This window comes from Streptomyces sp. NBC_01498, from assembly GCF_036327775.1.
Lineage (GTDB): Bacteria > Actinomycetota > Actinomycetes > Streptomycetales > Streptomycetaceae > Streptomyces.
The window spans coordinates 5979741-6034968 of record NZ_CP109598.1 but is presented as its reverse complement, the minus strand read 5'-3'; the positions used below and the strand labels follow the sequence as shown (position 1 = coordinate 6034968).

The following is a 55228-nucleotide window of genomic DNA, read 5'->3' as shown; positions in this document are numbered from 1 at the left end:
CGCGGCGTCGCCCGTGCCCCGGCCGATCTCCTGAACGGCCTCTCCCGCACCCGAACCGACCTCTTCGACCGTCCGGCCCACACTCCTGGTCAACTGCTCCAGGATCTGCGGATTGCGGTCGATCGTCGTGAGCACACGATTGACGATCGTCGCGACATTGTGCAGGCGGACCTTCAACTGGGCCTGCGCCTCTACACCTTTGACATCGAGATCGACCGAGCCGAGCGCGACATCCGCACCGACATTGAGTTTCAGCAGATCGAGGACCTCGGCCTGGAGGGAGACATGGGCCCGCAGGTCCCGCACATTCAATTCGATCTCGTCGATATTCAGTACCGGTACATCGAGATAGACATCGGGATCCTTCTGGGCGACTTCGCCGGTCGTGTCCTCGTCGTCGTACTCGTCGTCGTATTCGGCCGGATCCTCCGAGACGACCTCCGCGTCCTCCACGTTCTCCGCGTCGTACGCGTTCCTGTCGTCGTCGTTCCCGGTCATACGGCACCTCCTCATTGGGCACGGCCCCGCGAGTCCAGTGTCGTGCGGCCTCTCCGGCGGCGCAATCGGCGGCGGCTCCCGCCGGAACGGCACGTGTCCGCCGCCTTTTCGGGGGCACGCGCACGGTGAACCTGACAGACAGGTTCGACTACGGAGGGTGATGTCGATGTCCATGCCTCACTACCCCCAACAGGCGGCCGACAGTGCCTCGCCGTACGGGTCGCCCGAGCCGGCCCCCGCGCGGAGCAATCCGCTCGCGGTGACCGCGCTGGTGCTGGGCATCATCGCGTGTCTGCTCTTCTGGACGGTCGCGGGCGGGATCGTCCTGGGCCTGCTGGCCGTGGTGTTCGGCATCCTGGGCATACGCCGGGCCCGTGGTGGCCGCGCGCCGCACCGGACCATGTCGATCGTCGGCACGGTGCTCGGCGCGCTGGGTCTCGTCGCCTCGGCCGTGATCCTGATCGTCGGGGTGTCGGTGCTCAACTCGGACGAGTTCCAGAACTTCGGCGACTGCATGGAGCACGCCAACAGCCAGAGCGAGCGGGACCAGTGCGCCAAGGACTTCGAGCAGACCGTCGAGGACACCAACTGACCGGGCGAGTCGACCGGTCGTGGACCGACGGCGCGTGAGGTCAAAGGGCCGGGGTACGGATCCCGGTCCTCGCGCACGGAACATGCCGGGAGGCCCGGACACCCCCACGGGTGTCCGGGCCTCCCGGCATGTTCAGCCGCCCGTGCGGATCCATTCGTCCAGGTGCGGTGCCTCGGTGCCGACGGTGGTCGAGTCGCCGTGGCCCGTACGGACGACCGTCCCGGGCGGCAGCGTCAGCAGGCGCTCCCGGATCGAGTCGATGATCGTCGGGAAGTGCGAGAAGGAGCGTCCGGTGGCTCCGGGGCCGCCCTGGAAGAGCGTGTCACCGGTGAAGACGGTGGACAGGGCGGGGCTGTGCAGACAGACCGCGCCGGGCGCGTGGCCGGGGGTGTGCAGCACCGTGAGGGTGGTGCCGGCGACGGACAGCTCCTGCCCGTCGGCCAGTTCACCGTCCGGGAGCCGGTCCGGGTGGGTCTGCTTCCACAGCGGCAGGTCGTCCGGGTGCAGCAGGATCGGCGCGCCGGTGGCGTCGGCGAGCGCGGGCGCCGCGTCGATGTGGTCGTTGTGCGCGTGGGTGCAGACGATGGCGCGCAGGGTGCGCCCGGCGAGTGCCGCCTCGATGGCGGTGGCGTCGTGGGCGGCGTCGATGACGATCGCCTCGGTGTCGTCGCCGATGATCCAGACGTTGTTCTCGACGTCCCAGGTGCCGCCGTCGAGCGAGAACGTGCCCGCGGTGACGAGGTGGTCGATACGGGCGGCCATCAGAGCGTCACCACCGAACGCAGCACGTCGCCCTCGTGCATCCGCGTGAACGCCGCCTCCACGTCGCCCAGTCCGACGGTCTCGGTGACGAACGCGGCCAGGTCGATACGGCCCTGCTGGTGCAGGTCGATGAGCAGGGGGAAGTCGCGGGACGGCAGACAGTCGCCGTACCAGGACGACTTGAGCGAGCCGCCGCGGCCGAAGACGTCCAGGAGCGGCAGTTCGAGCGTCATCTCCGGGGTGGGGACGCCGACCAGGACGACGGTGCCGGCCAGGTCGCGGGCGTAGAACGCCTGCTGGTACGTCTCCGGGCGGCCGACCGCCTCGATGACGACGTCGGCGCCGAAGCCGCCGGTCAGTTCGCGGATCGCTTCGACGGGGTCGGTGGAGCGGGAGTTGACGGTGTGGGTGGCCCCCATGGACGTCGCCGTCGCCAGCTTGCGGTCGTCGATGTCGACGGCGATGATCCGTGCCGCGCCCGCGAGCCGGGAGCCGACGATCGCCGCGTCGCCGACCCCGCCGCAGCCGATGACCGCGACGGAGTCGCCCCGGCCGACGTTGCCGGTGTTGATGGCCGCGCCGATGCCCGCCATCACACCGCAGCCGAGCAGTCCGGCGACGGCGGGTGAGACGGCCGGGTCGACCTTGGTGCACTGCCCGGCGGCGACCAGGGTCTTCTCGGCGAAGGCGCCGATGCCCAGCGCGGGGGAGAGTTCGGTTCCGTCGAGCAGTGTCATCTTCTGCCCGGCGTTGTGGGTGTTGAAGCAGTACCAGGGCCGGCCCCGCAGACAGGCCCGGCAACTGCCGCAGACAGCACGCCAGTTGAGGATCACGAAGTCACCGGGGGCGACATCGGTGACGCCCGCGCCCACCGACTCGACCACGCCCGACGCCTCATGACCGAGCAGGAAGGGATAGTCGTCGCCGATCCCGCCCTGCTTGTAGTGCAGATCGGTGTGGCAGACCCCGCACGCCTGGATCTTCACCACGGCCTCGCCGGGGCCGGGGTCGGGGATCACGATCGTCTCGACCCGCACCGACTCGTTCTTGCCGGGCGCCACGACGCCTCGCACCTGCTGGGACATGCCAGGACCTGCCTCTCCATCGAGCCTGAAGGGCCAAGTCTGACACCGCGCCCGGCCCCGGGCCGCCCCGGACGGGTCATGGTCGTCCCGCCGGGCGCCGGCCCGGAGGGTCGACAGCCGGTCAGGGCGCGAGCACGTCCAGTTCCTCGAGCGCGCCGACCGCGATCCGCCGGGTCAGCTCCTCGGCACGGGCGGCGTCCCGTTCCCGTACGGCCTCCGCGACCCGCACGTGCAGGGTCACGGCCGCGGGGTCCGGGTCGTGGAACATCACGTCGTGGCGGGTACGGCCGGTCAGGACCTCCGCCACCACGTCCCCGAGGCGCGCGAACATCTCGTTGCCCGACGCGTCGAGGATCACCCGGTGAAAGGCGATGTCGTGGCGCAGATAGCCCTCCAACTGATGGCCGCGCGAGGTGGCGACCATGCCGAGGGCCTGTTCGGTGAGGGCGGCGCACTGCTCGGGGGTGGCGTGGCGGGCCGCGAGCCCGGCGGCGACCGGTTCGATCGCGGAGCGCAGCACCGTCAGTGAACGCAACTGGCGGGGCCGGTCGTCGCCGGCGAGCCGCCAGCGGATGACCCGGGGGTCGTAGACGTTCCACTCGCGGGCGGGCAGCACCGTCACACCGACGCGGCGCCGGGACCGGACGAGGCGCATCGACTCCAGGACGCGGATCACTTCCCGTACGACGGTGCGCGAGACGTCGAAGCGCCGCGCGACCTCGTCGGTGCGCACGACGCCGCCTTCGGGGTACTCGCCCCCCGTGATGGCGAGACCGAGGGTGTCGAGCACCTGGGTGTGCAGGCCCCGGTCTTCAGTGGTCATGGCGGAAGCCTACGGCGCGGGCCCGGCGGAACGGGCGCGGCCCTGGTGAACAAAAAGTATGACGTGTTGGCTACGAACTCTTGAATACGTCGTACATATGAGTTTCAGTAGCGCGAAGGCAGCGGAGCACATGAGGACAGCGAGGCATCGGATGAACACCCCCCACGTGGTCGTGGTGATGGGCGTGGCAGGGACCGGCAAGACCACCGTCGGCCCCCTGCTGGCCGCCGCCCTGGGCGTCCCGTACGCCGAGGGCGACGACTTCCATCCCCCGGCGAACATCGCCAAGATGTCCGCCGGCACGCCGCTGGACGACGCCGACCGGTGGCCCTGGCTCGACGCGATCGGGCGCTGGGCGCACGGCCGGGCCGGGCTCGGCGGGGTGGTCAGCTGTTCGGCGCTCAAGCGCGGCTACCGCGACCGGCTGCGGGCGGCGGCGCCCGGCGCCGTCTTCCTGCATCTGACGGGCGAACGCGCGCTGATCGAACGGCGGATGGCGGGCCGTACGGGCCACTTCATGCCCCCCGCCCTGCTGGACTCGCAGTTCGCCACATTGCGGGGGCTGGAGGACGACGAGGCGGGGGTCGCCGTCGATGTGGCGGGCACTCCCGAGGAGATCACCGCGAGGAGTGCCGCCGCGCTGCGGGATCTCGACCGCCCGGATGCCGCGCCTTCTTGACGGTGCGTCAACTGACGCGCGGAGCCAGTCGGTTGACGTGCGGAGCCTGTCGGCCCGCCAACTGCGCCTCGCGTCGGACTCACTGATGATCCGTCAACACGCGCGGATCGCCCCCTCCCCCTTCCCCTCCCCGAACAAGGAATTCCCGTGACCAGTCTCAGCGTCGAGACGCTGGCAGCGGACGCCGCAGAACCGATCACCACGGCCGGCAACACGCAGCTGGGCATCGCCGTTCTCGCCGGTATCGCCGTCATCGTCGTCCTCATCACCCGGTTCAAACTGCACGCCTTCCTCGCCCTGACCATCGGCACCCTGGCGCTCGGCGCCTTCGCCGGCGCGTCCCTGGGCGACACGATCCTCAGCTTCTCGGCCGGTCTCGGCTCCACGGTCGCGGGCGTCGGTGTCCTGATCGCGCTCGGCGCGATACTCGGCAAGCTGCTCGCGGACTCGGGCGGCGCCGACCAGATAGTCGACACGATCCTCAGCCGGGCGAGCGGCCGTGCCATGCCCTGGGCGATGGTCCTCATCGCCTCGGTGATCGGCCTGCCGCTGTTCTTCGAGGTCGGCATCGTGCTGCTGATACCCGTGGTGCTGCTGGTCGCCAAGCGCGGCAATTACTCCCTGATGCGGATCGGCATCCCGGCGCTGGCCGGGCTCTCCGTCATGCACGGTCTGATTCCGCCGCACCCCGGCCCGCTGGTCGCGATCGACGCCATCGGCGCGGACCTCGGCGTCACCCTCGCGCTGGGTCTGCTGGTCTCCATACCCACGGTGATCATCGCCGGTCCGCTGTTCTCGCGGTACGCCGCCCGCTGGGTGGACGTACAGCCGCCCGAGCGGATGCTCCAGACGCTGGAGAAGCGGCCCTCCGACGAGGCCGAGCGCCGCCCGAACTTCGGCGCCACCGTCGCGACCGTGCTGCTGCCGGTCGTCCTGATGCTGGTCAAGGCCCTGGTCGACATCGTCGTGGACGACCCGGAGAACCAGGTCCAGAAGGTCGCCGATGTCGTCGGCTCCCCGCTGATCGCGCTGCTCGCCGCCGTACTGGTCGGGATGTTCACCCTGGGACGCGCCGCCGGGTTCACCAAGGACCGGCTCGCCTCCACCGTCGAGAAGTCCTTCGCGCCCATCGCCGGTGTGCTGCTGATCGTCGCGGCGGGCGGCGGCTTCAAACAGACCCTGATCGACGCGGGCGTCGGGCAGATGATCCTGGACTTCTCCGAGGACTGGTCGATCCCCGCGCTGCTGCTCGGCTGGCTGATCGCGGTGGCGATCCGGCTGGCGACCGGTTCGGCGACCGTCGCGACGATCTCCGCCGCCGGTCTCGCCGCGCCGCTGGCCGCCGACATGTCGACCTCGCACGCCGCGCTGCTGGTCCTGGCGATCGGCGCCGGTTCGCTCTTCTTCAGCCATGTCAACGACGCGGGATTCTGGCTGGTGAAGGAGTACTTCGGGCTGGACGTCGGCCAGACGATCAAGACCTGGTCGGTGATGGAGACGATCATCTCCGTCGTCGGGCTCGGCTTCGTGATGCTGCTCTCGCTGATCGTCTAGCGCGGTACCCGGATCACCCGGCCGGGTACGGAGATCCCCCCGGCCGGGTACGCGCGGGGCGGCGGCCGAGCGGCCCGGCCGGGCGCCGTCACTCCTCCGCTTCGTCCACTTTCTTCTTCTCTTCTTTCTCTTCCTCCCAATGAGGGTGCTCCCGCTCCGCCCACGGCCGTTCCACCGACCCCGTCCGCATCCCGCGCCGCGCCTCCGGGTCGGCGTACGCCATACCGATGTGCCCGGCGAGCACCAGGCCGACGGCCAGCGACAGCCAGTCGTGGACGAAGGTGGCGCTGGTGCGCCACACCAGCGGCGTCAGCCACGTGAACCACATCAGCAGGCCCGTCGCGAGCATGACCAGTACGGCTCCGGCGATCCAGCCGCCGTACAGCTTCTGCCCCGCGTTGAACTTGCCCGCCGGGCGCGCGCCGGGCCGGGAGTCCCGTCGCCGTGCCGCCCGCAGCCACTCCCGGTCGTACGGCGCGAACCGGTTCAGCCGCCGCAGATCGGCGCGGAACGACGGGGACAGGAGCCCCGCCAGGAACGGCGCGGGCAGCAGCAGCCCCGACCATTGGTGCAGGGTCACCACCAGCGCCCGGCGGCCGACGAGTTCGGCGAGCTGCGGTACGTACAGACAGGCCGCCGTCGCCACGCACAGCAGCGCCAGCCCGGCCGTCGTCCGGTGCACCAGCCGCTCCGCGCGGCTGAACCGCCGCCGCAGCGGGGAACGCGTGGGCGGGCCCGGCGCATCGGACCGGTCCGGCAGGTCGGACGCGTCCGGACGCTCAGACGGTCGGGGTGTCGGTACGGCCGTTGGACCGCCCGACCCAGGCGTCGACGTCATAGCCGCGTTCCTCCCAGTAGCCGGGGCGGACGTCGGAGGTGACCGAGATCCCCGACAGCCACTTCGCCGATTTGTAGAAGTACATGGGTGCCACATAGAGCCGTACCGGGCCGCCGTGCGCGTGCTCGACCGGTTTGTCGCCCATCCGCAGGGCCACGAGTACATCGGGTCGCCGGGCCTGCTCCATGGTGAGGCTCTCGCTGTAGGTGCCGTCGAAGCAGGTGAAGCGGACAGCCCCGGCGCCCGGCCGTACCCCCGCCGCGTCGAGGACCCGCGACAGCCGTACGCCCTCGAACGCCGTGTCCGGCACCCGCCAGCCGGTGACGCACTGCACGTCACGGACCATGCGGGTCTGCGGCAGGCTCCGCAGGTCGTCGAGCGTGTACGTGGTGGGCCGGTCGACCAGTCCGTCCACGGTCAGCCGGTAGTTCCCGGGGCCCTTGCGGGGGACGGAGGTGGCCACCGAGTAGTAGCGGAAGCCGCCCCCGTTGGGCAGCAGTCCGGTCAGGCCCGTCGGGTCGCGGTCGGAGGCCGCGCCGAGGAAGGCTTCGAGCCCCCGCTGGAGATACGGCGCGGTGACGAGTCCGGCGGCGCCGAGACCCAGCATGGAGAGCACCAGGCGCCGCCCGACGGGCGGGCCCTCCGGTCCGGTCTCTGGAGTGGTCACCCGTCGATTCGAACACCACGGGGGTCCAGAAGCCAGGCCCGGCGGCGCCCGTCATGGTTTCGTCAGATGTCTCACAGCCACCCGGTCCGGCCCCGGACCCCCGGACCCTCAGGCGACCGCCTCCGCCGCCGCCCGCCCCGCCGCGCGCCCGGAGAACACGCAGCCGCCGAGGAACGTCCCCTCCAGCGACCGGTACCCGTGCATGCCGCCCCCGCCGAACCCGGCCGCCTCCCCCGCCGCGTACACCCCGGGCAGCGGCGTGCCGTCCGCCCGCAGCACCCGCGACGACAGGTCCGTCTCCAGCCCGCCGAGCGACTTGCGGGTCAGGACCCGCAGCCGTACGGCGATCAGCGGCCCGGCCCCGGGGTCGAGGACGCGGTGCGGCGCCACCGTACGGATCAGCTTGTCGCCCAGATAGGCGCGCGCCCCGCGTACGGCCGTGATCTGGAGGTCCTTGGTGAACGGGTTGGCGACCTCCCGGTCGCGGGCGACGATCTCCCGGCGCAGCTCCGCCTCGTCGATCAGCGGCTCCCCGGTGAGCGCGTTCATGCCGCGTACGAGCGAGGCCAGGTCCTTCTCCACGACGAAGTCGGCGCCGTTGTCCATGAACGCCTGAACCGGTCCGGGCACGTCGGCGCGCGCCCGGTCGATCACGCCCCGGACGGACTTCCCCGTGAGGTCCGGGTTCTGCTCGGATCCCGAGAGCGCGAACTCCTTGCCGATGATGCGCCGGTTGAGCACGAACCAGGTGTGGTCGTGGCCCGAGTGCGTGATGTGCTCCAGCGTGCCGAGGGTGTCGAAGCCGGGGAACAGCGGCACCGGCAGCCGCCTGCCGCGCGCGTCGAACCACAGCGACGAGGGCCCCGGCAGGATGCGGATACCGTGCCGGGCCCAGATCGGGTCCCAGTTCTGGATGCCCTCCGTGTAGTGCCACATCCGGTCCCGGTTGATGTGGTGGGCGCCGGCCTCCTCCGTGATGCCGAGCATCAGCCCGTCGACATGGGCGGGCACGCCGGAGAGCATCGTCGCGGGCGGGGTGCCGAGGCGGGCGGGCCACTGGGCGCGTACGAGGTCGTGGTTGCCGCCGATGCCGCCGGAGGTCACGATCACGGCCTGTGCGCGGAGCGTGAAGGAACCGGCCGTGGCCCGGCTGCTGGCCGTGCCGCGTGCGGCGTCGCTCGGCTCCAGCACCTCGCCGGTCACGGTGTCGACGGCGCCCGCCGTCGTGCCGAGCGCGGTGACGCGGTGCCGGAAGCGGAAGGTCACCAGGCCCTTGGCGACGCCCTCGCGCACCGCCCGCTCGAACGGCTCGACCACTCCGGGGCCGGTCCCCCAGGTGATGTGGAAGCGCGGCACCGAGTTGCCGTGCCCGCTCGCGCCGTAGCCGCCGCGCTCGGCCCAGCCGACGACGGGGAAGAACCGCACCCCGCGCTCGCGCAGCCAGGACCGTTTCTCCCCGGCGGCGAAGTCCACGTACGCCTCTGCCCACTTGCGGGGCCAGTGGTCCTCGTCGCGGTCGAAACCGGCCGTGCCGAGCCAGTCCTGGAGCGCGAGGTCACGGCTGTCCTTGACCCGCAGCCGCCGCTGCTCGGGCGAGTCCACGAGGAACATCCCGCCGAAGGACCAGTGGGCCTGCCCGCCGAGCGACTGTTCGGGTTCCTGGTCGAGGAGGATCACCGAGCGCCCGGCACCGACCAGTTCGGCGGTGGCGACGAGCCCGGCCAGTCCCGCGCCGATCACGATCGCGTCAGCGTCGTACGCCATGGGGTTCCCACCTTCTCGGGGCGACTGAGGTGGTCCGATCTTCCGTACGGGCCGGTAACGAGTCAACCGTTCGACGGGGCGGGTGCCGTGCCAGGCTGTACGGCATGAGCGCCGCTGACGAAATCATCGACATCGTCGACGCGGAGGACCGCGTCGTCCGGCAGGCCACCCGGGGAGAGGCGTACGCGGAGGGGCTGCGGCACCGCTGTGCGTTCGTGCTGGTCCGCGACGCCGAGGACCGGATCTTCGTCCATCGCAGGACCGCGACCAAGGCCGTCTTCCCGTCCCGTCACGACATGTTCGTGGGCGGTGTGGTCGGCGCGGGCGAGAGCTACGACGACGCGGCGCTGCGGGAGGCCGAGGAGGAGCTGGGGGTGTCGGGGCTGCCGCGCCCCGTACGGCTGTTCTCGTTCCTGTACGAGTCCGGGTCCGAGGCTGTCGGGCAGGGCTGGTGGTCGTGGGTGTACGAGGTGCGCTGCGTGCTGCCGGTCTCGCCGCAGGCGGAGGAGATCGACTGGCACGCCTTCCTCACGGAGGCGGAGCTGGACCGGTGGCTGGCGGAGTCCGCCGACGGCGGCGGGCGGCGGTGGACTCCGGACGGCGTGGACGCGTACGCGCGGCTGAAAGCGGCCCGCGCGTAGGGTGCGGCGGGTGATCGACTTTGTACGGAGCCTGCGTCTGTGGTTCGTGCCCGGACGGATCAGGGACGAGGGTACGACCCCCGACTACCGCTTCTCGCTCGCCAACGAGCGCACCTTCCTCGCCTGGATCCGGACGGCGCTCGCCCTGGTGGGCGGCGGGTTCGCGGTCGACCAGTTCCTGCCGGACCTGCGCTGGGGTGTCCGGGTGGGGCTGGCGGTGGCGCTCTTCGCGATCGGCGCGCTGAGCGCGCTGCGGGCGGTCGGTCAGTGGGTGCGCACCGAGCGGGCGATGCGGCGGGGCGAGGATCTGCCGGTGACGTCGTTCCCGGCGCTGCTGAGCCTGTCGGTGGCGGCTGTCGCCGTGGTCATGCTGGTCGCGGTGGCCCTCGGCCGGACCGGCTGATGGCGCCGCGGCCCTCGGACGAGGACGCGCGGGACCCGGGTCTCCAGCCGGAGCGGACCCGGCTGGCCTGGCGGCGTACGACGCTGACGTACACGGTCGTGGCGGTGCTGGCGGGTCGGCAGGTCGTACGGGGCGGGGTGACGGCCACGGGGGTGGTCGCCGCCGTGCTGAGCGGCCTGGTCTGGCTGGCGTTCCTGTGGGTGGCCCATCGCCGGATCGGGGCGCTCGGCGCGTCCCGGCCGGGTCCGCTGGGGGTGCGGGCGGGGGCCGCGGCGGCGCTGTGCGTGCTCGGTCTGGTGGCGTTCGGCCTGACGGTGCTCTGACGCCTCCCGGGCATCTTCTCGAAGGAAGCCGACCCTCATGCCTGTGATACTAATACCGGTATAAGTATTTGACAGCGCGCATCGCAGGGAGTCACGGCACATGGTGGAGATCAAGACCGACGCGTCACTGGAGATGATGCGGGAGGCCGGGCGCGTGGTGGCCGAGGCACTCGGGGCGGCCCGCGCGGCGGCGGCCGTGGGGGTCGGCCTGCGCGAGCTGGACGCGGCCGCCCGCGCCGTCCTGGACAAGGCCGGGGCGCGCTCCCCGTTCCTGGGCTACCAGCCGTCCTTCGCCCCGTCCCCCTTCCCGGCCGTGATCTGCGCCTCCGTCAACGACGCCCTCGTGCACGGCATCCCGGACGACTACCGCCTGTGCGACGGCGACCTGGTCAGCGTCGACTGCGGGGCCGAACTCGACGGCTGGACCGGTGACGCGGCGATCAGCTTCGTCGTCGGCACCCCGCGTCCCGCCGACCTGGAACTCATCGCCGCGACGCAGCGGGCGCTGGACGCCGGCATCGCCGCCGCGACCGTCGGCCACCGCCTCGGGGACATCTCGCACGCCATCAGCACCGTCGCCCGCGATGCCCGCTGCGGAATGCCGACGGACTTCGGCGGCCACGGCATCGGCCGCCGGATGCACGAGGACCCCCATGTCGCCAACTGGGGCCGCCCCGGCCGTGGTTTCGCCCTGCGGCACGGTCTCACCCTCGCCGTCGAACCCATGCTGATGGCGGGAGGCCGCAACGAGTACCGCACCGACGCCGACGGCTGGACCCTCCGCACGATCGACGGCAGCCGCGCGGCCCACATCGAACACACCATCGCCATCACGGAGGACGGCCCCCGCATCCTGACCCTGCCCTGACACCGGCCGCGCCGGGGGCCGGTCAGGTGCGGCCGTCCGCCTACCGATTGCCCGTCCTGTAGCGCGCCCGGGTGCCCGCGCGGGGGCGGGCGCCGGAGCCGGTGCGGGAGGTCGCTCGCGTACGCAGCGCCCTGGCGATCCGGCGCGGTTCACGTCCCGCGAAGCCCGGCTCATGGGCCATCAGCCGGATCAACTCCTCACGTACGTCGGTCCGACGGCCCAGGTCGGTGAAGTACCGTGCCTCCGCGAGCGCGCGCGCCACCCGGGAGTGGCGGGGCACGAGCGTCGTCGGCTCGTCGAACCAGTTCCCGTGCGGGAAGCTCGTGTTGACCTTCGGCTGCTGGTCCGCGAGGTACCGCCACACGCGACTGTCCAGTGACACGTCGGTGACCTGACCGGCGGGCAGCGTCCGTACCCAGGCGTTGTCCGGGTCCTGCTGCCAGCGCCAGGTGTTCGGGCCGGAGGCGCAGCGCCAAGTGAGCGCGGTGTACCGGAGCTTGCGCCGGATGACGGACCACGGCTCGCGGCTCTCCTCGATCCAGTCGGCGAGACGGCGGTGCAGGATGCCGTAACTCCGGCCTTCCGAGACGACGTCGACCAGCGCGAAGGGCCGGCTCCGGCGGGCCAGCGCGTACGGCTCCAGGCCCACCGAGGCGAGATGTTCACGGAAGCGCCGGGCGTGGGCCGGACCCCAGTCGGTGTCGTCCGCACACGAGAGCGGGAGCCGCAACAGCCGCCCGTCCCAGGGGGAATGCTCCAGCGCGCCGGACAGCAGGTCGTACATCGAGTCCAGCGAACGGCCGAGAAAGCAGAGATCGGCGCCGTCGGAGCGGGCAAGGACCCTGGCGGTGGCCCCGATCAGCTCGGAGACGACCAACTCCTCGGCCGGCCCCTGCTGCCGGGGGGCGGCGAACGCGCCGAGCCGGTCCGGCCGGGCGCCGCCGAACGCGGACAGCGACCAGCGGTACGGCCGGGACGGCGACACGGCGACGGAGTTCATACCGCCCAGTGCAGCACCGCGCGGGCCGCGCGGTCATCCGGTTTTCGCCCGGTGAACGTCCGCCGATCCGGGCCCGGTCGACTACCAGCCGAACTCGGCCGGTCCGACGACTCGCGCGCCGACCCGCGCCGCCAGCCACGCGGCCCGGTCGTCATGACCGGGCCGTGCGTGAACGAAGACGGTGTGCTCGGCCGTCCACTCTTCACAGTGGATGTCGTGGCTGTGACAGGCGACTTCCAACTCGGCGTACTTGTATTCCGGGTCCAGTCCGAGCTCAGGAACGGCCGGCCACGTCATGTCGTGCCACAGGACGTAGCACCTCGTGATGTCCGCCCATGCCCGCAAGGCGCTCGCCGCCTCTTCGAAGGCCGGCACACCCAGTCGCACCTGCGCGGGGAAGTCGCCGGGCCCCTTGCCGTACCACGTGACCCTCGATGCGGGACGAGCCTCCGTCAGACGTCGCAGCACATCGTCGTCGCGCGCCCAGGCATCCACGTAGCATCCGCCTGCCTGGTACGAGAGCGCGACCGAGAGCAATTCCTGCGCGAGCGTCAACGCCTCACCCAGGTCCGTGGTCCGCGACACGGGCCACGCACATGTGTTCCCCATGACGGCATCCTGCCCGAGTGATCCTTCTGCCTGCCACGGCATTTGTCCGGGCCGAGGCCCGAGCCCGAGGCGGCCGTCGATCCACCGGTCGGCGCCCGCCGACACACAGGCAGGGCACCCGTGCGGCTGACGGACGCCGGGGAGCGCGTCTGAGCCCGTCCCGGTGAAGCACCGGCGGATCACCCGCCCCCGCAGGGCCGATACGGAGAGTCACCCGACTGCATCCGTGCGCTTCGCTCGTCCTCCCGGCATCCCGGCGTACGGGCCCGGGTACGCCCGCGGGGCCAGCGCGGTCCGGCCGGAACGGAACTGCGGGGTGTCGATTCCGACCCGGTGGTAACCTCCCGTCCGAACGGGAGGAATAACAGCAAATCAACTCAAAGGCGGCCATCATGACGACCTCTCACCAGGAACACCCCACCCACTCCCACACCCACGGACCGACCTGCGGCCATACCGAGGTGCGGCACGGGGATCACACCGACTACGCCCACGGCGGGCATCTGCACCGCAGGCACGACGGGCACTGGGACGAGTGCGAGCCGGCCGCCCATGTCGTCCACGAGAACCACCCGCACCGGCACGGTGACGGCTGCGGACACCCGGCCGTGGCGCACGGGGACCACCAGGACTACGTGCACGACGGCCACCGGCACGCCGCCCACGAGGACCACTGGGACGACCACTGACCAACTGGCCGCGTGCGGTTTCCGGTCACCCACTGGACGGCATACCGACTGGTCGGCATCATGAACAGCTGAGGCAGTTCCGCGCCCGCCGCCGTCCATGGAGGTACGACCGATGAGCCCCAGTCCCCCACCAGGACTCGACCCGGAGCGGCTGCGCGGCCACCTCGACCGCGAGCGCCCCGGTCTGGTGGGCGGACCGCTGACCGCGCGGCTGATCGAGGGCGGCCGGTCGAACCTGACGTATCTCGTCGGCGACGGCTCCCACGACTGGGTGGTCCGCCGGCCACCGCTCGGTCATGTCCTCGCCACCGCGCACGACATGAAACGCGAGTTCCGGGTGATCAGCGCCCTGCACCCGACGGCCGTGCCGGTGCCCGCGCCGCTGCTGCTGTGCGAGGACCCCGAGGTGCTGGGGGCGCCGTTCTACCTGATGGAGTACGTGACGGGGACCCCGTACCGTACGGCCGGACAGCTCGCCCCGCTCGGCCCCGCACGCACCCACGCCGCCGTCCTCGGACTGGTCGACACCCTGGTCGCCCTGCACGCGGTCGACCCCGGGACCGTCGGGCTCGGCGACTTCGGCCGGCCCGAGGGGTTCCTCGACCGCCAACTGCGCCGCTGGGCCAAGCAGTTGGACGCCTCACGGAACCGGGACCTCCCCGGGGTGGACGAGTTGCACGCGGCGCTCGGCCGTTCCCTGCCCGTCTCCCCCGCGCCCACCGTCGTGCACGGCGACTACCGGCTCGACAACGTCCTGATCGGCGACGACGACCGCATCAGGGCCGTACTGGACTGGGAGATGTCCACGCTGGGCGATCCGCTGACCGACCTCGGTCTGCTGGTGATGTACAGCGCGCCGCTGGACATCCCCGGCTCCCCGATCAGTACGACCGCCGGGGCTCCCGGCCACCCGGGCCCGGCCGAACTGATCGAGCGGTACGCCGCCGGGTCGGGCCGCGACACCTCGGCGATCGCCTGGTACACGGCCTTCGCCTGGTTCAAGCTCGCGGTGATCCTCGAAGGCATTCACTACCGCTACACGCTGGGCCAGACGGTCGGCGGCGGATTCGAGCGCATCGGCGATCTCGTCCCGGTCTTCATCGAGCACGGCCTCACCACCCTCCAGGAAGGCTGACCCGGTCCATGGACTTCGCATTCGACGCCCGCACCGAGGAACTCCGCACCGAACTGCTGGACTTCATGGACAAGCACGTCCGCCCCGCCGAGGCGGTCGCCCACGAGCAGCGGGCCCGGCTCGCCGATCCGTGGGACACCCCGGCGGTGGTCGAGGAGTTGAAGGCCGAGGCGCGCCGTCGGGGGCTGTGGAACCTGTTCCTCCCCGACGCCGAACACGGCGCCGGGCTCACCAATCTCCAGTACGCGCCGCTCGCCGAAATCACCGGCCGCAGCCCGCAGTTGGCCCCCACCGCGCTCAACTGCGCGGCGCCGGACACCGGGAACATGGAGGTGCTCGCCCAGTTCGGCAGCGCGGAGCAGAAGAAGCGCTGGCTGGAGCCGCTGCTCGCGGGCGAGATCCGTTCGGCGTTCGCGATGACCGAGCCGGAGGTCGCCTCGTCCGACGCGACGAACATCCGCACCCGGATCGAGCGCGACGGCGACAACTACGTGATCAACGGCCGCAAGTGGTACATCTCCGGGGCGATGAACCCGGGCTGCCGGATCTTCATCGTCATGGGCAAGACCGACCCGGACGGCGCCGACCCCCGCCGCCAGCAGTCCATGATCCTGGTCCCGCGCGACACCCCCGGCCTCACCGTCGAGCGCGCGATGAGCGTGTACGGCTACGAGGACCACTCCCACGGCGGCCACGCGGAGGTGACGTTCGACGACGTCCGCGTCCCGGCGGCACATCTGATCGGCGAGGAGGGCGGCGGCTTCGCCATCGCCCAGGCCCGGCTCGGCCCCGGCCGTATCCACCACTGCATGCGGCTGATCGGCATGGCCGAGCGCGCGATCGAGCTGATGTGCCGGCGGGCGGTGTCCCGTACGGCCTTCGGAAAGCCGATCGCCCAGCAGGGCGTCGTCCAGAACTGGATCGCGGACGCACGGGTGACCGTGGAGCAGCTGCGGCTGCTGGTCCTCAAGACGGCCTGGCTGATGGACACGGTCGGCAACCGGGGCGCCCACACGGAGATCCAGGCCATCAAGATCGCCACGCCCCGCGCGGTGGTCGACATCATCGACAGCGCGGTACAGCTGCACGGCGCGGGCGGCGTGAGCCAGGACTACCCCCTGGCGGAGCTGTGGGCGGCGGCCCGCACCCTGCGCCTGGCGGACGGCCCCGACGAGGTGCACCAACGGTCGCTGGCGCGGCGGGAGTTGAAGAAGCACGTGTAGTTCATCGCTGGCCAACCCTCCGCTCGGCTTGACATACTCGCCGCACGGGGGCCGACGCCACAGGTCGGCGGTGGATCTACACAGGGGGATCTTCCGGTGTTTTTCTCTGTCGCTGCCCCGCCCGAGGCACCGGCCCTTGAGGAGCTCGCCAATCTCGCGCTCCAGATGAGCCTGGGCATCGTCACCGTCGTCACGCTGATCATCGGTGTGGTCGCCTTCTTCGGTGTCCGGGAGGTCAAGGACCTCCGGAGACTGAGCGGCCGGATCAGACAAGACTTGGAAGAGTCCGAGAAAACCCGCATGGCGCTGGAGCGCCGACTGGTGAGTTTCGAGTCGGATTTCGAGTCGGTGGTGCTTGCAGCACATCTGTTTCACGAGGGTGAGAACGCCTACCGAACCGCCGACTACGACCAGTCGATCTCCTACCACGAGCAGGCTCTCACTCTCCAGCCCGAGAACAGTAAGATCCACGTTCGGCTCGCGCGGGCCCTGATCAATAAGGGGCTGAACAGCCGCGCGGAAAGAAGTCTGCGCATCGCCCTGAGAAAGGACGAGGAGAACGCGGACGCCTGGCGGGCCCTTGCCACCGTGAAACGGTATGTGGACGTGGATGAAGCCGTCCGCCTCATGGAAAAGGCACTGGAGTACGACGGATCCTCGGTGGACAATTGGAACTATCTCGGGCTGCTACTGCGGGACGCCGGACAGTTCGAAGAGTCCCTCAATTCGCATGAACAGGCGTCTCGACTGTCACCGAGAAACGGCATCACTTGTTTCTACAGAGCCCTGATCATGCTCCGGCTCGGGCGAGTCGATTCGGCGAACCACGAGTTCTACCAGGCTCACCTCCATTCGGAGGAGTCGCAGCGAGCGAACGGCATCAAGCCCATCTGGGCCATGACCATCCAGTGGTCGTATCTTTACAGCCTCGACGACCGGGTGCGCGAAGAGGAAGCCATACGGCTCGCCGGCACGCTGGCCGATCTCTGCCAGGAACGCCGGAACAGTCTGGTGGTCATCGGCCATATGCTCTTCTACCTCCGGAGCCGGTCCATTGACTATCGCTCCGATGCCTCGATACAGAAATTCCCCCCTGCGGACGTGACCCAGGTTGCCCACGCCCGCTGACCCGCGAAGAGAGCAGTCACTTGAGGGCGGAGAGTTGCCGATGAAACTCGCGAGAAGTATCAGTATCGAATTCGCAGGAATGCCCAAGAGCGGCAAGACAACCGTCATGGATGTGATCTCGCACTATCTGCGCAGAGAGGGCCTGCCCGTGGCCGAGTTCCACGGCGGCGGGAGGTACGCCCCTCTCGGGAAGAGCGATCTGGGTCGCCTCAACCTCTATCTGGCCTGTGACGCAGTCAGGTACTGCCTGTCCACCCATGCGGAGGGCTCCGCGCCGCGTATTCACCTGCTGGACCGTGGGCTGGTCGACAGGATGCTGTTCACCCGTGCGCTTCTGTCAATGGGCAAGGTTTCCCCGGCGCACGCCGAGAGCATCGGACGGCTTGTCGAAATACCAGATCTCCGGGACGAGATCGACCTCTGCTTCGTGTTCACCACCAGCCCTCGGGCGAGCCTGGCCAGGGAAGCCGTCAACAAATTGACGAGCCATCAGGGCAGGGTGATGAATGACCATTTCCTGGTCGGTCTGCGGAACACGGCCCTGCGCTTCGTAAGCGACCACGAGCGCACGGTCTGCGCCCAGAGGCTGGTCGCCGTGGACACGGAGGCGAGTGACGGACGGGTCGCGGAGACAGCGTTACAGGTGTTCACACAGATCTCGGCGGTGCTCCTGGAGCAGGGCGTCCGCCTTCCCCCGCCCGGCAATGACCAGAGCGGGTCGTGAGGCCGGACGCGGCCGTGGTGGAGCCGGCCGATCTCGCGTCGCCGGCGCTACGCGCCACGGTGGGGCGCCTGGTATTGGCAAAGGGGGTGTTCGACTTGACTCACTACGGCCATGTCCAGTCTTTGAGAGCGGCGAGAGAACTCGGCGACTCACTGGTGGTCGCGCTGGCGAGTGACCAGTCGGTCGCCCGCAGGAAGGGCCCCGGACGTCCCGTACTGAACCTCACCGAGCGAGTCGGAATCATCGCCGGTCTCCGCGTGGTCGACTACGTGACCGTCTATGACGAGGTGTCACCCTTCCGCCTGGTGGCGACGATCCGTCCGGATCGCTTCTGCGCCACGCACTTCGCTTCACTCACCACCCCGGAACAGGATGAACTTCGGCGCCTCGGCGTGGAACTCACTCTGCTGCCGAGGCCCCGCCAGCGGTCGACCAGCGACATCATCGCCGACATACTCCAGGGATACACCGGAGAGCGGACATAGGAGAGGTTGCAGAAGGTGAAAGTGGGTGTCAACTTCCCCGTCACAGCGCACGCCTTGGAGGCGTGTTCCCGGTTCAACGCCCAACTCTTCTCCCTGACAGGCAGCATGGTGGCCTTCGGTCCGGGCGGCAATTCCTCGCCGCACGTGACGATCGCCATGGGGACCCTTCGGAGTGGCGGAAACCTCCGGGAATTGGAGGACGCCGTTGCCGGGGCGTTGTCGTCGTTCCCCGATGACGACAGTCCACCGGTCATGGCCTTCGGTCCTGTCTACCGAGAGAGTCTGACGGGCCATTACATCTTTGCCGATGTGCGGTTCTCCGAGCGCGTCCAGAAGTGGCGCAAGGAGACACAGAGCGCCCTGGCCCCCTTGTTCGTCGAGCCCGCACGTACCACCGATGTCCCGCACCTGACACTGGGGCACGTTTCCGTCGACATCGATCGGGTCGACGCCTTCATCAACACCAGCCGTCCTCCCATCCCGGCGTGCGGCATCGCCTCCGTCGACATCTCTGTGAGCGGCTCGAAGGGCGTCAAACAGTCCGTTCTGAGGAGTTTTGACCTAGCCTTCTGATACTCGCCGATGTTCCGAGCGGCTTACGCGGGAACGACGCCACTCCTGAGCCGTGGGCGCGGGTGGTCGCGGCCGAGCGACACCGGGAGGTGCCTGTGAACGGGACCGGGGATTCGCCGACGAGTAGTGGAACGGCCCATGAAGTGAGCCGCTCCGGCAGCTTCCTGGTGCTGGAGAGGATTTCAGGATCCGCGCCTCGCACCCTGCGCTTCGAGGGGAGCCGGTGGTTCCGGTTCATGGACCGGGTCTATTCGCCCCGACCGGTGCATCAGCTGCCCCCCGAACAGGTGCGCGAGCTCTGCGAGCTCAGGCTGGCGCGTTCCGACCTGCTCATCGACGATCGGCTGTACGAGAAGGTTGTCCGGGAACTGACCGCGACGGCCGCCGCCCACATCGGGTCGCCGGGGACAATCCTCGACTTCGGAACCGGCGACGGGCGGGCGATCCCCTTCTACCGCGCCGCCTTCGCGGACAGCCGCATCCACGGATGCGACATGAGCGCGGCCTCCTTGAGGCGGCGTGACGCTCGCGCGCAGGTTGTGCAGATATCCGGCGACGGACCACTGCCGTTCCGGGGCGGGACCATCGATCTCGTCCTTGCCGCCTTCGTCTTCCACTTCTCCCTCCCCGTGCCACTGCTCGCGGAGATACCGAGGGTTCTGCGTGCGGACGGTGCCCTGGTCGCCAGCGTCTACGGTCCGTTGGTTCCTTCGCTCGCATCGCTGCTGCGCGCCGGAGGGTTGGAGCTTGTGCGCCTGCGGCAAGTCGGAGCCGTACCAGGGCACTTCGTGTTCACAGCGACCCCGGCGGGGGACGGCCGCCCCGAGTGAGGGAGCCGCGACTTCCCGGATTGCGCAGTCGCTTCAGGGGCGCAGCGCGCGCAGCAGGAGGTCCGCGAGGTGGTCGGCGACCTGTTGGGGGGTGAGGGGGCCGTCCGGGCGGTACCAGGTGGAGAGGTGGTGGACCGATCCGAAGTGGTAGTCCACCACCAGGTCCGACGGTGTGGCGTCGGTGAACACGCCGCCGCGCTGGCCCTCTTCGACCAGCGCGCGGAACCGTTCGTGATAGCGCCGCCGCTCGGCGCGTACCTGTTTGTTCTTCGCCGGGCTCAGGTGGTGCATCGAGCGGAAGAAGATCGCCGCGTCGTCCAGGTTCTCGATGGTGGTGACGACGACGTCCGCCGCCGCCGCGCGCAGCCGGTGTTCCACGGGCTCGTCGGCGTCGGCGAAGGCGTCCAGTCGCTCCTGCTGGAGGCGCAGCACGCGCGCGTACACCTCCTGGAGGAGGTCCTCCTTGGAGCCGAAGTAGTGGTAGAGCGCGCCCTTGGTGACGCCGGCCGCCTCCACGATCTCCTGGACGGAGGTGCTGCCGTAGCCCTGTTCGGCGAAGAGCCGGGTGGCGGCGGCGAGCAGCCGCTGGGGTACGGGGGTGCCGTTGGTGTCCGTCGATCTGGGCACTGTCGCCGCCTGCCTCTCTCAGTTCCGCGCGGGAACCGCCACCGTGGTGTCCTGCGCCGTCTCCCGGCGCGGACGCGGCTCCCGCCCGAGGATCCTCCCACTCGCGGTCCCGGGCGGCTCGGCGGGTACGGTTCCGTGTCCGGCCGGGTGCGGGCCGGTCACCGGGGGGCCGCTTCCCAGGTCCGCTGGATCTTGTTCATCGAGGTCAGCCAGCGGTCGGGGTCGGTGGCGCGGGCCCGGTAGTAGTCGGCGACCTCGGCGTGCGGGAGCACCAGGAACCGGTCCTCGTCCATGGCGTCGAACAGTGCCTGAGCCACGTCCTCGGGCTCGATGGCCGTGGGGGCGAGTACGAGGTCGCCGGCCGATCCGGCGGCGGTCAGCATGTCCGTACGGACGCCCTGGGGGCAGATCGCGTGGACCTTGAGGCCCCGGTGGCGGTAGGTGAGCGAGAGCCATTCCGCGTAGGCGAGGGCGCCGTGCTTGGTGACGCTGTACGGCGCCGCGCCGATCATCGTGAGCAGTCCGGCGGCGGAGACGGTGGAGACGAACCGGCCCTCGCCGCGCTCCAGCCAGTCGGGGAGCAGGATCCGGGAGGCGCGGACGTGTGCCATGACGTTGACGTCCCAGGCCGACGCCCAGACGTCCTCGTCGGCGAGGGCGTCCCCGGCCGAGCCGAGGCCCGCGTTGGCGCAGTAGACGTCGACGGTGCCGCCGAGCGCGTCGCGCGCCCGCTCGACGACGGCGGAGGCGTCGCCCGGTACGGCGACGGCGCCGATCTCCCCGGCGACGGCCTCGGCCTTCGCCGCGTCGAGGTCGTTGACGACGACACGGGCTCCCCCGGCGGCGAATCGGCGGGCGAGCGCGGCGCCGATCCCGCCGCCGGCCCCGGTGACCACCACTCGCGTGTCCCGCACCGTACTCATCGGACCTGCCTCTCCGGTTCATCTCGGTACCCACCGCTCGACGGGAGCAGACTAACCAGTCGGTATGTCGCCGTGGAAGGGTGCGGGCCCGACCGGTCCGGGGATCATCGCGGCGGGACCGGCGCGCCCCCGGCCGGCCGCGTCCGGAGCCGCGTCCCGAGAAGCGCCCAGGGTTCAGGGCCATGTGCATGCCCATGACTGAAATCATGATCACGGAGGTGGCCGGATGAGCCTGTCGAGAAGGAGTGTGCTCGCCGCGGGCGGCGCGGCGGGAGTGACCGGCGCGGCGGCGGTGACCGGCGCCGGGGCCGCCCACGCGGCGGGCGCCGGGAGTCGGGACCGGAGCGGGAGTGGCGGAGGCGGAGGCGTACGTACGGGCTTCGACCGGCTGGCGGCCGACGGGTACCGGACACTCGCCGGCCGGCGGGTCGGGATCGTCACCAATCCGACCGGGGTCACCCGGGACCTGCGGCACGTCGTGGACGTGATGCACCCGGACGCACGCGTCGACCTGACCGCCGTCTTCGGCCCCGAGCACGGCTTCCGGGGCACCGCCCAGGCGGGCGGCTCCGAGGGCAGGTACGACGATCCGGCCACCGGACTCCCGGTGTACGACACGTACCAGACCAGTGGGCAGGCGCTCGCCGACATCTTCACCGCGTCCGGCGTGGACACCGTCGTCTTCGACATCCAGGACGCGGGCGCCCGCTTCTACACGTACATCTGGACCCTGTACGACTGCATGGAGGCGGCGGCCCTCGCCGGCAAGGACGTCGTCGTCCTCGACCGCCCCAACCCGGTCACCGGGCGGGCGGCCCTCGGGCCGGTCCTGCACCCGGAGTTCGCGACGTTCGTCGGCCGGAAACCGGTCGCCCAGGCGCACGGCATGACCGTGGCCGAACTGGCGCTGCTGTTCAACGGCGAGTTCCTGGCCCGGCCGGTGGAGCGGCTGGAGGTCGTCACGATGTCCGGCTGGCGCCGCTCCGACTTCTTCGACGCGACGGGGCTGCCCTGGGTCCCGCCGAGCCCGAACATGCCGACGCCGGAGACCGCGCTCGTCTACCCGGGCACCTGTCTCTTCGAGGGGACCAATCTGTCCGAGGGGCGCGGGACGACCCGGCCCTTCGAACTGCTGGGGGCGGAGGGCGTCGACCGCACGTGGGCCGAGGCCGCCGACGCCGAGGGGCTGCGCGGGGTGCGCTTCCGGGAGGCGTACTTCACCCCGGCGTTCTCCAAGTTCCAGGGAAGGACGGTCGGCGGGGTCCAACTGCACGTCCACGAACGCGAGTTGTTCGACCCTGTCCGCACCGGAATCGCGCTGCTGGTGACGGCGAAACGGACCTGGAGCGGCTTCGCCTGGCGGGAGGACAACTGGATCGACAAGCTGACCGGCTCGGCCTCCGTACGCACCCTGATCGACGCGGGCGCGGACACGGACGACGTCGTCGGCGCCTGGGAGGCCGAACTCACCGCGTTCCGGGCGACCCGGGCCCGTTATCTCCGCTACCGCTGATCGGTTCGAAGGCGGCCCGCAGGGGTGAAATCTCGCCGGATGGCCGCGTTCCCATTTTCGATGGAGCCGGATCGGGCACGCGTACGTCTATTGGATGACCCTGGTGCAGCAACCGACGGAGGTGGCAGGCGATGGCCGGATTCCGGAGTCTGGCAAGACAGGTGCGCGATCCCCGGTGTGACCTGGCACTACGCCGATATTCACTGCGTAAGTGCCTGGAGCGTTTCGCCCCGTACGGCCATCGGGCCACCTGGGACCACCTGTGTGAGCGGCACGACATCGAGCCGGAGGACCGCGCGCCGGATCCGGAGCGGCTGATGGCCGCCCTCGACGAACTGGAGGAAGCACGGGCCGTCTGGCTGGCCTACGAGAGCCAGTTCGCCAAGCGCCGGAAGCGCGAGAAGTACGACGGGTTGAGAAGGCCGGGCACGTTCGACGACTGGCACCGCCGGACCTGGGGCGGCAACGGGGTGGCGCGCTGCGACGACCCGGCCGTCCATCCGTCGGAGCCGCTGGCGGAGGTGCTGCGCCGGCTGATCGCCGGACTGGAGTCGGGCCCCGGCGGCGCGTGCCCGGTGTGCGCGGAGAAGGGCATCGTCTGGCGGCCGGACCTCTCGCAGGCGCCGTGGTCGGGACCGGTGTGCAAGGGCTGTGGCATTGTCGTGCCGCGGCCCGTTCTCACGTCCGAGGCCATGGAGCGGGCGAAGCGCGTACGGCAGCGGGAACTGGCCTCGGCGGCCTGAACCGGCCTCACCCGCCCCCGGGCGGGACAGGGCACGGGACCCGGGGCACACGACACGGGACTCGCGCCACGTACGGGCAACGGGTACGGGTACGGACACCGATCTCGGGTTCGAGTCGGGATCGGGATCGGGGCACGGACGGGCAACGGGTACGCGTGCGGGGCACGTACGCGTACGGGACACCGTGGCCGGACGCGTGGCGCGCGGCGCCACGCGGCGGGAGCGGACATCACCGCCGCGGTGCGGCGGAGCGGACCGGTCAGGGCGCGCCGGTCCGCCGCTCCTCCCGGTCCACGCGGCTCGTCCCGGGTGGACCGTCGGTCCCGCCGGGCGTACGCGCTCAAGCGCCGCAAACACCCGGTGACCGCTGCTCTTGCGCACTCCTGCGCTCCCCCAGGAGCCGGGAGCCCGACATGCGGTCGCCGAACACGTCGTCCGGGTTGGACAGGACACAGGCGTCCAGCGAGAGGCATCCGCAGCTGATGCAGTCGGTGAGATGGTCCCGGAGCCGGCCGAGCTGCCGGATGCGCTCGTCCAGTTCGGAGCGCCACGCCTTGGACAGCCGGGCCCAGTCGTCGCGGTTCGGGGTGCGCCCCTCGGGGAGCTCGGCGAGGGCGTGCCCGATGGTGGCGAGCGGGATGCCCACGCGCTGGGCCGCCCGGACGAAGGCGACGCGGCGGAGCGTGTCCCTGCTGTAGCGGCGCTGGTTGCCGCTGGTCCGGCGGCTGGTGATCAGCCCTTTGGCCTCGTAGAAGTGAAGAGCCGACGGGGCGGCGCCGCTGCGCGCGGACAACTGCCCGACGGTCAGTTCATGGATCTTCTCCGGTATCTGCGGCACTCCACGGAGCCTACGCCGAGGCTGTGTCCGCGTTGACAGGACCACCGCCCCCCAGCATGCTGAGCAAGCGCTTGGACACCGCGCGGACGGCACGTGGCGTGACGGCACGTGAAACGGCGCTGGAGAGGCAGGTATCGAACGACATGGCTGAGCCGAGGGTCTTCACCTCCGCGGAGGAACTGCGCGCCGCTGTCGGCGAGCGGCTGGGGTACAGCGACTGGCTGAAAGTCGACCAGAAGCGGATCGATCTCTTCGCCGAGGCGACGGGCGACCACCAGTGGATCCATGTGGATCCGGAGCAGGCGGCGCTGGGCCCGTTCGGCACGACCATCGCGCACGGCTATCTGACGCTGTCCCTGCTGCCGGTCCTGGTGCCGCAGGTGCTGAGCGTCGAGAACGTGACGATGGGCGTCAACTACGGCGCCAACAAGGTGCGTTTCCCCTCCCCCGTGCCCGCCGGGTCGCGGGTGCGCGCGACGGCCGAGCTGCGGGAGGTCGCCGAGGCGGGCGGCGGCGTACAGGTCACCGCCCTCGTCACCGTGGAGCGCGAGGGCGGCGAGAAGCCGGTGTGCGTGGCGGAGTCGGTCTCCCGCTACTACTTCTGACCTGCCGCCGAGCGACCGCGGACCGGCGCCGCCGCCCGGCTCCCGCCGTTCCGGGTCGGGCCGGGTCGGACCGTCCCGGGCGGCGTCACCCCGCCGTCCCGGATCGGACCGGGTCAGACCGGCCGGGGCAGCGGGCGGTCCCGTGCGACCACCATGCGCAGCACGAGGTCGGCGTAGAGCGCGCCGACCTCGTCGGACGTCCGGCGGCCCTGGGTGTTGAACCAGCGCGCCACGTCGATGCAGAGCGACAGCACGGCCACGGTGGTGCCGGGCACGTCGGGGACGTCGAACTCCCCGTCCCGTACGCCGTCCTGGAGGATGCCGCGCACGGTCGCGTCGGTGCGGCGGCGCAGTTCGACGATCTCGGCGCGGTGGTCGTCGGCGAGGGCGTCGAGCTCGTACTGGACGACGCGCGCGGTGGTGTGCCGGGCCGCGTGCCAGCCGACGAACGAGCGGACCGCGTCGGTGAGGCGTTCGGCCGCCGTCCCCTCGCGCCCGGCGGCGGCCGTCAGGATCTCCAGGGCCTTGTCGTGGCCGATCCGGCTGATCCGGTGGAGGAGTTCTTCCTTGGTCTTGTAGTGGATGTAGAGCGCGGCCGGGCTCATCCCGGCGCGGCTCGCGATGTCGCGGGTCGTGGTGGCGTGGTATCCGCGCTCGGCGAACGCCTCCACGGCGGCGACGAGCAGCTTTCTGGCCGCCTCGGGGGTGACCTCGCCCCACGGCACGCCCTCGCCCTCGGTGGCCCGTTCCGCCGTACGCATCGCTCGCCCCTTCCGGTCGGCAGAACGCACACCCTACCCCGAAGCTGAGCAAGCGCTTAGGGCCTGCCCCGGTCCGGTGCGCACGGTCGTCGCACGCGGCCGGTGCGGCGGCCGTCGCACCCCACGGTCGCGCCGGGTCCCGGTCACCGCCCTACGATGTGCGCCATGGCCCGACCCCGCAAGCCGCTCCTCAGCAGAGACCGCATCGTCACGACCGCGGCGGCGCTCGTGGACGCCGAGGGGCTCGGCGCGGTCTCGACCCGCCGGCTGGCCGCCGAGCTCGGCGTCAGCGGGCCCTCCCTCTACAACCACTTCCGCACCAAGGACGAAATCCTGGACGCGGTCGCTGACTCGGTGAGCGCCCAGGTCGACCTGTCGATGTTCGACGAGGACGACGTACGGGACTGGCGTACCGCGCTGCACGACTACGCCGTGTCCTATCGCGCCGCGCTCACCGCGCACCCGCACATCGTGCCGGTGCTCGCCCAGGGTCCGGGCCGCCGCCCGGCGGGCCTGCGGGTGGCCGACACGGTGTTCGGCGCGATGGTCCGGGCGGGGTGGCCGCCGGTTCAGGCCACCCATATCGGGGCGCTGATGCGGTACTTCATCACCGGCTCGGCGCTCGGTTCGTTCGCGCGGGGCTTCGTGGACGACGAGGCGGCGTACGACCCCGCCGACTATCCGCACCTCGGCCAGGCCCATCTGCTGGCGGAGCGGCAGCAGCGGGTGGACGAGGGAGCCTTCGAGACGGGGCTGCGGGCGCTGATCGACGGGCTGGCGGCGCAGTACGAGACAGTTCGGGCCACGCCGAAGGGTTTCTGAGGCACCCTGGATCCATGCCGCAGACTCCCGCCCCGTATCCGGCCGCCGACCCCTTCGGGCTTCCCGGGCCCGCCGCGTCGCCGGGCTCGCTCCTCGCGAACTTCGCCGCCCTGCTCGCCGACGAGACCCGTGCCGTCTTCTGTCTGTCCCTGCTCGACGGCCGCGCCTGGACGGCCGGCGAGCTGGCCCGCGAGGCGGGGGTCGCCGCGTCCACCGCCAGCGAGCACATCGGGAAACTGATCACGGCCGGGCTGGCCACCGAGGAGCGGCAGGGCCGCCACCGTTACGTGCGGCTGGCCGACGCGAGCACCGCCGAACTCGTCGAGTCGCTGGCCGCGCACGTCATGCCGGGCCGCGACAGCCCGCACATCGTGCGCGCGTCGCGGGCGACCGCGGCGATGGCCCGGGGGCGTACCTGCTACGACCATCTCGCCGGCCGGCTGGGGGTGACCCTGACCGAGGCCATGGCGCGGCGCGGACTGCTGCTCTTCGACGCCGGTTTCGCCCTCACCGAGGAGGGCACGGAGTGGTTCGGCGAGCTGGGGATCGCCCTGGAGAACGCCGGGCGCCGCCCGGTGGTCAGCTCGTGTCTGGACTGGACGGAGCGGCGGCGCCATCTGGCGGGGGTGGCGGGGGCGGGGCTGTGCCGGTTGGCCCTGGAGTCGACGTGGTGCGCGCGCATCGGGACGGAGCGGGCCGTGCGGGTGACGCCGGCCGGGGAGCACGCGTTCGCCGAACTGCTCGGCGTCGAACCCGCGATACTTCGGTGACAGCCGAACTGTTTCGGGCTTAGCATCCTTCACATGGCGAACTCCTCCGTTCCGCGTGCCCAGGCACGCCCGGCCGCATCGACGGCCGCCCCCGGCACGTCCACCCCGGCCGGCGGAAAAGGTCTGGCCGCCGCCGGGGTCACCGTCGTCCTCTGGGCGTCGGCCTTCGTGTCCATCCGCAGCGCGGGCGAGGCGTACGCGCCGGGCGCCCTGGCGCTCGGGCGGCTGCTCACCGGCTCGCTGGTGCTGGTCGCGATCCTGCTGATACGCCGGGAGGGCCTGCCGCCCCGGGCCGCCCGGCCGGGCATCGTGGTCTCGGGACTGCTCTGGTTCGGCGGCTACTCGGTGGTCCTCAACTGGGGCGAACAGCTGGTCGACGCGGGCACCGCGTCCCTCGTCGTGAACATCGCACCACTGCTCATGGCCCTCCTCGCCGTCCGGCTGCTGGGCGAGAGCCTGGCGCCCCGGCTGCTCACCGGCATGGCGGTGTCCTTCGCGGGGGCCGTGGTGGTGGGCCTGTCGATGGCGGGCGACGGCACCACCTCCGTCCTGGGCGTCCTGCTCTGTCTGCTGGCGGCGGTGGCGTACGCGGGCGGGGTCGTGGCGCAGAAGCCCACGCTGGCGTACGCGACGCCGTTGCAGGTCACCACGTACGGCGCGGTCGTCGGCACGATCGGCTGTCTGCCGTTCGGCTGGCAGCTCGTCCGGGACGCGGCCGACGCGCCGCTGTCCGCGACCCTCAACCTGGTCTATCTGGGCGTGTTCCCGACCGCGCTGGCGTTCACGACGTGGGCGTACGCCCTGTCCCGGACCACCGCGTCCCGGATGGGCGCCACGACGTACGCGGTCCCGGCGATCGTCGTCCTGATGGCCTGGCTGCTGCTGGACGAGATCCCCGGCGTGCTCACCCTCGCCGGGGGCGTGCTCTGTCTGGCGGGTGTGGGGGTGGCGCGCTCCCGCCCGCGCCGGGGGACCCCTGAAGCGGGTGGCCCGGGGGCGTCAGAAGACGACCAGCGCGCGCCCGCCGCGTCCGGCGAGCATCATGTCGAAGGCGGCGGGAATGCCGTCCAGCGTGATCCGCTCGGTCACCAGTGAGCCGAGGTCGAGCCGGCCGGCCCGGACGTGTTCGGCGAGGACCGGCAGATCCCGGACCGGGTCGCAGTTGCCGTACACACACCCGGACAGGGTGCGCCCCCAGTGGAACAACTCCAGTGCGTGGAAGGTGACTTGCTGATCCTTGCCGCCGATGCCGACGACCGTGGTCCGGCCGCCCCGGCGGGTGGACTCCCAGGCGGTGCGGATGGTGACGGCCCGGCCGACGCACTCGACGGCGACGTCCGCGCCGTGGCCGTCGGTCAGCTTCCGTACCTCCCGGGCCGTGCCGGCGGACGCGACGAGATAGTCCGTGGCCCCGGCCGCGCGCGCCAACTCCTCCTTCGCCGGGGAGACATCGACCGCGACGATCCTCGACGCCCCGGCGATCCGCGCGGACTGGAGCACCGCCAGGCCGACGCCGCCCACGCCGATGACCACGACCGTCTCGCCCGCGCGCACCCGGGCGGAGTGGTGCACGGCGCCGTAGCCGGTGAGCACGGCGCAGCCGAGCAGCGCGGCGTCGGTGAGCGGGATGCCGTCGGGTGCGGGCAGGACGCAGTTGGCCGCGACGACCGTCTCCTCGGCGAACGCCGCGACGTTCAGGCCGGGATGCAGTGCGGTGCCGTCGGCCGTACGGGCGTGGACCGCGCCCGCGCCGGTCAGGGCCGAGTCGCAGAGCCAGACCTCGCCGAGGCCGCAGGCGTGGCAACGGCCGCAGGACGGCGCCCAGTTGAGGACGACACGGTCGCCGGGGGCGATGTGGGTGACGTCCTCGCCGACGGACAGGACGGTGCCCGCGCCCTCGTGGCCGAGGACGGCCGGGACGGGCAGCCGCATGGTGCCGTCGGTGAGGGACAGGTCGGAGTGGCAGACCCCGGCTGCGGCGAGGCGGATCCGCACCTGGCCGGGGCCGGGCTCGGGCAGCTCGATGTCGGTGATCGTCAGGGGCGACCCGACGGCGGGCAGGACGGCGGCGCGTACCACGATGGGTTTCTCTCCCGGCTCAGAACTGGAGGGACTTGGTCTGGAGGTACTCGGCGAGCCCGTGCGGGCCGAGTTCGCGGCCGACGCCGGACTGCTTGTAACCGCCGAACGGGGCAAGGGGGTTGAACCGGCCGCCGTTGATGTCGACCTGGCCGGTCTCCATCCGGCGGGCGAAGGCGACGGCCTCGCTCTCGTCGCCCGCCCAGACGGCGCCGGCCAGCCCGTAGACGGTGCCGTTGGCGATCCGCAGGGCGTCCTCCTCGTCCTCGTAGCGCAGGACGCACAGGACGGGGCCGAAGATCTCCTCCTGGGCGACGGTCATCTCCGGGGTGACGTCCGCGAGGACGGTCGGGGTGACGAACCAGCCGGTGTCGTGCGGGGTTTCGGTGCCGCCCGCGACCAGCCGGGCGCCCTCGGCGAGACCCCGCTCGATGTAGCCGCGCACCCGCTCCCGCTGCGCGGCGCTGACCAGGGGGCCGACCCGGCAGAGTTCGTCGTGGGGGTCGCCCGCCCGGTAGGAGGCGACCGCGGCCACGGCGGCCTCCACCGCCTCGTCGTACCGGTCCGTGTGGACCAGCATCCGGGTCCACGCGCTGCATGTCTGACCGGAGTTGGTCATCACGTTGGCGACGCCGACCTTGACGGCCTTGGCGAGATCGGCGCTCGGCAGGATGACGTTGGCGGACTTCCCGCCCAGCTCCAGCGCGACGCGCTTGACGGCCCCGCCGGCCGTGGCGCCGATCCGCCGGCCGACGGCGGTGGAGCCGGTGAAGGAGACCAGGTCGACGTCCTCGTGCGCGGCCAGGGCCTGCCCGGCGACGGTGCCGACGCCGGTGACCACGTTGACGACGCCCGGGGGCAGGCCCGCCTCGTGGACGGCCTCGGCGAAGATCTGGGCGGTGAGCGGGGTGTCCTCGGCGGGCTTGACGACGACGGTGCAGCCGGCGGCGAGCGCGGGGGCGACCTTGGCGACGATCTGGTGCAGCGGGTAGTTCCAGGGGGTGATGGCGCCGACGACACCCACCGGCTCCAGCAGGACCGTCGAGTTGCCGATGCGTTCCTCGAAGGCGTAGGAGGCGGCGAGTTCGGCGTACGAGGCGGCGACCCGCACCGGGGTCCCGGCGTGCACGGCCCGCGACAGCTTGAGGGGCGAGCCGAGTTCGGCGGTGACGGTCTCGGCGATCTCCTCGGTACGGGCGGCGAGGGCGTCCCGCAGGGCGGCGAGGCGCGCCGCGCGGGCGGCGGGCGGGGTGGCCGCCCAGCCGGGGAAGGCGGCCCGTGCGGCGCGTACGGCGGCGTCGACGTCCTCGGCCGTGCCGGCCGGGACCTCCGCGATGACCTGCTCGGTCGCCGGGTTGACGACGGCGATGGTGCCGGGGCCGGCGGCGGGACGCCACTCGCCGCCGATGTACATCGTGTCGTGTGCCTTCATCGCTGTTCCTCCCGGGGACTGCCGTGTGCGGCCGGCGTTCGGCGTCGTCACCCGCCGAACTGTCGTCACCCCCAAACTAGCGATGATAGTTTTCCGGCGCCAGAGAGCTCCGGGGTCCCGCTCGTCACATCCGCGCGTCCGTGATGTCCGGTGCCCTCGCGGCGGGTTCGGCGGGATTCCCCGGCGCGGCGGGCGGTTCGGCGGCGCTCGGCGCCGGGGCGGGCGGTTCGGTGGGCATTTCCGGGGACGGTTCCGCGGGCGGCGAGACGCGGTCGCGCGGGGCGATCCGTACGGCGAGTCCCGCCGCGCCCACCAGGAGCGCGCCGAGCATCACGAACGGCGCGCCGGTGCCCGCGACTCCGGCGACGAGCCCGGCGGACGCGGGGGCGGCGACCTGGCCCAGCCGGTTGCCGGTGAGCCGGAGCGCGAGGGCGGTGGAGCGGGCCCCGGGCGGCGCGGCCCGGACCACGGTGGTCATCGACAGCGGCTGGCCGACCCCGAGGCAGAAGCCGAACGCCACGAGCATCAGGGCCATCCCCCACACCGGCACGGGGAGCGCGATGCCCGCGCACAGCAGCCCGCCGAGCAGACAGGACCCGGTGAGCAGCGCCGTACGCCCCACCCGCCGGATCATCGGGGTCATCACCAGCCGGCAGGCGATCGCGGCGGCGGCCCGCAGGCTCAGCAGCAGGCCGATCGTGGTCGGGGAGATGCCCCGGTCCTCGCCGACGACCGGGAGGTACGCGGTGAGGATGTCGGTCGCCGAGAGGACGGCGAGGCTGACGAGGATGCCGCCGGGCACCCCACGGGCGCGCAGGATGCGCCGCACGGGCACCTTCCCGGGCCCGGCGGCCTGCTCCGTACCGCCCGTACCGCCGGTCCTGGCCGGTGGCTCGATCCGGCGCAGGCAGAGGAGGGAGACGGCCGCGACCCCGGCGGAGACCACGAGGGCGAGGGCGCTGGTGCGGGCCATCGCGGCGTCGTGGCCGGAGACGAGCAGTCCGGCGGCGAAGGGGCCGACGAGCTGACCGAGCGAGGCACCGATGGTGAAGTGCCCGAAGTTGCGGTCCTGTTCGGCCGGCGCGCTGCGGCGGGCCACGATGGACTGGGCGCCGATGACGAAGCAGAGATGCCCGAGACCCATCAGTCCGCTCCAGGCGGCGAGGGCGGCGAGGGAGCCCGCTGTGCCGCTGAGGCCGCAGCCCACGGCGATGAGCACGGCGCCGACGGCGAGGAGCGGGGCGCAGCGGCCCCGGTCGGTCCGGCGGCCGAGCGGTACGGCGGCGAAGAGCGGCAGCAGCGCGAACACCCCGGCGATCACACCGATCGCGCGCTCGTCGGCGCCGAGGGCGAGCGCCCGGTAGGAGACGGCGGGCCGGGCCATCGACACGGCCGCCTGGGAGAAGGCGAAGGCGACGACGAGACGCAGCAGCCAGCGCCGGTCCCCCGCGGTCATCGCCCGGTGCCGGGCAGGAGCACGGCGGCGGGGAGGAACGTGGCGGCGCGTTCCCCGCGCGGGGCGGGGACCCCGGGTACGACGCCGCCCCTCGGCTGTCCAATCATGCGTTCGACCATATCGGTCGCGTTCGAATGGCCGACGGGCTGATCCGCTCTCACGGGGGCGACCCGGCGGCGACGGTGGGACTGCCGGCGCCCGCCCCGGACGCGCCGGGCCGGGCCGGACGCCCGAGCCGTCGCCGACGACCCTCGCCCGGCCACCGGCGACCGGTCACCGGTCACAGGTCACCGGTCAGGCGATCGGGCGGTCGGGCGGTCGGGCGGGGGCACCGGGCAGGCGCTCACGCGGTCAGGTGGTCAGGCAGGGGCACCCGTCAAGCGCGGCCCCCGTCGGACAGGGGCGCCGGTCGGGCAGGGGCACCCGTCATGCGCGGGCGCTCGTCAGAAAGCGGCGACGGTCAGGCCGGGACACCCGTCAAGCGACGTGCTCGCAAAGCGCGGGCACCCGTCAAGCGCGGCATCAGTCAGGCAGGGCCACCCGTCAGGCAACAGCACCCGTCAAGCGGCGGCGCCGGTCAGGCGGGGGCCAGTCGGACCGGGAAGCCGTTGAGGACCGCCGTTCCCGACAGCGGGTCGCGCAGGGTGCCGTCGAGGAGCTGGTTGACGTTGACGCCCGGCCGCGCGTGGGCCACCGCCATCCGGGTGCCGGGGCGGTCGTGTCCCCAGCCGTGCGGCACGCTCACGACGCCGGTCCGGACGGTGTCGGTGATCTCCACCGGGAGCGTGATCCCGCCTGCCTCGGTGGTGACGTGCGCCTCTTCCCCGTCGGTGAGGCCGAGCCGGGCGGCGTCGGCGGGGTGGACGTGGACGGTGCAGCGGTTCGAACCGCCGTTGAGGGTGGGCACGTTGTGCATCCAGCTGTTGTTGGACCGCAGATGGCGGCGGCCGACGAGCACCAGGGTCGCGGGGGTCTCGGTGAGCGCGGCGCGCAGCCGGGGCAGGTCGGCGGCGATCGGCGCGGGGAGCAGCTCGACACGTCCGCCGCGGGTCTTGAGGAGCCCGGGGAGCCGGGGCTTCAGCGGGCCGAGGTCGATGCCGTGCGGGTGGGCGGTGAGCCGGGCGAGGGTGAGCCCCGCCGGGTCGTCGCCGAAGCCGTCGCCGTACGGGCCCAGACGCAGCATCAGGTCGAGCCGCCGCGCGGGGCCGCCGGTCCCGGTGAGCGCGGCGGCGAGTTCGGCGGGGTCGCGTCCGTGGACGGGTGACAGCGGGTCGGCGACGGCCTTGGCGAGGGTGCTTCCGATCACCCGGTCGTCCAGGGCCGAGGGGTCCGCGCCGTGCGTGCCGCCCACGGCGAGCACCAGCCGGGCCAGGATCTCGCACTCGTCCATCCGCCCGGCCTCCAGCGGGACGGCGGGCGGGCTGTGGCGGACCTGGTCGCGTACGGCGAAGCCGTTGAAGGCGAAGTCGAAGTGGGCGCTCTGCGAGGGCGGCGGCGGGGGCAGTACGACATCGGCGTGGCGGGAGGTCTCACCGAGGTACGGGTCGACGCTGACCATGAAGTCGAGGGAGTCCAGGGCCCGGTCGAGGCGCCGGCCGTCGGGGGCGGAGAGGACGGGGTTGGCCGCGAGGGTGATCACGGCGCGGATCCGCCCCTCGCCGGGCGTCTCGATCTCCTCCGCGAGGACGGCGATGGGCAGTTCGCCCTTGGCCTCGGGGTGTCCGCCGACCCGGCTGGTCCAGCGGCCGAGGGCGAAGCCCTTGCCGGGTCCCGCCGGGCGGGGCGCGCGGCCGGTGGCGGAGAGCGGGAAGAGGGCGCCGCCGGGGCGGTCGAGGTTGCCGGTGAGGATGTTGAGGACGTCCACGAGCCAGCTGGCGAGGGTGCCGTGCGCGACGGTGCAGCTGCCGATGCGTCCGTAGACGGCGGCGGTGGGCGCGGCGGCGAGGTCGCGGGCGAGGGTACGGATGTCCCCGGCGTCCAGGTCGCAGGCCGCCGAGACGGCCTCGGGGGTGAACTCCGCGACGGCGGAAGGGAGTTCGTCGAGCCCTTCGAGATGCTCGGTCAGGGTGCCCGGGTCGGTGAGCCCTTCCTCGAACAGGACGTGGACGAGGGCGGCGAGCAGCAGGGCGTCGGTGCCCGGCCGGATGGCGAGGTGCCGGTCGGCGAGGCGCGCGGTGCGGGTGCGGCGCGGGTCGATCACGGTGAGGGTGCCGCCGCGGGCGCGCAGTGCCTTGAGCCTGCCGGGGAAGTCGGGGGCGGTGCAGAGGCTGCCGTTGGAGTCGAGCGGGTTGGCGCCCAGGAGCAGCAGATGGCTGGTGCGGTCCAGGTCGGGCACGGGGATGGCGTGGGGGTCGCCGAAGAGCAGGCCTGACGAGACGTGTTTGGGCATCTGGTCGAGGGTGGAGGCGGTGAAGATGTTCCGGGTGCGCAGGGTGTTGAGCAGGAGGGGCGGGTAGAGGGCGCCGGCCATGGTGTGGACGTTGGGGTTGCCGAGAACGACGCCGACGGACTGTGGTCCGTGCTCCTCGATCAGCGGGCGCAGCCGGGCGGCGATCAGGTCGAACGCCTCGTCCCAACCGGCCTCCCGCAGTTCGCCGTCGACCCGGATCAGCGGGGTGCGGAGCCGGTCGGGGTCGGCGTCCAGGTCTCCGAAGGCGGCGCCCTTGGGGCAGACGAAGCCCTTGCTGAACACGTCGTCGCGGTCGCCGCGCGCGCCGGTGACCCTGGTTCCCTCGATGGTGAGGGTGAGCCCGCAGGTTGCCTCGCAGAGGGGGCAGACGCGCAGGGCGGTGCGGACGGGGCCGGTGGGCGCCATGGGTCCTCCAGGGACGGCGGCATCGATGTCGCGCGGGGGGCTGCCCCCGAGCATACCGACTGGTACGTATGGGGGAAGGGGGCGGCGGGAGACCGTGCCGTCGGAGCGGGTACGCCTGTCGGAGCGGCGGGTACGCCTGTCGGAGCGGTACGCGACGGGGAGCCGTACGCCCGTCGCAACCGCGTCCCGATCGGAGCCGTACGCCTGTGAAGCCGTGGGCCCGTCGAAGCCGTACGCCCGTCGGCCGGGTCGGCCCGGTCAGGACGGCCAGGTCGGTCAGGTCGGTCAGGTCGGTCAGGTCGGTCAGGTCGGTCAGGTCGGTCAGCCCAGGGTCCGGGCCAGATAGGCGCGGACCAGTTCCCGGGTCTCGGCGATGATGTCCGGATCGCCCGACGCGTCGGTGCGGAAGGCGAGTTGGAACAGCGCGTCCGCCGCCTCGACGGCGACCAGGACCGCCCGGCACAGCGCGGCGTCCGGGTCGCGTCCCAGATGGGCGGCGAACAGGGCGGCGAGACGGTCCGCCACCCGGTGGTTCGGGTCGGGCGCCGGTTCACCGCCGTCGGCCTCCGCCGGGTCGGGCTCGGGCGGCCCCGCCGGAATCCTGGTGCCGAAGTCGACCAGCCCGAAGCCGGGCACCGCGCGTTTCATGGCGAGGTACTCGTCCAGTACGGCGTCGGTCGCCGCCTCCCGGTCGGCCGCCGGGATCGCTCCCAGCCGGTCCTCGACCCGGTCGGCGTAGAGGTCGAGATTGCGCCGGGCGAGCGCGTCGGCCATGGCGCGCTTGTTGCCGAAGAAGCGGTAGACGGAGCCGATGGGGACGCCCGCGCGGGCGGCGACGGCGCGGGTGGACAACTCGTCGTAGCCGTTCTCGTCCAGCAGTTCGGCGCAGGCGTCGAGGATTCTGCCGAGCCGCTCCGCGCTGCGTCGTTGCACGGGAACTCTGCGGAGGCTGTCGTGGGCGTCGGCGCTGACTCCGGGCACGGGCTGGTCCACCCTTCGGCATGAGGTGCGGCGGCCGAGGCGCGGCTGTCGCTGGTCACTGTGGCTGTGGCTGTGGCTGTGGCTGTGACCTCCGAGTCTCCCGCGTGGCGGGCCGTACTTCGAGTCGTAACGGCGGCAGAACCGTATGTATGTGCGCGAGGGCGTCGCTTTTCCGCCGACCGGAGCCCGCGCGGACTGTCGCCGTTGACGCACTCCGGATCGAATCCTACGGTTGCCCATAGGATTGGCTGACCGACGACCGGCCGACAACCGGCCGGACACACCGGCCCCCGACAGGGCGACACACGGGAGCGACGATGAGCGGCACCGAGCAGGCGAGGAAGACGGCCGAGGACCTGGCGTACGCCACCGGTTTCGGCAACGAGCACAGCTCGGAGGCCGTGCCGGGCGCCCTGCCGGTGGGCCGCAACTCGCCGCAGCGGGCGCCGCTCGGCCTGTACGCGGAGCAGCTGAGCGGCAGCGCCTTCACCGAGCCCCGCGCGCACAACCGGCGCTCCTGGCTCTACCGGATCCGCCCCTCGGCCGCGCACCCCCCGTTCACCCGCACCGGCAACGGCGGCCTGCGCGGCGCGCCGTTCACCGAGTCCGTGCCCGACCCCAACCGGCTGCGCTGGAACCCGCTGCCGGAGCCCGCGCCCGGCACGGACTTCCTCGCGGGCCTCTGGACGCTCGGCGGCAACGGGGACGCCGGGCAGCGCACGGGTATGGCCGTGCACCTCTATCACGCCAACTCCCCCATGACGGACCGGGTGTTCGGCGACTCCGACGGTGAGCTGCTGATCGTCCCGGAGCACGGCGGGCTGCTGCTCGTCACCGAGTTCGGCCTGCTGGCCGCCCGGCCCGGCGAGGTCGCGCTGATCCCGCGCGGGGTGCGGTTCCGGGTGGAGTTGCTGGACGAGACGGCGCGCGGTTACGTCTGCGAGAACTACGGCAGTCCCTTCGTGCTGCCCGACCTCGGCCCGATCGGTGCCAACGGGCTGGCGAACGCGAGGGACTTCCGCGCCCCCGTCGCCGCCTTCGAGGACGTCGAGCGGCCGACCGAGGTGGTCAACAAGTTCTGCGGGAATCTGTGGACCGCGACGTACGACCACTCCCCGCTCGATGTCGTCGCCTGGCACGGCAACCATCTGCCGTACGTCTACGACCTGCGCCGTTTCAATGTGATCGGCAGCATCAGCTACGACCACCCCGACCCGTCGATCTTCACGGTGCTGACCTCGCCGTCCGACACCCCCGGCCTCGCGGGCGTCGACTTCGTGGTCTTCGCGCCGCGCTGGCTGGTCGGCGAGAACACCTTCCGGCCGCCGTACTTCCACCGCAATGTGATGAGCGAGTACATGGGCCTCATCGAGGGCGCGTACGACGCCAAGACCGCCGGCGAGGGGGGTTTCGTGCCCGGCGGCGGGTCGCTGCACAACATGATGTCCGCGCACGGGCCCGACCGGGAGACGTTCGACCGGGCCAGCGCCGCCGAGTTGGCGCCGCAGCGGATCGACGACGGGCTCGCGTTCATGTTCGAGACCCGCTGGCCGGTGACCGCCACCGCCCAGGCGGCCACGGCCGGACACCTCCAGACGGGGTACGACGACGTGTGGCAGGGTCTGGAGCGCCATTTCCGGCCCACGCCGGACCGGTCCCCGGGTCGCTGACCCCGACCGCCCCGCCCCATCCGGAGCCCGCCGTGACCGCCTTCGCACCCGATTCACTGGTCCTCAACCGCAAACTGCCGCTCTGGTACCAGGTCTCGCAGTCGCTGCGTGCCTCCATACTCGGCCGGCGTCCGCACGACCCGCTGCGCCTGCCCACCGAGGAGCAGCTGGCCGGGCACTACGGCGTCAGCGTGCTGACGATGCGTCAGGCGCTCAAGGAGCTGGAGGAGGAGGGCCTGATCAGCAGGCACCGGCGGCGCGGCACGTTCATCGAGCCGGGCGCGCGGCGCGGCGCGCCCCGCCGGCTGCTCGGGTCCGTGGACGCGGTGGTGGCCCAGCAGTCGGGCGAGCGGACGACGGTCATCGGCCACGGCCGGATGCCGGTGCCCGGCGAACTGGCCGAATACTTCCCGGACTTGGCGGAGGTCGCCGTCTTCAGGCGGCTGCGCCTCGACGGCGAGAGCGGCGAGCCGACCAACTGGGCGGAGAACGCGCTGCGTCCGGAGATCGCCGAGGATCTCGATCCCGGGGATCTGGAGCGCTGGCCGATGACGAAGGTGCTGCGCGACGTCCTGGGGGTGCGGATCGGCCGGATCACGGACACGGTGGAGGCCACCCTCGCCGACCCGGCCACGGCCGACCTGCTGCGGGTGCCGCTGCTCAGCCCGATCCTGCACTACACGGGTGTCACCTACGACGCGGACGGCCGGGTCGTGGACGTGGCCAGAATTCGCTACCGGGGCGACCGTTTCTCCTTCTCGGTGACGATGGAGACGGACTGACGCGCGTCGGCGGGTGACGGGGCGAAGGGGGCAGGCCGTCGGAGGGGCGAAGGGGCCGGACCGGGCCGGCGAGGGCGGCACGGGCCGGAACACCGGCGCCACCCCGCGCCCGCGACCCGGTCGGTACTCTTTCGGCGACGGCACGGACACGGATCGGGGAGGGGTGTGCCCGTATGACGGCCCCGCTGCTGGGCGATCTCATGCCGTGGTCGGTGGCACCGCTGCGGCTGGGCCGTGGCTGGATCTCGGCCCCCGACGCGGCCTCGCTCACCGCACGCTGGGACACCCTGATACGGGCCACCGGCGCGGAACGCGAGGCGCTGTTCCGGCCGACCCGGTCCCGTACGCCGAGGAGCGCGGTCGCCGCGCTGCCGGGGCAGCCCACCGGCACGGGACGGTTCGCGCGCGAGGCCGGGCGGTGCCCGCCGCCGGTGCGGATCGGGCACGGTCCGTTCGACGAGCGGTATCTGATCCCCGACCACCGGCTGATCGACGCGGCCCGGCCGGAGTTGTGGCGGGTGGCGGACGAGTACCAACTCTTCGCCGTGGAGCAGGGGTTCGTCCCCGGGGCGGCCGGTCCGGCGCTGCTGGTGGGAGCCCTGCTGCCGGACGGCCGTTCCCCCGCCGGGCGGCCCGGCCGTATCCGGCCGCTCTTCCGCAGGCCGGGCGGCGCCGAACCCAATCTCACCCCCGGTCTGGCCCCGCTGCTCTCGGCGCGCCTCGGCCACGGGATCACCCCGCGCGGGCTGCTGGACTGGGCCGTGGCGGTGGCCCGGCCGTCGGCGCGCGGCTGTGTGGTGCCGTTGACCGCCGACCCGGACCTCTGGGCCACCGGTGCGGAACTCGGCGCGCTGCTGACCGGCGTCCAGTTGCGCGGCGCGCACGGCGGGGAACGCCCTCGCCTGCCGGGTGGGCGCCGCCCGTACGTCCGCGCGGCGCCGCCGGGGTGGCCCACCACGATCCGTTACGACTCCGAGGACGAGACGCTCCATCTCGGTGACGGCCGGATCTCCCCCGTGCCGGCCGGGGCGTGGGACTTCCAGGTCGGCGGCGTACGGATGATCGAGACCTGGTTCGAGCGGCGCGCCGGGCGGCCGGAGCCGGGCACCCTGGAGGCGATCGGGCCGCGTCTCTGGCCGCGCGAGTGGACCTCGGAGCTGCTGGAGCTGATCACCGTACTGGCGCTGCTCGCCGGACTGCGGCCCCGGCAGCGGGAGTTGGGCCGGGCGCTGGACGAGGGGCCGCAGATCGGGGCCGAGGAGCTGCGGGCGGCGGGCGCGTTGCCGGTGCCCGGCTGGGCGCGGCGGCCCGCCTCCGTGCTGGATCATCACGAGGAGGGCCCGGACGGGCAGTTCGCGCTGCTCTGACGGCGCCCGGGTGGGAGCGGGAGCGGACCCGGTCGTCGGGCAGCACGGCGAGGAGCCCGTACGGTCGCCGTCGCTTCACCTGGCCGGGTGGTGAAGTCGACGGCGCCGACGGGGAGTTCGGGTGCCCGGCGGAGCACACCGACGCAGCGCCGCGGGCCCTGGGAGTGACGGGCGAGCGGAACGCGGCGCATGCGTCGGAACGGCGTGGTCGTCCGGGCGCCGTCCGGGGATCGGCTAGCGCCGACCCGGTCGGTCAGCGGCGGCTGCCGAAGAGGGTGCGGCGCAGCCGCCGGAGCGGGGCGAACAAGGAGACGCGGGCGCTCTTGCTCCGGCGGGCCCCCGTCTCGTTCCGCGAGGTCAACTCCCGCATCAGCAGGGTCGCTTCGGCCGTCTCGCGCTGCGGTACGGCGGGACCGCCGAGCACCGCGAGATGTCGGTCGAGGCGCGAACTGGTTGCGCTGCTCCCACATGTGATGGCAGGGACTCGCGCCCTGCTGTGTACCGTTATCTGATCCATGTCACTCCCCACCCGTACGAGGGCACCCGGCTCGGGCAGATTAACCCTATCGCCCCCATGGGACACACGGGTATCCCGCCTCAAGGGTGGGCGGCCCTCGTCGGAGGTGAACCGCCCACCCGGTGAATCCATTCTATTTCAGGGCGAGTTGGACAATCACCCCTGGCCTCGTTCGAGTTGACGGCACGGCGGTCAACCGCCCGTCCGCCCTGGGAAGGGCGGACGGACAGGCATCTGATCGACGGTCGGTTCGTACGATCCGCGATCGGTCAGACGGCCGAGCGGAAGGCCGGCAGATAACCACCCGACTGGCCCTGGGCGGTGGGGTGGTAGGACTCCCCGAGGTTCGGCACGCTCACACTGTGCAGCCAGGAGGACGGCGAGCAGATCTCGTGACCGGTGAAGGGGCCGGTGACATCGGCGTAGGTGTAGCCGTGGTCGGCGGCACGCTTGGCGAGCAGCGTGTTGAGGTGGTCGGCGGCGCCGTTGATGGCGCTGCGCTCGGCCTCCGTCAGGCCCACGATGCAGGAGCCGTTGAGCTGGTAGAAGCGCGGGTAGCCGATGACGACGACCTGGGCGGCCGGGGCCTTGGCGCTGATCGCGTTGTACACGGAGTCGAGCTGGCCGGGCAGCGTCGAGTCGACGTACCCGCGCGCCTGGTTCACCCGCGAGACGCAGCTGGCCTCGGACTGGAGGACACAGGTGAGCATGACGTCGGCGAAGCCGGCGTCGTTGCCGCCGACGGTGATGCTGACGAGGTCGGTCCCGGAGTTCACCGGACCGAGCTGACTGCCGGTCACATCACCCGTACGCGCGCCCGAGCAGGCGGTGAACGCGAACGACGAGGGCGCGTTGGCGGCGGCCCACAGCTTCGGGTAGGCGACGTTGCTGCGCTTGCAGGAGCCGCTGGCACTGTCGTAGGAGCCGGCGCCGAGACCGGAGGAGTAGGAGTCGCCGAGGGCGACGTAGTCGAGGGCCGCGGCCTCGGCCGCCTGGGCCTGACCCGCGCCGGTGAAGGCGAGGACGGCGCCGAGCAGGAGCGACGAGGAGAGCGCGGCGAATCTGGACAGGTTCATGTGGGGGGACCTCCGGTGAGCGATTCTCTGCCTCAACGTTCGTACCAGGCGCGGCACTTCATCGGAAGTGTCCATGCCAAGTAGATCCGGTGAGAACTTACTGATGGACGCGCGTATACCGCTCGAACTGGCTCGAACGGGCGCGCGTCGGCCGACGGACCGAGTAAATCCGAACGCGGAGGTTCCGGGTACCACCGTCGAAGTAAGGCCAAATCGCAAATAGGCACGGCGATGGCCCACCCCTTGCCATACAGTCGTAAGTATCAATACCGTCGGACATCGACTCGCAACGGTCCGTCATGGAGAGCGACTTCAGGGGAGGGCTCGGACGTCGCGGCGGCTCCCGGTGCGGGGTGCGGTAGGGGGGTGCCGCGCGATGCCCGGCCTTTCACGACTCACCCGGCGAGCGAGGAGATCGACGACGCCGTCACGCACAGGGTGAGAACCCCCCTTTCGAACCGGCACATCATCCGGACCGCCCGGGGGCGGGCGGTCCACCGGTGGAGAGGGACCATTCTCGTGAGCTCATTCCTGCGCCCGGCGACCCCGGGCGAAGATCCTTTAGCCGTGCCGTTCTCCGGTGACGGCGACCGTGAACTCCGCGACGACGCACTCGACCGCGCTCCCGGCCGCTACCGGCCGGTCTCCTCACATCTCGCCATCGCGCCGCCCGTGAGCGTCGTGATCCCCGCCATGAACGAGGCGGAGAACCTGCCGTACGTCTTCAAGTCCCTGCCCGACTGGATTCACGAAGTCGTCCTCGTGGACGGCGACTCCACCGACGGAACGATCCGTGTGGCCCGCGAACTGTGGCCGGACGTCAAGGTCGTCGAACAGCGCGGCAAGGGCAAGGGCGACGCGCTGATCAGCGGCTTCGCCGCCTGCACCGGCGACATCATCGTCATGGTCGACGCGGACGGCTCGGCCGACGGCCAGGAGATCGTCAGCTATGTGTCGGCCCTCGTCTCGGGCGCCGACTTCGCCAAGGGATCCCGCTTCGCCAACGGCGGCGGCACGGACGACATGACACTGATCCGCAAGCTCGGCAACCATCTGCTCTGCGCCGCCGTGAACGCCAAGTTCGGCGCCCGCTACACCGACCTCTGCTACGGCTACAACGCCTTCTGGCGGCACTGCCTGGACCGGATCACGCTCGACTGCACCGGGTTCGAGGTCGAGACCCTGATGAACATACGGGTCGTCAAGGCCGGTCTGAAGGTGCAGGAGATCCCCAGCCACGAGTACGACCGCATCCACGGCGTGAGCAACCTCCGCGCCGTACGGGACGGACTGCGGGTCCTCGGCGTCATCCTCCGTGAGAAGGGCGTCCCGAGGGCGGCGCGCCGGCGGCCCCGCGCGGTCCGGACGGCGCTTCCGCTCACCGTGCGGACCGGTCTGAACGGGCCCGTGGGACAGGGAGAGGTGTCGTGATCGACCGTCACCTGCACCGCTCGTTCTCGGTGGTCGTGTGCGCGTACACGGAGGAACGCTGGGAGGACATCCTCGCCGCTGTCGCCTCCGTACGGGACCAGTCGATGCCGGCCACCGAGACACTGCTCGTGGTCGACCACAACGAGGCGCTGCTGGAACGGCTCCGCGCCCGGTACGCCTCCTCGCCCTCCGCCGACGGCGGCGAGATACGGGTGATGCCCAACGCGGGTCCGCGCGGGCTGTCCGCCGGGCGCAACACCGGAATCGCCGCCGCGCGCGGGGAGTTCGTGGCCTTCCTGGACGACGACGCCGTCGCCGAACGGGACTGGCTGCGGTATCTCGCGGCGGGGTACGGCGATCCCCGGGTGATGGCCGTCGGCGGCAGGACGCTGCCCGCCTGGCCGTCCGGGGGGCGGCCGGTCTGGTTCCCCGAGGAGTTCGACTGGGTCGTGGGCTGCACCTACCGGGGGCTGGCGCCGGGCAGGGTGCGGGTCCGCAACGTCCTCGGCGGCAACGCCTCGTTCCGGCGCACCGCGTTCGAGGCGGCCGGGGGCTTCGCGACCGGCATCGGCCGCGACGGCGGCAAGCGCCCGCTCGGGTGCGAGGAGACCGAGCTGTGCATCAGACTCAGCGGGGCGCTGCCGCACGCGGTGCTGCTGATCGACGACCGTGCGGTGATCCACCACAGGGTGCCCCCGGCGCGTACGCGGTTCGGGTACTTCCGTACCCGCGCCTACGCCGAGGGGCTCTCCAAGGCCCTGGTCGCCCGAAGTGTCGGCGCGGGCAAGGGACTTGAGTCCGAACGGCGTTACGTCACCCGGGTACTGCCCGCCGGGGTGGCACGCGGGCTGCGGGACGCGGTGCGCGGACGGGAACGGGGGGGCGCGGGGCGGGCCGGGGCGATCGTGGCCGGGGTGCTGACGACGACGGCCGGCTATCTGGTGGGCGGGGTCCGGGCGCGGCGCGGTCCGGTCACGTTCTCGTCCGGGCCGGTGGTGCCCGTACCGGCGCCGGGGGCGGGGGCGGCGACCGCCGCGCCGGCCGGGGCGCGGGAGAGCCCGCGGGGTGCCGCCGTATGAACGGGGGCGCGGGCGGGGACGCGGTCGGGGGCAGGGGCGCGGTCCCCGTCGCGGGCGGCGGGCGCGGACTGCCGGTGCCGGAGCCGGTGCCGATCCTGATGTACCACGCGGTCGGGCACCGTCCGGCCCCGGCGGTGCGCGCCCTGTCCGTGTCGCCCGACGCGTTCGCCGAGCAGATGGCCCTGCTCGGCGAACGCGGGTTCACGCCGCTGACGACGGCGCGGCTGGCGGCCGGCTGGCGGGGCGGGGGGCCGCTGCCGGCCCGGCCGGTGCTGATCACGTTCGACGACGGGTACGAGGGGGTGCACCGGTACGCGCTGCCGGTGCTCGCCCGGCACGGTTTCGCGGCCACCCTGTTCGTCGCCACCGGGTGGCTGCGCGGCCCGTACGACCGGGGCGGTGCCCTCGACACCATGCTCGACTGGGACCAGGTACGCCAACTCGCCTACGCGGGCGTGGAGATCGGCGGCCACAGCCATACGCATCCGCAGCTCGACCAGCTCGGCGACAGCCGTCTGCGGCACGAGGCGGCGCGCTGCCGGGAGATCGTCGCGGACGAACTGGGCGGGGCCCCGGCCTCGTTCGCGTACCCGTACGGCTACTCGACCCGCCGGGTACGGCGCGCGGTCCGGGAGGCCGGGTTCGCGCAGTCGCTGGCCGTGGGCAACGCGCTCGCGCGCCGGAGCCAGGGACCGTACGCGCTGGAGCGGGTCACGGTGCGGCGCTCCACGGGCATCGGGGAGTTCGGGCGGCTGATGGAGGGCCGGGCCCTGGGCCGGATCTTCGCCGCCGACCGGGCGCTGACGAAGGCGTACGCCGTGGTCCGCGGGGCCCGCCGGGGGGTGCGGACGCTCCGGGGCTGAGCGGGGGTGAGGGTCTGCGCGGCAATCAGCTCGGACGTCAGCGCCTTGGCGGCGCGAACTGCCGGGTGTGCCGTGGGAGGAGATCCGCGCGGTGCCGGCCGGGGGACCGAGTCCGCACCGCCAGTGCGCAGGTCACCCAGGACAGCCGGACCGGCGCGGGGAGGCGCGGCACGGGCCGGGTCGGATACCCACGCCGGGTGGGGACCGGTGTCCGGGCGGCGAGCGGGGGCGGGCCGGTGCCGGCCGGGGGACCGAGTCCGCACCGCCAGTGCGCAGGTCGCCCAGAACGGCCGGACCGGCGCGGGGAGGCGCGGCACGGGCCGGGTCGGATACCCACGCCGGGTGGGGACCGGTGTCCGGGCGGCGAGCGGGGGCGGGCCGGTGCCGGCCGGGGGACCGAGTCCGCACCGCCAGTGCGCAGGTCGCCCAGAACGGCCGGACCGGCGCGGGGAGGCGCGGCACGGGCCGGGTCGGATGCCCACGCCGGGTGGGGGCCGGTGTCCGGGCGGGGGGCGGGTGAGGGGTTCGGCACCCGTCCGGCCGCCGGTGGCCCGGCGCCGACGGACCCCACGGCGGGCACTCGCGGTCCGCCGCCGGGCATCGGGGGACAAAAGTCCGTGCGCCGGGGACTCCTGTGCCGGATCATGGGCGCCATGTCAGCCAAGCCTCAGGACGCCCTGCCGATTCGGCTCAACGTCGACGACAGCGACTCGCCGTCGGACGTGGTCGACGCGCTCTTCCTCGGCCGTTTCGCGACGGGCGAGCAGCCGCACTCGCACAGCTCGTCGATCGACCGCGTCAAGTCGGGTGCCTCGCTGCTGCCGCCGGGCGCCACGGTGCTGCGCTCGGCCCGCGACGACGACCGCAGCGCCACCCTCGCCGAGGGCGACGGCTGGACCCTGCTGGTCTCCCGCTGGAACCGGGGCGCCGACGTCACCGTGACCGCCACCACCTCGGAACTCGCGGAGAAGATCCACGGGCAGGCGACGGAGGACGCGCAGGACGAGCCCGAGCCTGTGCCGGAGAACGTGACCATGGGGTTCTGGTACGTGTCGCCGCGCCGGGGTCCGCACCGTACGACCCGGCAGATCGCCGCCGGTACCTGGGACGAGGTCCGGGGCAACTACACGGCGCCGGTCGCCGACGCGATGGACCGGCTGATGAAGGTGACGCCGGACGACATCGCGGGACGGCTGCTCCTGCTGCACGGCCCGCCCGGAACCGGGAAGACGTCCGCGCTGCGGACACTGGCCCGGTCCTGGCGCGACTGGTGCCAGGTCGACTGCGTACTGGACCCGGAGCGGCTGTTCAACGACGTCGGCTATCTGATGGACATCGCGATCGGTGAGGACGAGGGCTCGGCGAAGGGACGCTGGCGACTGCTGCTCCTGGAGGACTGCGACGAACTGATCCGGGGCGAGGCCAAGCACACGGCGGGCCAGGCGCTGTCCCGGCTGCTGAACCTCACCGACGGACTGCTCGGCCAGGGCAGGAACGTCCTGGTGGGGGTGACGACCAACGAGGATCTGGAGCGGCTGCATCCGGCGGTCGTACGGCCCGGCCGCTGCATGGCCCGGATCGAGGTCGGCCCGCTGAGCCGCCGGGAGGCGGAGGAGTGGCTGGGCCGGGAGGACGGCGACTGGGAGGGGGCGGTGGGCCGGGACGGTACGACGCTGGCCGAACTCTTCGCGCTGCGGCGGGGCAACGGCCCGACGTCGGTCCCCGGGCCGTCGAAGGGGCGGGACGCGGGGCTGTATTTGTAGCCCGGCAGCCGTGGAGCGGCCGTAGGCGGACCGGGAATCCGTAGGGCGGCCGTGGTCCGGGATCCGTGGTCCGAGATCCGTGGAGCGGTGGTCACCTTCCTGGCCCCTTCTTTCCTGAACACACCTTCCCTTCGCGTCACTTTAGTCCGATTGCTCCCATTAAGAGCTAAACTGGACACATGACTGCGATGGAGCTCCCGGAGCCGTTCCCGGACTCGCTCGCCGACTCGCTGGCCGATGTGCTGGCGGGAGTGCAGCGCATGATCCGGCGGCGGTTGCGGGCCGGGCCGGCGGCCCCGCCCCTGCGCGGCGCGCAGGTCGATCTGCTGCGGCTGGTCGCCGCCCGCCCGGGAATCCGGGTGTCGGCGGCGGCACGGGAGCTGTATCTCGCCGGGAACTCGGTCTCCACCCTGGTCAATCAGCTCAGCCGGCGCGGCTATCTGCGGCGCGACACCGACCCGGCCGACGGCAGGGTCGTCCGGCTCGCACCGACCCGTGCGGCCGTCTCGCGGCTGGCGGGCTGGGAGGCACGGCGCTCCGCGCTGGTGCGCGAGCAGGTGGCCCGGCTGACGGAGGAGGAACGGGCGGCCCTGGCGGCGGCGGTTCCGGCACTGCGCAGCCTCGCCCGGAATCTGCACGAGGAGGTGGAGGGTCCATGACCGATCGACCCGACCGGACCGGCCGAAACGGCCGAGGTGACCGAACCGACCGACCCGGGGGCGCCGTTCCCGCGGGCACCGGCACCGGTCCGGACGGTGGCGACGCGTCCGGAGAGGACGGCGAGGACGCGGTGACCTGCCGCGGGCTGAACTACTCGTTCGGTGAGACCAAGGCGGTCGACAACCTCGACCTGTCCGTCCGCGCGGGCGAGATCTTCGGGCTGCTGGGCCCCAACGGCGCCGGCAAGACCACCGCGATCCGCTGCGTCACCACCCTGCTGCCGGTCCCCACCGGCATGGTGAAGGTGTTCGGGCACGACGCAGCGAAGGACAAGATGGCGGTACGGCGGCTGCTCGGCTACGTCCCCCAGCAACTGTCCGCCGACGCGGCGATGACGGGCCGGGAGAACGTGACGATGTTCGCCCGCGTCTTCGACGTCCCACGCCGTGAGCGCGCCGCCCGCGTGGCCCAGGCCCTGGAGATCGTCGATCTCACCCACGCGGCCGACCGGATGGCGCAGACGTACTCCGGCGGCATGATCCGCCGGCTGGAACTCGCGCAGGCCCTGGTCAGCGCGCCCCGGCTGCTGATGCTGGACGAGCCGACGATCGGTCTCGACCCGATCGCCCGGAGCAGCGTGTGGGAGCACATCAACGCGGTGCGCGAAGCCACCGGCATGACCGTGCTGGTGACCACGCACTACATGGACGAGGCCGAGCAGTACTGCGACCGGGTCGCGCTGATGCACCGGGGCCGGATCCACGCGCTCGGCACGCCCCAGGAGTTGCGGGCGGGGCTGCGCGACCGGCGGCGCGAAGCGGCGCTGGCCGCGGCACGGGAGGCGGACACACTGAACCCCGGTGCCCCCACCCACGCCCCCGCCGAGGTCGACGCCACGCTGGAGGACGTCTTCCGCGAGGTGGCCGGCCAGGGTCTGGACGAGGAAGGAGGTGACTACGGCAATGTCAGAAGCACCCGGCGGACGGCCTCCCGGCTCGGTTGAGACCGTCGATCCCGAACGGTTCCCCCTGCTGCTCGTACCGCCGCGGCCCCGCAAGGGCTGGCGGGTCCTGCCCGCCAGGGTCATGGCCATGTGCGTGGTCGAACTCCAGAAGCTGCGGCACGACCGTACGGAGCTGTACACGCGGGCCATCCAGCCCGCCCTCTGGCTGCTGATCTTCGGCGAGACCTTCACCCATATCCGGGCGATCCCGACGACCGGCAACATCCCCTACATCGACTTCCTGGCGCCCGGCATCATCGCCCAGTCCGCCATGTTCATCGCGATCTTCTACGGCATCATGATCATCTGGGAGCGGGACGCGGGCATCCTGACCAAGCTCCTGGTCACTCCCACCCCGAGATCCGCGCTGATCAGCGGCAAGGCGTTCGCCTCCGGGGTGAAGGCGCTGATCCAGGCGGCCGTGGTGATCGTCATCGCCGCCGCGCTCGGGGTGGGACTGACCTGGAACCCGCTGAAACTGCTCGGGGTCGCCGTCGTGGTGATCCTCGGCTCGGCGTTCTTCTCGTGTCTGTCGATCACGATCGCGGGCATCGTCCTGACGCGTGACCGGCTGATGGGTATCGGCCAGGCCATCACCATGCCGCTCTTCTTCGCGTCGAACGCCCTCTACCCGGTGGCGATCATGCCCGGCTGGCTCCAGGTGATCAGCAAGATCAACCCGCTCAGCTATCAGGTCGACGCCCTGCGCGGTCTGTTGCTCGGCTCGCCGTCCCATCTGCTGCTCGACTTCGGGGTGCTGCTCTTCGCGGCGGTCCTGGGCATCACGGCGGCGTCGTCGCTGCTCGGCCGGCTGGCGAGATGATCAGCTCCCGGCGGGCGGCGTCCTCATCGCGAGTACGCCGCCCGTAGCGCGTCCTCGACCAGCGACAGGGCCTGTGCGCGGGCCAGGCCCAGCCGTTTCGCCCGCTCCGCGTACTCCTGCGCCGCGAGGGCCGCCCGGTGGTCCGCCGCGTCACCGGCCGCCGCGATGAACGTCCCGTTCCTGCCGCGTGTCTCGATCACGCCGTCCGACTCCAGCGCCCGGTACGCCTTGGCGACGGTGTTCGCCGCGAGGCCGAGCTCCTCGGCGAAGCCCCGTACCGTCGGAAGCCGGTGCCCCACGGGCAGCGCGCCCGAGCGCGCCAGTTCGGAGATGCGGTGGCGCAGTTGCTCGTACGGCGCGGTGGACGCGTCGTCGTCGATGGTGATTCTCAGGGTCACGCGGCAGATTGTCCCCCATCCCCCGGGCCGGGCCCGCACGGTCGGACGGAAAAAATCGGAGGATCACGGCGGTGGGCGGGCGTAGCGTGCGGCCCCATGACTGTGATCGTCCGTGATGCCCGTCCCGAGGACGCCGGCGCCGTCGTCCGGGTACGGCGAGCCGCCGCGCCGTATCTGATCACCACCGAGGAGTCCGTGGACTTCACGGCGCGGAGCGCCAACCCGGCCGCCAAGTACCGGCTGCTGGTCGCCGAGGACGACGGGGAGGTCATCGGCGCCGCCCATGTGGCGCTCCTCTACGACAGCGGTGAGCCGGGCCGGGCCAGGCTCACCCCGCATGTGCGCCCCGACCGCACCGGCAGGGGCGCCGGGTCCGCGATCCTGAGGGCGGGGGAACGGCATCTGGCCGCCGAGGGCGCGACCACCGTGTACGCCTGGGTGGACGCCTCGCCCGCGTCGCTCGGCTTCGCGGAACGACGGGGGTACACGCCGCTGCGTACCGCGCACTACCTGGGGCTGGATCTGTCGGCGGCCCGGGTGCCGGAGCCCCCGCCGCTCCCGGCGGGCTGCGCGCTCGCGACGGCGGCGGACCTGGCCGGTGATCCCCGGCCGCTGTTCGAGGCCGACGCCGAGGTCACCGCGGACGAACCGAACGACACCGTCACCGAACTCGACGACTACGAGGACTGGCTCGGCCACACCTGGAACCATCCCAGTCTGGACCGCGACCTCAGCACCGTCGTGACGGCCGGGGGCAGGGTCGTGGCCTTCGCGATGGCCTACACCGACGGCGCCACCCGCTATCTGTCGGCCATGACGGGCACGGTGCGCGCCCACCGGGGCCGGGGTCTGGCCAAGGCCGCGAAGATCCACTCCCTGCGCCGGGCCCGCGCCGCCGGTTTCAGGGACGCCTTCACCAACAACGACGCGGAGAACAAGCCGATGCTGGCGGTCAACGCCTGGTTCGGCTACGAACCGCGCACGTCGGAGGTCCGCCATGTCCGCCACCTCATCTGACCCCTCGTCCGCTCCCCGGCCCACGACCTCGTCCGGGCCGTCGTCGGGTCCCGCCCCGGAGCCGCCCGCCGGGGCGCGGGTCGAGGCGCGGGTCGAGGTGCGTCTGGTCAAGGCGGGCCGTACGAAGATCCGCTACCCCGCCTCGCTGATCGCCGACGACGGCACCCACCTGGTGGTGCGCGCGCCCTGGGCGGCGCCCGGCGTACGGGACTTCGGCTTCGTCCGTTTCGAGCCCGGCGACGTCTTCACCGAGCACTACTGGCGGGATCGCTGGTACGCGGTGAAGGAGGTCCGGACGGCCGGGGGTGTGCTCAAGGGCTGGTACTGCGACGTGACCCGGCCCGCCGTCGTGTCCGGCCCGGATCACGGTGAACTCCCGTGCGAGGTGAGGGTCGAGGATCTCGACCTCGATCTGTGGGCGTCGGCCGACGGCGGCACGGTGCTGCGTCTGGACGAGGACGAGTTCGCCGAGAGCGGTCTCGCAGGCCGGGACCCGGCGGCGGCCGACGCGGCGCTGCGTGCCCTGGACGAGCTGGAACACCTCGTACACACCGGGGCGTTCACCGCGCCGCTCCGTCACCGGCGGTCCTCGTGACTCCGCCGTCCGTCCGGGCCAGCCGGATCGCGCGCGGGGTGCCGGACGGGTCGTGGGCGATCGGATCGGTGTCCTCGTGCCAGTGGATCAGGAAACGCTCCCCCGCCCGGTACGCCTCCAGACCCGCGCGGCAGTAGGCGACCATGTCGTCCGGGAGCGCGGACAGCGGATACCAGTGGAGGCCCGAGCACTTCTCCGGCTCCCGGTTGTACGGCTCCCAGGAGGCGTGCGCCTCGTCGTACCGCACCTCGAAGAACCAGCCCGTGCGCGGCCGGCCGCCGGGACCTCGGTGGTGCATGACCAGGGCCGTCCGCAGATCGTCGGGGCGCAGGAAGGCGCCGATCTCCTCCGCCGCCTCGCGGATCATCGCCTCCCGCACGTCCTCGCCGTCCTCGACGTGCCCCGCCGGCGCGTTCAGCAGACCGTCCCCGTAACCGGTGCCGGAGCGGCGGGCCAGCAGCACCTCGTCGCCCCGGCGCAGGATCAGATGGACGTCGACCACTTCGGTGTGGCGGCGGCGCTGGTCGGTGCAGGCGATCAGCGCGTACCGCTCGTCGGTCACGGCGCGGCCCCAGAGCGAGGCGTCCGCCGAGAGGGGCTCGTGCAGGACCCGCTCGACGAGCGGGGCGAGGGACTTCGTGACCCGGGCCGCCGGCAGTCCGACCCCGCCCCAGACGCCTTCCACGAGTATCAGCCGTCCGCCGGGGCGCAGCAGTGACAGCCAGTGGGTCAGGGCCCGGTCGGGATCGGGCAGCACCCAGAGCACATGGCGGACCATGATCACGTCGAAGGTGCGCTCCCCGACGGGGGGTCTGGCCGCGTCGCCGACCAGCACCTCCGTGTCCGTGCCGGACAGCTTGGCCCGAGCCAGTCCGACCATGCGGGGGGAGAGGTCGACGGCCGTGACGCGGTGGCCCTGCCCGGTGGCGAGCAGGGCGAGGCTGCCGGTGCCGCAGCCGAGGTCGAGCACGCTGGAGGTCTCGGCGGGCAGCCAGTCGGCGAGTCTGGCGGCCCACGCGTCGCGCACGGTCGGGTCGAGGAGCCCGTGGTCGGGCTCCTCGTCGAAGGAGTCTGCGGCGTCGTCCCAGTCGATCGGCGTCATGGGTCGATCGTGCCATCCACCACTGACAGTGCGGGGCGGGGGGCGTACAGTCACCGGCCGGGCGCCCCGGTTCGTCCGTAAACGCCGGTCGGGCCGCGGCTGTCCGGCAGAGGGGTGCGGACAGCCGCGGCCCGACGGCCGCGCGGGACGGACGACTACACCGAGACCTCGGTCTTGTCGGGGGTCCCCGTTTCCTTGCCGCCGCCGGGCAGCACCTTCCGTACCAGCGGCCAGCAGATGATCAGCACGACGACGGCGTAGACCGTCACCGAGAAGGGGGTGTTGACCAGCCCGGTGACGCTGCCGTCACTGATCTGGAGCGCCCTGCGCATCTGCTGCTCGGCGGCCGGGCCGAGGATGACACCGATGACGGCCGGCAGCACCGGCAGTCCGTAGCGCCGCATCCCGAACCCGATCAGACCGATGATCAGCAGGATCACCAGGTCCAGGGCCTCTCCGCCGACCGCGTACGCGCCGACCGCGGCGAAGAAGAGGATGCCCGCGTAGAGGTACGCGCGCGGGATGCGCAGCAGCTTCACCCAGACCGGGGCGAGCGGCAGGTTCAGCGCGAGGAGCAGCACCATGCCGACGAACAGTGAGGCGATCAGGCCCCACACCAGTTCCGACTCGCGCTCGAACAGCAGCGGTCCGGGCTGGATGCCGTACTGCTGGAACGCGGCCAGCATCACCGCGGCGACCGCGGTGGTCGGCAGTCCGAGGGTCAGCATCGACACGAGCGTTCCGGCGGCCGACGCGGACGCGGCCGACTCGGGTCCGGCGACGCCCTCGATGGCGCCCTTGCCGAACTCCTTCTTGTGCTTGGAGAGCCGCTTCTCGGTGACGTAGCTGAGGAACGTCGGGATCTCCGCGCCGCCGGCCGGGATCGCGCCGAACGGGAAGCCGATGACCGGCCCGCGCAGCCACGGCTTCCAGGTGCGCCGGATGTCGTCCTTGCCGAGCCAGGGGCGGCCGACCGGGACGGGCGCGCCCGGGGAGCGGCGCAGGTGCGCGGCGACCCACAGGGCCTCGCCGATCGCGAAGAGACCGACGGCGACGATCACCACGTCGATGCCGTCCGCGAGTTGGAGCGAGCCGAAGGTGAGGCGCTGCTGGCCGGTCATCTGGTCGAGGCCGACCAGGCCGATGGTGAGGCCGATGAGCAGCGAGGCGAGGCCCCGGATGCGTGAGGAGCCGAGGACCGAGGTGACGGCGATGAACGCCAGCACCATGATCGCGAAGTAGTCGGGGGCGCCGATGTCGACGGCGAACGAGGCGACGGTCGGGGCGAGGAGGACCAGCAGGATCGTGCCGATCATGCCGCCGACGAAGTGACCGCCCGCCGCCGCCGCGAGTGCTTGCGCGCCGCGTCCGGCCTTGGCCATCGGATTGCCCTCGATGGCGGCGACGACCGCCGCGCTCTCACCGGGGGTGTTGAGGAGGATCGAGGTGGTGGAGCCGCCGAACATGGCTCCGTAGTAGATGCCGGCGAACATGATGAACGCGCCGGTGGGCTCCAGGCCGTAGGTGACGGGGAGGAGCAGGGCGACGGCCATGGCGGGGCCGATGCCGGGCAGGACACCGATCGCGGTGCCGAGCAGGACACCGATCGCGGCCCACAGCAGATTGATCGGCGTGAGTGCCGTACCGAAGCCGTCGATCAGGGAGTTGAGGGAGTCCATGAGCTAGATCACTCCCATCAGCGGGCCACCGGGGAGGGGGACGCCGAGCAGGTTGTTGAAGAGGAAGTAGGTGACGAGGGAGAGGCTCGCGGCGATGAGCGGGTCGCGCCGGAGGTGCCGGCTGCCGAGGGCGTACGCGGAGCCCCAGAAGAGCAGGGCGCCGGATATGGGGAAGCCGAGGGGGCCGATGAGGACGGCGTTGGCGAGGAAGACTCCGGCGAGGAGCAGGACGGTGCGCCAGTCGCTCGGTTCGCTGAGGTCGATGTCCTCGCCGCCCTCGGCCTCGCCCCGGCCGCCGCGCAGGACGTCGAGGCTGAGGAGGACGGCGACGATCAGCAGGCCGATGCCGACGACGATCGGTACGGTCTTGGGGCCGACCGGGCCGCGCTGGGTGATGTCGACGTCCATGGTCAGGGCGTCGGTGAGGACGAGGACCCCGATGACGAACAGCATCAGTCCGACGCCGAGTTCGGAGTGGTCGCGCAGCCAGCCGTGCGAGGCGGAGGTCCCCTTGCCGGGAGCGGGGGCGGGCGCGGGGCTCTCGCCGGTGGCGGGCGCCGCGGGTGGGGTGGTGGGTCGGTCGGTCACAGCCCGAGCTCCTTCAGGACGGATTCCACGCGCTTGTCCTCGGCGGCGAGGAAGTCGCCGAATTTCTCACCGGTGAGGAAGGCGTCGTCCCAGTTGTTCTTCTTGAGCGAGTCCTGCCACTGGGCCGAGTCGTGCAGCTCTTCGAAGAAGTGGACGAGCTTGTCGCGTTCGGCGTCGGAGAGTCCGGGGGGTGCGACGACGCCGCGCCAGTTGGTGAAGTCGGTGTCGAGTCCGGCCTCGCGCAGGGTGGGGGCGTCCATGCCGGGGGTGCGCTCGGGGCCGGTGACGGCGAGCAGCCGCAGTTCGCCCGCCTCGATCTGGTCGCGGTACTCGCCGAGACCGGAGACGCCGAAGGCGACCTTGCTGCCGAGGATGGAGGCGAGGAGTTCGCCGCCGCCGTCGAAGGGGATGTAGTTGACGGTCTTGGGGGCGATTCCGGCGGCCCGTGCCATCAGCATGGGCGCGAGGTGGTCGGGTCCGCCGGGCGAGGAGCCGCCGCCGACGGGAAGTTTGGACGGGTCCTTCTTCCAGGCGGTGAGCAGGTCGTCGATCGTCTT

58 protein-coding genes (2 of these 58 only partly in view) are annotated in these 55228 nt (G+C 72.1%); 33 read left to right on the top strand and 25 right to left on the bottom strand.

All coding sequences use genetic code 11. The annotated features are described in order from the left end of the window. Positions 1-498 carry the 5' end (the start) of a hypothetical protein gene (locus OG875_RS25730; RefSeq protein ID WP_330176602.1) on the bottom strand. Its footprint begins 513 nt before the window's first position, so the window shows 498 of its 1011 coding nt (coding positions 1-498); its start codon is at positions 496-498; its stop codon lies beyond the left edge, outside the window. Positions 499-664: 166 nt separating this feature from the next. On the opposite strand from OG875_RS25730, the gene OG875_RS25725 reads away from it, so the two are divergent. Then, on the top strand, positions 665-1090 hold the full coding sequence (locus OG875_RS25725) for a DUF4190 domain-containing protein (RefSeq protein ID WP_330176601.1): 426 nt from the start codon (positions 665-667) through the stop codon (positions 1088-1090). 132 nt (positions 1091-1222) lie between these two features. Here OG875_RS25725 and OG875_RS25720 read toward each other — a convergent pair whose 3' ends face one another. The 3 genes from OG875_RS25720 to OG875_RS25710 form a co-directional block, all read right to left on the bottom strand. Then, positions 1223-1852: an MBL fold metallo-hydrolase gene (locus OG875_RS25720; RefSeq protein ID WP_330176600.1), complete on the bottom strand. Its 630-nt coding sequence runs from the start codon at positions 1850-1852 to the stop codon at positions 1223-1225. Continuing rightward, positions 1852-2937, bottom strand: coding sequence for an S-(hydroxymethyl)mycothiol dehydrogenase (locus OG875_RS25715; protein WP_330176599.1), 1086 nt, complete (start codon positions 2935-2937; stop codon positions 1852-1854). Before OG875_RS25715 ends, OG875_RS25720 begins: the two co-directional genes overlap by 1 nt. A gap of 121 nt (positions 2938-3058) precedes the next feature. Further along, positions 3059-3760, bottom strand: a complete 702-nt coding sequence (locus OG875_RS25710) for a FadR/GntR family transcriptional regulator (RefSeq protein ID WP_330176598.1) — start codon at positions 3758-3760, stop codon at positions 3059-3061. A gap of 151 nt (positions 3761-3911) precedes the next feature. Here OG875_RS25710 and OG875_RS25705 point away from each other — a divergent pair, with 151 nt between their 5' ends. Beyond that, a complete protein-coding gene (locus tag OG875_RS25705) occupies positions 3912-4439 on the top strand; it encodes a gluconokinase (RefSeq protein WP_330176597.1) in 528 nt (175 codons plus the stop codon). 147 nt (positions 4440-4586) lie between these two features. After that, positions 4587-5993 (top strand): GntP family permease, encoded by a 1407-nt coding sequence (locus OG875_RS25700; protein WP_330176596.1) that lies wholly within the window; start codon positions 4587-4589, stop codon positions 5991-5993. Between the two features lie 88 nt (positions 5994-6081). Here the strand turns inward: OG875_RS25700 and OG875_RS25695 are convergent, their stop codons facing one another. The 3 genes from OG875_RS25695 to OG875_RS25685 form a co-directional block, all read right to left on the bottom strand. Further along, positions 6082-6831 carry a cytochrome b/b6 domain-containing protein gene (locus OG875_RS25695; RefSeq protein ID WP_330176595.1) on the bottom strand — a complete coding sequence of 250 codons (750 nt, stop codon included), beginning with the start codon at positions 6829-6831 and terminating at the stop codon, positions 6082-6084. Further along, a complete protein-coding gene (locus tag OG875_RS25690) occupies positions 6773-7438 on the bottom strand; it encodes a molybdopterin-dependent oxidoreductase (RefSeq protein ID WP_330177908.1) in 666 nt (221 codons plus the stop codon). Before OG875_RS25690 ends, OG875_RS25695 begins: the two co-directional genes overlap by 59 nt. A gap of 168 nt (positions 7439-7606) precedes the next feature. Then, positions 7607-9262, bottom strand: coding sequence for an FAD-binding dehydrogenase (locus tag OG875_RS25685; RefSeq protein ID WP_330176594.1), 1656 nt, complete (start codon positions 9260-9262; stop codon positions 7607-7609). 104 nt (positions 9263-9366) lie between these two features. Here OG875_RS25685 and OG875_RS25680 point away from each other — a divergent pair, with 104 nt between their 5' ends. The 4 genes from OG875_RS25680 to map all read left to right on the top strand — a co-directional run bounded on the left by OG875_RS25680 (position 9367) and on the right by map (position 11497). Further along, positions 9367-9903: an NUDIX hydrolase gene (locus OG875_RS25680; RefSeq protein ID WP_330176593.1), complete on the top strand. Its 537-nt coding sequence runs from the start codon at positions 9367-9369 to the stop codon at positions 9901-9903. 10 nt (positions 9904-9913) lie between these two features. Then, positions 9914-10306: a YidH family protein gene (locus tag OG875_RS25675; protein ID WP_330176592.1), complete on the top strand. Its 393-nt coding sequence runs from the start codon at positions 9914-9916 to the stop codon at positions 10304-10306. After that, positions 10306-10629, top strand: a complete 324-nt coding sequence (locus tag OG875_RS25670; RefSeq protein WP_330176591.1) for a DUF202 domain-containing protein — start codon at positions 10306-10308, stop codon at positions 10627-10629. Before OG875_RS25675 ends, OG875_RS25670 begins: the two co-directional genes overlap by 1 nt. 100 nt (positions 10630-10729) lie before the next feature. Beyond that, positions 10730-11497 carry a type I methionyl aminopeptidase gene (gene map / locus OG875_RS25665; protein WP_330176590.1) on the top strand — a complete coding sequence of 256 codons (768 nt, stop codon included), beginning with the start codon at positions 10730-10732 and terminating at the stop codon, positions 11495-11497. A 40-nt stretch (positions 11498-11537) separates the two neighbouring features. On the opposite strand, the gene OG875_RS25660 is transcribed toward map, so the two are convergent. Both OG875_RS25660 and OG875_RS25655 read right to left on the bottom strand, forming a co-directional pair. After that, the gene (locus tag OG875_RS25660; protein WP_330176589.1) at positions 11538-12497 is read right to left on the bottom strand and encodes a hypothetical protein; all 960 of its coding nucleotides are present in this window, start codon (positions 12495-12497) and stop codon (positions 11538-11540) included. An 81-nt stretch (positions 12498-12578) separates the two neighbouring features. Continuing rightward, a complete protein-coding gene (locus tag OG875_RS25655; protein ID WP_330176588.1) occupies positions 12579-13052 on the bottom strand; it encodes a hypothetical protein in 474 nt (157 codons plus the stop codon). Positions 13053-13498: 446 nt separating this feature from the next. Here OG875_RS25655 and OG875_RS25650 point away from each other — a divergent pair, with 446 nt between their 5' ends. From OG875_RS25650 to OG875_RS25615, 8 genes are all read left to right on the top strand, one after another. Further along, positions 13499-13795 (top strand): hypothetical protein, encoded by a 297-nt coding sequence (locus OG875_RS25650; RefSeq protein ID WP_330176587.1) that lies wholly within the window; start codon positions 13499-13501, stop codon positions 13793-13795. A 112-nt stretch (positions 13796-13907) separates the two neighbouring features. Then, on the top strand, positions 13908-14930 hold the full coding sequence (locus OG875_RS25645; RefSeq protein WP_330176586.1) for a phosphotransferase family protein: 1023 nt from the start codon (positions 13908-13910) through the stop codon (positions 14928-14930). Positions 14931-14938: 8 nt separating this feature from the next. Then, on the top strand, positions 14939-16153 hold the full coding sequence (locus OG875_RS25640) for an acyl-CoA dehydrogenase family protein (RefSeq protein WP_330176585.1): 1215 nt from the start codon (positions 14939-14941) through the stop codon (positions 16151-16153). A gap of 96 nt (positions 16154-16249) precedes the next feature. Further along, complete coding sequence (locus OG875_RS25635) at positions 16250-17281, top strand: tetratricopeptide repeat protein (RefSeq protein WP_330176584.1); 1032 nt, start codon at positions 16250-16252, stop codon at positions 17279-17281. A gap of 40 nt (positions 17282-17321) precedes the next feature. Beyond that, a complete protein-coding gene (locus OG875_RS25630; RefSeq protein ID WP_330176583.1) occupies positions 17322-18005 on the top strand; it encodes a hypothetical protein in 684 nt (227 codons plus the stop codon). A gap of 14 nt (positions 18006-18019) precedes the next feature. Then, on the top strand, positions 18020-18490 hold the full coding sequence (locus OG875_RS25625; protein WP_330176582.1) for an adenylyltransferase/cytidyltransferase family protein: 471 nt from the start codon (positions 18020-18022) through the stop codon (positions 18488-18490). A gap of 21 nt (positions 18491-18511) precedes the next feature. Then, positions 18512-19063, top strand: coding sequence for a 2'-5' RNA ligase family protein (locus OG875_RS25620; protein ID WP_330176581.1), 552 nt, complete (start codon positions 18512-18514; stop codon positions 19061-19063). A 143-nt stretch (positions 19064-19206) separates the two neighbouring features. Next, a complete protein-coding gene (locus OG875_RS25615) occupies positions 19207-19893 on the top strand; it encodes a class I SAM-dependent methyltransferase (RefSeq protein ID WP_330176580.1) in 687 nt (228 codons plus the stop codon). A 33-nt stretch (positions 19894-19926) separates the two neighbouring features. Here OG875_RS25615 and OG875_RS25610 read toward each other — a convergent pair whose 3' ends face one another. Together OG875_RS25610 and OG875_RS25605 are read right to left on the bottom strand one after the other, a co-directional pair. Continuing rightward, the gene (locus OG875_RS25610) at positions 19927-20520 is read right to left on the bottom strand and encodes a TetR/AcrR family transcriptional regulator (RefSeq protein WP_330176579.1); all 594 of its coding nucleotides are present in this window, start codon (positions 20518-20520) and stop codon (positions 19927-19929) included. 158 nt (positions 20521-20678) lie between these two features. Next, a complete protein-coding gene (locus OG875_RS25605; RefSeq protein ID WP_330176578.1) occupies positions 20679-21443 on the bottom strand; it encodes an SDR family oxidoreductase in 765 nt (254 codons plus the stop codon). 226 nt (positions 21444-21669) lie between these two features. On the opposite strand from OG875_RS25605, the gene OG875_RS25600 reads away from it, so the two are divergent. Together OG875_RS25600 and OG875_RS25595 are read left to right on the top strand one after the other, a co-directional pair. Continuing rightward, complete coding sequence (locus OG875_RS25600; protein WP_330176577.1) at positions 21670-22956, top strand: exo-beta-N-acetylmuramidase NamZ family protein; 1287 nt, start codon at positions 21670-21672, stop codon at positions 22954-22956. A 131-nt stretch (positions 22957-23087) separates the two neighbouring features. Beyond that, positions 23088-23699: a hypothetical protein gene (locus tag OG875_RS25595; RefSeq protein ID WP_330176576.1), complete on the top strand. Its 612-nt coding sequence runs from the start codon at positions 23088-23090 to the stop codon at positions 23697-23699. Positions 23700-24039: 340 nt separating this feature from the next. Here OG875_RS25595 and soxR read toward each other — a convergent pair whose 3' ends face one another. Continuing rightward, the gene (soxR, locus tag OG875_RS25590; protein ID WP_330176575.1) at positions 24040-24537 is read right to left on the bottom strand and encodes a redox-sensitive transcriptional activator SoxR; all 498 of its coding nucleotides are present in this window, start codon (positions 24535-24537) and stop codon (positions 24040-24042) included. A 143-nt stretch (positions 24538-24680) separates the two neighbouring features. Between soxR and OG875_RS25585 the strand changes: the two genes are divergently transcribed. After that, positions 24681-25142, top strand: a complete 462-nt coding sequence (locus OG875_RS25585; protein WP_330176574.1) for a MaoC family dehydratase — start codon at positions 24681-24683, stop codon at positions 25140-25142. Positions 25143-25255: 113 nt separating this feature from the next. Here the strand turns inward: OG875_RS25585 and OG875_RS25580 are convergent, their stop codons facing one another. Beyond that, positions 25256-25903, bottom strand: a complete 648-nt coding sequence (locus OG875_RS25580; RefSeq protein ID WP_330176573.1) for a TetR/AcrR family transcriptional regulator — start codon at positions 25901-25903, stop codon at positions 25256-25258. Between the two features lie 165 nt (positions 25904-26068). On the opposite strand from OG875_RS25580, the gene OG875_RS25575 reads away from it, so the two are divergent. The 3 genes from OG875_RS25575 to OG875_RS25565 are packed head-to-tail and all read left to right on the top strand — an operon-like array spanning position 26069 to position 28590. After that, entirely contained in the window at positions 26069-26725 is a 657-nt protein-coding gene (locus OG875_RS25575) for a TetR/AcrR family transcriptional regulator (protein WP_330176572.1), read from the top strand. 14 nt (positions 26726-26739) lie between these two features. Further along, positions 26740-27495 (top strand): ArsR/SmtB family transcription factor, encoded by a 756-nt coding sequence (locus OG875_RS25570; RefSeq protein WP_330176571.1) that lies wholly within the window; start codon positions 26740-26742, stop codon positions 27493-27495. Positions 27496-27528: 33 nt separating this feature from the next. Continuing rightward, on the top strand, positions 27529-28590 hold the full coding sequence (locus OG875_RS25565; RefSeq protein WP_330176570.1) for a DMT family transporter: 1062 nt from the start codon (positions 27529-27531) through the stop codon (positions 28588-28590). Here OG875_RS25565 and OG875_RS25560 read toward each other — a convergent pair. From OG875_RS25560 to OG875_RS25540, 5 genes are all read right to left on the bottom strand, one after another. After that, entirely contained in the window at positions 28495-29574 is a 1080-nt protein-coding gene (locus OG875_RS25560; RefSeq protein ID WP_330176569.1) for a Zn-dependent alcohol dehydrogenase, read from the bottom strand. The two genes, OG875_RS25565 and OG875_RS25560, sit on opposite strands and share 96 nt — an antisense overlap. A 19-nt stretch (positions 29575-29593) precedes the next feature. Further along, on the bottom strand, positions 29594-31006 hold the full coding sequence (locus OG875_RS25555; protein WP_330176568.1) for an aldehyde dehydrogenase family protein: 1413 nt from the start codon (positions 31004-31006) through the stop codon (positions 29594-29596). A gap of 124 nt (positions 31007-31130) precedes the next feature. Continuing rightward, the gene (locus OG875_RS25550; RefSeq protein ID WP_330176567.1) at positions 31131-32462 is read right to left on the bottom strand and encodes an MFS transporter; all 1332 of its coding nucleotides are present in this window, start codon (positions 32460-32462) and stop codon (positions 31131-31133) included. 577 nt (positions 32463-33039) lie between these two features. Continuing rightward, on the bottom strand, positions 33040-35277 hold the full coding sequence (locus OG875_RS25545) for a molybdopterin oxidoreductase family protein (RefSeq protein WP_330176566.1): 2238 nt from the start codon (positions 35275-35277) through the stop codon (positions 33040-33042). Positions 35278-35598: 321 nt separating this feature from the next. Further along, positions 35599-36270, bottom strand: a complete 672-nt coding sequence (locus OG875_RS25540; protein ID WP_443079199.1) for a TetR family transcriptional regulator — start codon at positions 36268-36270, stop codon at positions 35599-35601. Positions 36271-36575: 305 nt separating this feature from the next. Here OG875_RS25540 and hmgA point away from each other — a divergent pair, with 305 nt between their 5' ends. The 3 genes from hmgA to OG875_RS25525 all read left to right on the top strand — a co-directional run bounded on the left by hmgA (position 36576) and on the right by OG875_RS25525 (position 40077). Beyond that, the gene (hmgA, locus tag OG875_RS25535; protein WP_330176564.1) at positions 36576-37928 is read left to right on the top strand and encodes a homogentisate 1,2-dioxygenase; all 1353 of its coding nucleotides are present in this window, start codon (positions 36576-36578) and stop codon (positions 37926-37928) included. A gap of 32 nt (positions 37929-37960) precedes the next feature. Continuing rightward, positions 37961-38710: a GntR family transcriptional regulator gene (locus OG875_RS25530; RefSeq protein WP_330176563.1), complete on the top strand. Its 750-nt coding sequence runs from the start codon at positions 37961-37963 to the stop codon at positions 38708-38710. A gap of 173 nt (positions 38711-38883) precedes the next feature. Beyond that, positions 38884-40077 carry a type ISP restriction/modification enzyme gene (locus tag OG875_RS25525; protein ID WP_330176562.1) on the top strand — a complete coding sequence of 398 codons (1194 nt, stop codon included), beginning with the start codon at positions 38884-38886 and terminating at the stop codon, positions 40075-40077. A gap of 253 nt (positions 40078-40330) precedes the next feature. Here the strand turns inward: OG875_RS25525 and OG875_RS25520 are convergent, their stop codons facing one another. After that, positions 40331-40594, bottom strand: a complete 264-nt coding sequence (locus OG875_RS25520; RefSeq protein ID WP_330176561.1) for a hypothetical protein — start codon at positions 40592-40594, stop codon at positions 40331-40333. 269 nt (positions 40595-40863) lie between these two features. Next, positions 40864-41670: an SGNH/GDSL hydrolase family protein gene (locus OG875_RS25515; protein ID WP_330176560.1), complete on the bottom strand. Its 807-nt coding sequence runs from the start codon at positions 41668-41670 to the stop codon at positions 40864-40866. A 567-nt stretch (positions 41671-42237) separates the two neighbouring features. Between OG875_RS25515 and OG875_RS25510 the strand changes: the two genes are divergently transcribed. From OG875_RS25510 to OG875_RS25480, 7 genes are all read left to right on the top strand, one after another. Beyond that, positions 42238-43101, top strand: a complete 864-nt coding sequence (locus OG875_RS25510; protein WP_443079198.1) for a glycosyltransferase family 2 protein — start codon at positions 42238-42240, stop codon at positions 43099-43101. Beyond that, the gene (locus tag OG875_RS25505; protein ID WP_330176558.1) at positions 43098-44180 is read left to right on the top strand and encodes a glycosyltransferase family 2 protein; all 1083 of its coding nucleotides are present in this window, start codon (positions 43098-43100) and stop codon (positions 44178-44180) included. Before OG875_RS25510 ends, OG875_RS25505 begins: the two co-directional genes overlap by 4 nt. A 98-nt stretch (positions 44181-44278) precedes the next feature. Further along, on the top strand, positions 44279-45043 hold the full coding sequence (locus OG875_RS25500) for a polysaccharide deacetylase family protein (protein ID WP_330177907.1): 765 nt from the start codon (positions 44279-44281) through the stop codon (positions 45041-45043). A gap of 644 nt (positions 45044-45687) precedes the next feature. Next, entirely contained in the window at positions 45688-46806 is a 1119-nt protein-coding gene (locus tag OG875_RS25495; RefSeq protein ID WP_330176557.1) for a DUF5925 domain-containing protein, read from the top strand. 179 nt (positions 46807-46985) lie between these two features. Next, positions 46986-47465, top strand: a complete 480-nt coding sequence (locus OG875_RS25490) for a MarR family winged helix-turn-helix transcriptional regulator (protein WP_443079197.1) — start codon at positions 46986-46988, stop codon at positions 47463-47465. Then, positions 47462-48469, top strand: a complete 1008-nt coding sequence (locus OG875_RS25485) for an ABC transporter ATP-binding protein (protein ID WP_330176556.1) — start codon at positions 47462-47464, stop codon at positions 48467-48469. Before OG875_RS25490 ends, OG875_RS25485 begins: the two co-directional genes overlap by 4 nt. Next, positions 48429-49292: an ABC transporter permease gene (locus tag OG875_RS25480; RefSeq protein ID WP_330176555.1), complete on the top strand. Its 864-nt coding sequence runs from the start codon at positions 48429-48431 to the stop codon at positions 49290-49292. The genes OG875_RS25485 and OG875_RS25480 overlap by 41 nt, the downstream gene beginning before the upstream one ends. A gap of 23 nt (positions 49293-49315) precedes the next feature. Here the strand turns inward: OG875_RS25480 and OG875_RS25475 are convergent, their stop codons facing one another. Next, on the bottom strand, positions 49316-49690 hold the full coding sequence (locus OG875_RS25475; protein ID WP_330176554.1) for a GntR family transcriptional regulator: 375 nt from the start codon (positions 49688-49690) through the stop codon (positions 49316-49318). 96 nt (positions 49691-49786) lie between these two features. On the opposite strand from OG875_RS25475, the gene OG875_RS25470 reads away from it, so the two are divergent. After that, on the top strand, positions 49787-50707 hold the full coding sequence (locus OG875_RS25470) for a GNAT family N-acetyltransferase (protein ID WP_330176553.1): 921 nt from the start codon (positions 49787-49789) through the stop codon (positions 50705-50707). Further along, positions 50688-51302, top strand: a complete 615-nt coding sequence (locus tag OG875_RS25465; RefSeq protein WP_330176552.1) for a DUF402 domain-containing protein — start codon at positions 50688-50690, stop codon at positions 51300-51302. The genes OG875_RS25470 and OG875_RS25465 overlap by 20 nt, the downstream gene beginning before the upstream one ends. Here the strand turns inward: OG875_RS25465 and OG875_RS25460 are convergent. The 4 genes from OG875_RS25460 to OG875_RS25445 form a co-directional block, all read right to left on the bottom strand. Continuing rightward, positions 51268-52404, bottom strand: a complete 1137-nt coding sequence (locus OG875_RS25460) for a methyltransferase domain-containing protein (protein WP_330176551.1) — start codon at positions 52402-52404, stop codon at positions 51268-51270. The two genes, OG875_RS25465 and OG875_RS25460, sit on opposite strands and share 35 nt — an antisense overlap. A gap of 155 nt (positions 52405-52559) precedes the next feature. Next, entirely contained in the window at positions 52560-54083 is a 1524-nt protein-coding gene (locus tag OG875_RS25455) for a tripartite tricarboxylate transporter permease (RefSeq protein ID WP_330176550.1), read from the bottom strand. Positions 54084-54086: 3 nt separating this feature from the next. Further along, positions 54087-54671, bottom strand: coding sequence for a tripartite tricarboxylate transporter TctB family protein (locus tag OG875_RS25450; RefSeq protein WP_443079196.1), 585 nt, complete (start codon positions 54669-54671; stop codon positions 54087-54089). Further along, a protein-coding gene (locus OG875_RS25445) for a Bug family tripartite tricarboxylate transporter substrate binding protein (RefSeq protein WP_330176549.1) crosses the window boundary here: on the bottom strand, positions 54668-55228 show its 3' portion. 423 nt of this gene lie beyond the right edge of the window; the window shows 561 of its 984 coding nt (coding positions 424-984); the start codon falls outside the window, past its right edge; it ends in the stop codon at positions 54668-54670. Before OG875_RS25445 ends, OG875_RS25450 begins: the two co-directional genes overlap by 4 nt.

What these genes read in the sequence shown, in the direction of transcription:
- OG875_RS25725 (WP_330176601.1), top strand. Translation starts at nt 665, where the DNA reads ATGTCCATGCCTCACTACCCCCAACAGGCGGCCGACAGTGCCTCGCCG.
- OG875_RS25720 (WP_330176600.1), bottom strand. Translation starts at nt 1,852, where the DNA reads ATGGCCGCCCGTATCGACCACCTCGTCACCGCGGGCACGTTCTCGCTC.
- OG875_RS25715 (WP_330176599.1), bottom strand. Translation starts at nt 2,937, where the DNA reads ATGTCCCAGCAGGTGCGAGGCGTCGTGGCGCCCGGCAAGAACGAGTCG.
- OG875_RS25710 (WP_330176598.1), bottom strand. Translation starts at nt 3,760, where the DNA reads ATGACCACTGAAGACCGGGGCCTGCACACCCAGGTGCTCGACACCCTC.
- OG875_RS25705 (WP_330176597.1), top strand. Translation starts at nt 3,912, where the DNA reads ATGAACACCCCCCACGTGGTCGTGGTGATGGGCGTGGCAGGGACCGGC.
- OG875_RS25695 (WP_330176595.1), bottom strand. Translation starts at nt 6,831, where the DNA reads ATGACGTCGACGCCTGGGTCGGGCGGTCCAACGGCCGTACCGACACCC.
- OG875_RS25690 (WP_330177908.1), bottom strand. Translation starts at nt 7,438, where the DNA reads ATGCTGGGTCTCGGCGCCGCCGGACTCGTCACCGCGCCGTATCTCCAG.
- OG875_RS25685 (WP_330176594.1), bottom strand. Translation starts at nt 9,262, where the DNA reads ATGGCGTACGACGCTGACGCGATCGTGATCGGCGCGGGACTGGCCGGG.
- OG875_RS25680 (WP_330176593.1), top strand. Translation starts at nt 9,367, where the DNA reads ATGAGCGCCGCTGACGAAATCATCGACATCGTCGACGCGGAGGACCGC.
- OG875_RS25670 (WP_330176591.1), top strand. Translation starts at nt 10,306, where the DNA reads ATGGCGCCGCGGCCCTCGGACGAGGACGCGCGGGACCCGGGTCTCCAG.
- map (WP_330176590.1), top strand. Translation starts at nt 10,730, where the DNA reads ATGGTGGAGATCAAGACCGACGCGTCACTGGAGATGATGCGGGAGGCC.
- OG875_RS25660 (WP_330176589.1), bottom strand. Translation starts at nt 12,497, where the DNA reads ATGAACTCCGTCGCCGTGTCGCCGTCCCGGCCGTACCGCTGGTCGCTG.
- OG875_RS25650 (WP_330176587.1), top strand. Translation starts at nt 13,499, where the DNA reads ATGACGACCTCTCACCAGGAACACCCCACCCACTCCCACACCCACGGA.
- OG875_RS25645 (WP_330176586.1), top strand. Translation starts at nt 13,908, where the DNA reads ATGAGCCCCAGTCCCCCACCAGGACTCGACCCGGAGCGGCTGCGCGGC.
- OG875_RS25640 (WP_330176585.1), top strand. Translation starts at nt 14,939, where the DNA reads ATGGACTTCGCATTCGACGCCCGCACCGAGGAACTCCGCACCGAACTG.
- OG875_RS25630 (WP_330176583.1), top strand. Translation starts at nt 17,322, where the DNA reads ATGAAACTCGCGAGAAGTATCAGTATCGAATTCGCAGGAATGCCCAAG.
- OG875_RS25605 (WP_330176578.1), bottom strand. Translation starts at nt 21,443, where the DNA reads ATGAGTACGGTGCGGGACACGCGAGTGGTGGTCACCGGGGCCGGCGGC.
- OG875_RS25600 (WP_330176577.1), top strand. Translation starts at nt 21,670, where the DNA reads ATGAGCCTGTCGAGAAGGAGTGTGCTCGCCGCGGGCGGCGCGGCGGGA.
- OG875_RS25595 (WP_330176576.1), top strand. Translation starts at nt 23,088, where the DNA reads ATGGCCGGATTCCGGAGTCTGGCAAGACAGGTGCGCGATCCCCGGTGT.
- OG875_RS25585 (WP_330176574.1), top strand. Translation starts at nt 24,681, where the DNA reads ATGGCTGAGCCGAGGGTCTTCACCTCCGCGGAGGAACTGCGCGCCGCT.
- OG875_RS25580 (WP_330176573.1), bottom strand. Translation starts at nt 25,903, where the DNA reads ATGCGTACGGCGGAACGGGCCACCGAGGGCGAGGGCGTGCCGTGGGGC.
- OG875_RS25575 (WP_330176572.1), top strand. Translation starts at nt 26,069, where the DNA reads ATGGCCCGACCCCGCAAGCCGCTCCTCAGCAGAGACCGCATCGTCACG.
- OG875_RS25570 (WP_330176571.1), top strand. Translation starts at nt 26,740, where the DNA reads ATGCCGCAGACTCCCGCCCCGTATCCGGCCGCCGACCCCTTCGGGCTT.
- OG875_RS25565 (WP_330176570.1), top strand. Translation starts at nt 27,529, where the DNA reads ATGGCGAACTCCTCCGTTCCGCGTGCCCAGGCACGCCCGGCCGCATCG.
- OG875_RS25555 (WP_330176568.1), bottom strand. Translation starts at nt 31,006, where the DNA reads ATGAAGGCACACGACACGATGTACATCGGCGGCGAGTGGCGTCCCGCC.
- OG875_RS25550 (WP_330176567.1), bottom strand. Translation starts at nt 32,462, where the DNA reads ATGACCGCGGGGGACCGGCGCTGGCTGCTGCGTCTCGTCGTCGCCTTC.
- OG875_RS25545 (WP_330176566.1), bottom strand. Translation starts at nt 35,277, where the DNA reads ATGGCGCCCACCGGCCCCGTCCGCACCGCCCTGCGCGTCTGCCCCCTC.
- hmgA (WP_330176564.1), top strand. Translation starts at nt 36,576, where the DNA reads ATGAGCGGCACCGAGCAGGCGAGGAAGACGGCCGAGGACCTGGCGTAC.
- OG875_RS25525 (WP_330176562.1), top strand. Translation starts at nt 38,884, where the DNA reads ATGACGGCCCCGCTGCTGGGCGATCTCATGCCGTGGTCGGTGGCACCG.
- OG875_RS25520 (WP_330176561.1), bottom strand. Translation starts at nt 40,594, where the DNA reads ATGGATCAGATAACGGTACACAGCAGGGCGCGAGTCCCTGCCATCACA.
- OG875_RS25515 (WP_330176560.1), bottom strand. Translation starts at nt 41,670, where the DNA reads ATGAACCTGTCCAGATTCGCCGCGCTCTCCTCGTCGCTCCTGCTCGGC.
- OG875_RS25500 (WP_330177907.1), top strand. Translation starts at nt 44,279, where the DNA reads ATGTACCACGCGGTCGGGCACCGTCCGGCCCCGGCGGTGCGCGCCCTG.
- OG875_RS25495 (WP_330176557.1), top strand. Translation starts at nt 45,688, where the DNA reads ATGGGCGCCATGTCAGCCAAGCCTCAGGACGCCCTGCCGATTCGGCTC.
- OG875_RS25490 (WP_443079197.1), top strand. Translation starts at nt 46,986, where the DNA reads ATGACTGCGATGGAGCTCCCGGAGCCGTTCCCGGACTCGCTCGCCGAC.
- OG875_RS25485 (WP_330176556.1), top strand. Translation starts at nt 47,462, where the DNA reads ATGACCGATCGACCCGACCGGACCGGCCGAAACGGCCGAGGTGACCGA.
- OG875_RS25480 (WP_330176555.1), top strand. Translation starts at nt 48,429, where the DNA reads ATGTCAGAAGCACCCGGCGGACGGCCTCCCGGCTCGGTTGAGACCGTC.
- OG875_RS25470 (WP_330176553.1), top strand. Translation starts at nt 49,787, where the DNA reads ATGACTGTGATCGTCCGTGATGCCCGTCCCGAGGACGCCGGCGCCGTC.
- OG875_RS25465 (WP_330176552.1), top strand. Translation starts at nt 50,688, where the DNA reads ATGTCCGCCACCTCATCTGACCCCTCGTCCGCTCCCCGGCCCACGACC.
- OG875_RS25460 (WP_330176551.1), bottom strand. Translation starts at nt 52,404, where the DNA reads ATGACGCCGATCGACTGGGACGACGCCGCAGACTCCTTCGACGAGGAG.
- OG875_RS25455 (WP_330176550.1), bottom strand. Translation starts at nt 54,083, where the DNA reads ATGGACTCCCTCAACTCCCTGATCGACGGCTTCGGTACGGCACTCACG.